General features: G+C 62.6%; 50 protein-coding genes and 1 pseudogene (2 of these 51 running past the window's edge). 29 read left to right on the plus strand and 22 right to left on the minus strand.

What is annotated here, in order from left to right; all coding sequences use genetic code 11:
- The 4 genes from R3X27_RS03645 to R3X27_RS03660 form a co-directional block, all read right to left on the minus strand.
- On the minus strand, positions 1 to 242 hold the 5' end (the start) of the coding sequence (locus R3X27_RS03645; RefSeq protein ID WP_317707464.1) for an ABC transporter permease. The gene continues 601 nt to the left of window position 1, outside the view; only the first 242 of its 843 coding nucleotides appear in the window; the start codon lies at positions 240 to 242; the stop codon falls past the left edge of the window.
- 1 nt (position 243) lies between these two features.
- The gene (locus R3X27_RS03650) at positions 244 to 1107 is read right to left on the minus strand and encodes an ABC transporter permease (protein ID WP_317707465.1); all 864 of its coding nucleotides are present in this window, start codon (positions 1105 to 1107) and stop codon (positions 244 to 246) included.
- A 112-nt stretch (positions 1108 to 1219) separates the two neighbouring features.
- The gene (locus tag R3X27_RS03655) at positions 1220 to 2500 is read right to left on the minus strand and encodes a PotD/PotF family extracellular solute-binding protein (protein WP_317707466.1); all 1281 of its coding nucleotides are present in this window, start codon (positions 2498 to 2500) and stop codon (positions 1220 to 1222) included.
- A gap of 38 nt (positions 2501 to 2538) precedes the next feature.
- A complete protein-coding gene (locus tag R3X27_RS03660; protein ID WP_317707467.1) occupies positions 2539 to 3522 on the minus strand; it encodes an ABC transporter ATP-binding protein in 984 nt (327 codons plus the stop codon).
- Between the two features lie 241 nt (positions 3523 to 3763).
- On the opposite strand from R3X27_RS03660, the gene R3X27_RS03665 reads away from it, so the two are divergent.
- The 7 genes from R3X27_RS03665 (at position 3764) to R3X27_RS03695 (ending at position 10607) form a co-directional block, all read left to right on the plus strand.
- Positions 3764 to 4456 (plus strand): GntR family transcriptional regulator, encoded by a 693-nt coding sequence (locus tag R3X27_RS03665; protein ID WP_317707468.1) that lies wholly within the window; start codon positions 3764 to 3766, stop codon positions 4454 to 4456.
- Complete coding sequence (locus tag R3X27_RS03670) at positions 4453 to 5280, plus strand: GNAT family N-acetyltransferase (protein ID WP_317707469.1); 828 nt, start codon at positions 4453 to 4455, stop codon at positions 5278 to 5280. The genes R3X27_RS03665 and R3X27_RS03670 overlap by 4 nt, the downstream gene beginning before the upstream one ends.
- Positions 5281 to 5538: 258 nt before the next feature.
- Positions 5539 to 6069, plus strand: coding sequence for a TRAP transporter small permease (locus R3X27_RS03675; RefSeq protein WP_317707470.1), 531 nt, complete (start codon positions 5539 to 5541; stop codon positions 6067 to 6069).
- Positions 6069 to 7352: a TRAP transporter large permease gene (locus R3X27_RS03680; RefSeq protein WP_317707471.1), complete on the plus strand. Its 1284-nt coding sequence runs from the start codon at positions 6069 to 6071 to the stop codon at positions 7350 to 7352. Before R3X27_RS03675 ends, R3X27_RS03680 begins: the two co-directional genes overlap by 1 nt.
- Positions 7353 to 7395: 43 nt before the next feature.
- Positions 7396 to 8433 carry a DctP family TRAP transporter solute-binding subunit gene (locus tag R3X27_RS03685; RefSeq protein ID WP_317707472.1) on the plus strand — a complete coding sequence of 346 codons (1038 nt, stop codon included), beginning with the start codon at positions 7396 to 7398 and terminating at the stop codon, positions 8431 to 8433.
- A gap of 54 nt (positions 8434 to 8487) precedes the next feature.
- Positions 8488 to 9708, plus strand: a complete 1221-nt coding sequence (locus R3X27_RS03690; protein WP_317707473.1) for a diaminopropionate ammonia-lyase — start codon at positions 8488 to 8490, stop codon at positions 9706 to 9708.
- Positions 9705 to 10607 (plus strand): N-carbamoyl-D-amino-acid hydrolase, encoded by a 903-nt coding sequence (locus tag R3X27_RS03695; protein ID WP_317707474.1) that lies wholly within the window; start codon positions 9705 to 9707, stop codon positions 10605 to 10607. The genes R3X27_RS03690 and R3X27_RS03695 overlap by 4 nt, the downstream gene beginning before the upstream one ends.
- Positions 10608 to 10621: 14 nt before the next feature.
- On the opposite strand, the gene R3X27_RS03700 is transcribed toward R3X27_RS03695, so the two are convergent.
- Positions 10622 to 11041: a hypothetical protein gene (locus R3X27_RS03700; RefSeq protein WP_317707475.1), complete on the minus strand. Its 420-nt coding sequence runs from the start codon at positions 11039 to 11041 to the stop codon at positions 10622 to 10624.
- Positions 11042 to 11218: 177 nt separating this feature from the next.
- On the opposite strand from R3X27_RS03700, the gene R3X27_RS03705 reads away from it, so the two are divergent.
- Together R3X27_RS03705 and R3X27_RS03710 are read left to right on the plus strand one after the other, a co-directional pair.
- The gene (locus tag R3X27_RS03705) at positions 11219 to 11647 is read left to right on the plus strand and encodes an ester cyclase (protein WP_317707476.1); all 429 of its coding nucleotides are present in this window, start codon (positions 11219 to 11221) and stop codon (positions 11645 to 11647) included.
- A 127-nt stretch (positions 11648 to 11774) separates the two neighbouring features.
- The gene (locus tag R3X27_RS03710) at positions 11775 to 12281 is read left to right on the plus strand and encodes an SspB family protein (protein ID WP_317707477.1); all 507 of its coding nucleotides are present in this window, start codon (positions 11775 to 11777) and stop codon (positions 12279 to 12281) included.
- A 73-nt stretch (positions 12282 to 12354) separates the two neighbouring features.
- Here R3X27_RS03710 and R3X27_RS03715 read toward each other — a convergent pair whose 3' ends face one another.
- The 3 genes from R3X27_RS03715 to R3X27_RS03725 all read right to left on the minus strand — a co-directional run bounded on the left by R3X27_RS03715 (position 12355) and on the right by R3X27_RS03725 (position 15208).
- Positions 12355 to 13029, minus strand: a complete 675-nt coding sequence (locus R3X27_RS03715; RefSeq protein ID WP_317707478.1) for an alpha/beta hydrolase — start codon at positions 13027 to 13029, stop codon at positions 12355 to 12357.
- Positions 13030 to 13129: 100 nt separating this feature from the next.
- Positions 13130 to 13267, minus strand: coding sequence for a hypothetical protein (locus tag R3X27_RS03720; RefSeq protein ID WP_317707479.1), 138 nt, complete (start codon positions 13265 to 13267; stop codon positions 13130 to 13132).
- A gap of 123 nt (positions 13268 to 13390) precedes the next feature.
- Positions 13391 to 15208 carry an ABC transporter ATP-binding protein/permease gene (locus R3X27_RS03725; RefSeq protein ID WP_317707480.1) on the minus strand — a complete coding sequence of 606 codons (1818 nt, stop codon included), beginning with the start codon at positions 15206 to 15208 and terminating at the stop codon, positions 13391 to 13393.
- Between the two features lie 306 nt (positions 15209 to 15514).
- Here R3X27_RS03725 and R3X27_RS03730 point away from each other — a divergent pair, with 306 nt between their 5' ends.
- Both R3X27_RS03730 and R3X27_RS03735 read left to right on the plus strand, forming a co-directional pair.
- Complete coding sequence (locus R3X27_RS03730) at positions 15515 to 16546, plus strand: C4-dicarboxylate ABC transporter (protein ID WP_317707481.1); 1032 nt, start codon at positions 15515 to 15517, stop codon at positions 16544 to 16546.
- A complete protein-coding gene (locus R3X27_RS03735) occupies positions 16521 to 19019 on the plus strand; it encodes an ATP-binding protein (RefSeq protein ID WP_317707482.1) in 2499 nt (832 codons plus the stop codon). The genes R3X27_RS03730 and R3X27_RS03735 overlap by 26 nt, the downstream gene beginning before the upstream one ends.
- A 50-nt stretch (positions 19020 to 19069) precedes the next feature.
- On the opposite strand, the gene R3X27_RS03740 is transcribed toward R3X27_RS03735, so the two are convergent.
- Positions 19070 to 20104: a TRAP transporter substrate-binding protein gene (locus tag R3X27_RS03740; protein WP_317707483.1), complete on the minus strand. Its 1035-nt coding sequence runs from the start codon at positions 20102 to 20104 to the stop codon at positions 19070 to 19072.
- A 277-nt stretch (positions 20105 to 20381) separates the two neighbouring features.
- On the opposite strand from R3X27_RS03740, the gene R3X27_RS03745 reads away from it, so the two are divergent.
- Both R3X27_RS03745 and R3X27_RS03750 read left to right on the plus strand, forming a co-directional pair.
- The gene (locus tag R3X27_RS03745; RefSeq protein ID WP_317707484.1) at positions 20382 to 21458 is read left to right on the plus strand and encodes an ABC transporter ATP-binding protein; all 1077 of its coding nucleotides are present in this window, start codon (positions 20382 to 20384) and stop codon (positions 21456 to 21458) included.
- Positions 21459 to 21524: 66 nt separating this feature from the next.
- Positions 21525 to 21785 carry a hypothetical protein gene (locus R3X27_RS03750; protein WP_317707485.1) on the plus strand — a complete coding sequence of 87 codons (261 nt, stop codon included), beginning with the start codon at positions 21525 to 21527 and terminating at the stop codon, positions 21783 to 21785.
- Here the strand turns inward: R3X27_RS03750 and R3X27_RS03755 are convergent, their stop codons facing one another.
- Together R3X27_RS03755 and R3X27_RS03760 are read right to left on the minus strand one after the other, a co-directional pair.
- A complete protein-coding gene (locus R3X27_RS03755) occupies positions 21786 to 22976 on the minus strand; it encodes a DegT/DnrJ/EryC1/StrS family aminotransferase (protein ID WP_317707486.1) in 1191 nt (396 codons plus the stop codon).
- A gap of 48 nt (positions 22977 to 23024) precedes the next feature.
- Positions 23025 to 23696 (minus strand): HAD-IA family hydrolase, encoded by a 672-nt coding sequence (locus R3X27_RS03760; protein WP_317707487.1) that lies wholly within the window; start codon positions 23694 to 23696, stop codon positions 23025 to 23027.
- Between the two features lie 148 nt (positions 23697 to 23844).
- Between R3X27_RS03760 and glmU the strand changes: the two genes are divergently transcribed.
- From glmU to R3X27_RS03775, 3 genes are read left to right on the plus strand one after another with little or no spacing between them, the layout of a single operon-like run.
- On the plus strand, positions 23845 to 25203 hold the full coding sequence (gene glmU / locus R3X27_RS03765; RefSeq protein ID WP_317707488.1) for a bifunctional UDP-N-acetylglucosamine diphosphorylase/glucosamine-1-phosphate N-acetyltransferase GlmU: 1359 nt from the start codon (positions 23845 to 23847) through the stop codon (positions 25201 to 25203).
- Between the two features lie 4 nt (positions 25204 to 25207).
- A complete protein-coding gene (gene glmS / locus R3X27_RS03770; RefSeq protein WP_317707489.1) occupies positions 25208 to 27025 on the plus strand; it encodes a glutamine--fructose-6-phosphate transaminase (isomerizing) in 1818 nt (605 codons plus the stop codon).
- A 10-nt stretch (positions 27026 to 27035) separates the two neighbouring features.
- Entirely contained in the window at positions 27036 to 27761 is a 726-nt protein-coding gene (locus R3X27_RS03775; RefSeq protein ID WP_317707546.1) for a DNA alkylation repair protein, read from the plus strand.
- A 76-nt stretch (positions 27762 to 27837) separates the two neighbouring features.
- On the opposite strand, the gene R3X27_RS03780 is transcribed toward R3X27_RS03775, so the two are convergent.
- Positions 27838 to 28041 carry a hypothetical protein gene (locus R3X27_RS03780; RefSeq protein WP_317707490.1) on the minus strand — a complete coding sequence of 68 codons (204 nt, stop codon included), beginning with the start codon at positions 28039 to 28041 and terminating at the stop codon, positions 27838 to 27840.
- Between the two features lie 131 nt (positions 28042 to 28172).
- Between R3X27_RS03780 and R3X27_RS03785 the strand changes: the two genes are divergently transcribed.
- The 3 genes from R3X27_RS03785 to R3X27_RS03795 are packed head-to-tail and all read left to right on the plus strand — an operon-like array spanning position 28173 to position 32940.
- Complete coding sequence (locus R3X27_RS03785) at positions 28173 to 29801, plus strand: hypothetical protein (protein ID WP_317707491.1); 1629 nt, start codon at positions 28173 to 28175, stop codon at positions 29799 to 29801.
- 24 nt (positions 29802 to 29825) lie between these two features.
- Positions 29826 to 30938 carry a phosphatase PAP2 family protein gene (locus R3X27_RS03790; RefSeq protein ID WP_317707492.1) on the plus strand — a complete coding sequence of 371 codons (1113 nt, stop codon included), beginning with the start codon at positions 29826 to 29828 and terminating at the stop codon, positions 30936 to 30938.
- A gap of 1 nt (position 30939) precedes the next feature.
- A complete protein-coding gene (locus R3X27_RS03795; RefSeq protein WP_317707493.1) occupies positions 30940 to 32940 on the plus strand; it encodes a hypothetical protein in 2001 nt (666 codons plus the stop codon).
- A gap of 887 nt (positions 32941 to 33827) precedes the next feature.
- Here the strand turns inward: R3X27_RS03795 and R3X27_RS03800 are convergent.
- Positions 33828 to 34304: a PilZ domain-containing protein gene (locus R3X27_RS03800; RefSeq protein WP_317707494.1), complete on the minus strand. Its 477-nt coding sequence runs from the start codon at positions 34302 to 34304 to the stop codon at positions 33828 to 33830.
- Between the two features lie 562 nt (positions 34305 to 34866).
- Here R3X27_RS03800 and R3X27_RS03805 point away from each other — a divergent pair.
- Both R3X27_RS03805 and R3X27_RS03810 read left to right on the plus strand, forming a co-directional pair.
- On the plus strand, positions 34867 to 35877 hold the full coding sequence (locus tag R3X27_RS03805) for a Hint domain-containing protein (protein WP_317707495.1): 1011 nt from the start codon (positions 34867 to 34869) through the stop codon (positions 35875 to 35877).
- Positions 35878 to 36178: 301 nt separating this feature from the next.
- A pseudogene (locus R3X27_RS03810) lies at positions 36179 to 36316 on the plus strand (IS5/IS1182 family transposase); the annotation flags it as partial.
- Positions 36317 to 36525: 209 nt separating this feature from the next.
- Here R3X27_RS03810 and R3X27_RS03815 read toward each other — a convergent pair.
- On the minus strand, positions 36526 to 38055 hold the full coding sequence (locus tag R3X27_RS03815; protein ID WP_317707496.1) for a sulfatase: 1530 nt from the start codon (positions 38053 to 38055) through the stop codon (positions 36526 to 36528).
- Positions 38056 to 38400: 345 nt separating this feature from the next.
- On the opposite strand from R3X27_RS03815, the gene R3X27_RS03820 reads away from it, so the two are divergent.
- Positions 38401 to 39111 carry a GntR family transcriptional regulator gene (locus tag R3X27_RS03820; RefSeq protein WP_317707497.1) on the plus strand — a complete coding sequence of 237 codons (711 nt, stop codon included), beginning with the start codon at positions 38401 to 38403 and terminating at the stop codon, positions 39109 to 39111.
- A gap of 30 nt (positions 39112 to 39141) precedes the next feature.
- On the opposite strand, the gene R3X27_RS03825 is transcribed toward R3X27_RS03820, so the two are convergent.
- Positions 39142 to 40560, minus strand: a complete 1419-nt coding sequence (locus R3X27_RS03825) for a sulfatase-like hydrolase/transferase (RefSeq protein ID WP_317707498.1) — start codon at positions 40558 to 40560, stop codon at positions 39142 to 39144.
- A 178-nt stretch (positions 40561 to 40738) separates the two neighbouring features.
- Here R3X27_RS03825 and R3X27_RS03830 point away from each other — a divergent pair, with 178 nt between their 5' ends.
- From R3X27_RS03830 to R3X27_RS03860, 7 genes are all read left to right on the plus strand, one after another.
- Positions 40739 to 41935: a mandelate racemase/muconate lactonizing enzyme family protein gene (locus R3X27_RS03830; protein WP_317707499.1), complete on the plus strand. Its 1197-nt coding sequence runs from the start codon at positions 40739 to 40741 to the stop codon at positions 41933 to 41935.
- Positions 41936 to 41972: 37 nt separating this feature from the next.
- Complete coding sequence (locus tag R3X27_RS03835) at positions 41973 to 43913, plus strand: ABC transporter substrate-binding protein (protein ID WP_317707500.1); 1941 nt, start codon at positions 41973 to 41975, stop codon at positions 43911 to 43913.
- Positions 43914 to 44050: 137 nt separating this feature from the next.
- On the plus strand, positions 44051 to 45034 hold the full coding sequence (locus R3X27_RS03840; RefSeq protein ID WP_317707501.1) for an ABC transporter permease: 984 nt from the start codon (positions 44051 to 44053) through the stop codon (positions 45032 to 45034).
- Positions 45031 to 46179: an ABC transporter permease gene (locus R3X27_RS03845; protein ID WP_317707502.1), complete on the plus strand. Its 1149-nt coding sequence runs from the start codon at positions 45031 to 45033 to the stop codon at positions 46177 to 46179. Before R3X27_RS03840 ends, R3X27_RS03845 begins: the two co-directional genes overlap by 4 nt.
- Positions 46169 to 47179, plus strand: coding sequence for an ABC transporter ATP-binding protein (locus R3X27_RS03850; protein WP_317707503.1), 1011 nt, complete (start codon positions 46169 to 46171; stop codon positions 47177 to 47179). Before R3X27_RS03845 ends, R3X27_RS03850 begins: the two co-directional genes overlap by 11 nt.
- Complete coding sequence (locus R3X27_RS03855; protein WP_317707504.1) at positions 47172 to 48155, plus strand: ABC transporter ATP-binding protein; 984 nt, start codon at positions 47172 to 47174, stop codon at positions 48153 to 48155. The genes R3X27_RS03850 and R3X27_RS03855 overlap by 8 nt, the downstream gene beginning before the upstream one ends.
- A gap of 651 nt (positions 48156 to 48806) precedes the next feature.
- Positions 48807 to 50348: a hypothetical protein gene (locus R3X27_RS03860; RefSeq protein WP_317707505.1), complete on the plus strand. Its 1542-nt coding sequence runs from the start codon at positions 48807 to 48809 to the stop codon at positions 50346 to 50348.
- A gap of 10 nt (positions 50349 to 50358) precedes the next feature.
- On the opposite strand, the gene R3X27_RS03865 is transcribed toward R3X27_RS03860, so the two are convergent.
- The 7 genes from R3X27_RS03865 to R3X27_RS03895 all read right to left on the minus strand — a co-directional run.
- Positions 50359 to 51426 carry a sn-glycerol-3-phosphate ABC transporter ATP-binding protein UgpC gene (locus R3X27_RS03865; RefSeq protein ID WP_317707506.1) on the minus strand — a complete coding sequence of 356 codons (1068 nt, stop codon included), beginning with the start codon at positions 51424 to 51426 and terminating at the stop codon, positions 50359 to 50361.
- Positions 51413 to 52429: a DUF4432 family protein gene (locus tag R3X27_RS03870; RefSeq protein WP_317707507.1), complete on the minus strand. Its 1017-nt coding sequence runs from the start codon at positions 52427 to 52429 to the stop codon at positions 51413 to 51415. Before R3X27_RS03870 ends, R3X27_RS03865 begins: the two co-directional genes overlap by 14 nt.
- Positions 52426 to 53955 carry a sulfatase gene (locus R3X27_RS03875; RefSeq protein WP_317707508.1) on the minus strand — a complete coding sequence of 510 codons (1530 nt, stop codon included), beginning with the start codon at positions 53953 to 53955 and terminating at the stop codon, positions 52426 to 52428. The genes R3X27_RS03870 and R3X27_RS03875 overlap by 4 nt, the downstream gene beginning before the upstream one ends.
- Positions 53956 to 53964: 9 nt before the next feature.
- Positions 53965 to 54795, minus strand: coding sequence for a carbohydrate ABC transporter permease (locus R3X27_RS03880; protein ID WP_317707509.1), 831 nt, complete (start codon positions 54793 to 54795; stop codon positions 53965 to 53967).
- Entirely contained in the window at positions 54792 to 55667 is an 876-nt protein-coding gene (locus tag R3X27_RS03885) for a sugar ABC transporter permease (RefSeq protein WP_317707510.1), read from the minus strand. Before R3X27_RS03885 ends, R3X27_RS03880 begins: the two co-directional genes overlap by 4 nt.
- Before the next feature lie 60 nt (positions 55668 to 55727).
- Positions 55728 to 57077 (minus strand): extracellular solute-binding protein, encoded by a 1350-nt coding sequence (locus tag R3X27_RS03890; protein WP_317707511.1) that lies wholly within the window; start codon positions 57075 to 57077, stop codon positions 55728 to 55730.
- A gap of 125 nt (positions 57078 to 57202) precedes the next feature.
- Positions 57203 to 57671 carry the 3' portion of a LysR family transcriptional regulator gene (locus R3X27_RS03895; protein ID WP_317707512.1) on the minus strand. The gene runs 452 nt beyond the window's last position, so the window shows 469 of its 921 coding nt (coding positions 453-921); its start codon lies beyond the right edge, outside the window; it ends in the stop codon at positions 57203 to 57205.

Raw genomic sequence — 57671 nt, forward strand, 5'->3', positions numbered from 1 at the left:
ATCACCATCAGCCCGAGCACCAGCGAGCGCGAGAAGCTGCCCCAGATATCGCCCACTGCCTGCTGCCGGAAGAGATCGGCGAACCAATAGGTCGAGACACCGCGCATCGGGAAGGTCAGCCCGCCATCGGGCCCCTGGAAGGAGAGGATCGCGATGGTCAGCGTCGGCCCGTAGAGGAACAGCAGGAAGAGCGCGAAGAAACTGGCGAGGAGATAGAAGCTGCGGGGGCGTCGTCCGGACATCTCAAAGCTCCTTGCGAATATCGACGAAGCGCAGCAACACGGCGATGATCAGGAGCACCGTCGCCAGCAGCACGACCGCCGTTGCCGCTGCGGAGGGGTATTGCAGCAGCGCGATATCGTTGGAAATCAAGCGGCCGACATTGGCCGATTGCGAGCCGGACATGAAGCGCACGGTGATGAAATCGCCCATCACAAGCGTGACGACGAAGATCGAGCCGATCATGATTCCGGGCTTGGTCAGCGGGATGATCACATTGGTCAGCGTCTGGAAGCCGGAGGCACCGTTGTCATAGGCGGCCTCGATCAGCGAGCGGTCGATCCGCATCATCGTGTTGAAGATCGGCACCACCATGAACAGCGTGTAGAGATGCACGAAGGCGAGGATCACCGAGAAATCGGAGAAGAGCAGCCACTCGACCGGCTCGTCGATCACCCCCCAGGAGATCAGCGTCGAATTCGCGAGCCCGTTACGGCCAAGGAACGGGATCCAGCTGATCATGCGGATGATGTTCGAGGTCCAGAACGGGATGGTACAGAGCAGGAAGAGCGCGATCTGCCAGGTCAGCGTGCGGACATGGAAGGCGAGGAAATAGGCCACTGTGAAGCCAATCCCGAGCGTAAAGACCCAGGTGATCGCGGCATATTTGAACGTGTTGAAGAAGACCGAATAAGTGACCGGCGAGCCGAAGAGGAACGCGTAATTGTCGAAGAGGAAGGCCGGGTAGATCGAGAACTCCGTCGCGCCCCAGAAGCTGACCACGACGATCATCACGATCGGCAGCACAAGGAAGAGGAGCAGCACGGCCGAGAGCGGCGCGGCCAGGAGCCACCCCGACAAGTGACGGTTTTTCAACAGGTTGCGCATCGAAGCTCCGGTTCGGGAAAGGGCGCCCCCTTCCGGGAAAGACGGAAGGGGGCAATGCGGGGCGACGCGGAAGGGAAAAAGCCCCGCCGCCCCGGCAGTCTCGTGGGCCGGCTCAGGCGGCGATAAACTCGTTCCACTTGCGGACCATGTGCTGGTTCTCGTCCATGACCGCGTTCCAGCAGGCGACCGCGCCCATCCGGTCGTAGAAGGAGCCGCCATCGCGCACAGCCCCCGCCTTCTCCATGACCTTGCCGAAGGGGTTGGTGATGTCGCCCTCAGCCGGCTTGCCCTCGAACCAGAAGCCCCATTCGTCCTCGGACATGTGGTTCTTGGAGGTCTCCGGCACGGCCGAGTAATACCCCTGCCGCATCAGGAAACCGCCGACCCAGCCGTCGAGATACCAGTTGATATATTCATAGGCTGCATCCAGCTCGAGACCGGTCAGCGATTTCGACAGGCCGATGCCGCCACCCCAGGAGCGATAGCCCTCTTTCAGCGGTTGGTAGACACAGGGAATGCCCTGGCTGCGCACCGCGGTGATGGCCGGCGACCACATGGACTGGATCACCACCTCGCCCGAGGCCATCAGGTTGACGCTTTCGTCGAAGGTCTTCCAGAAGGCACGGAACTGGCCGGCTTTCTTGGCCTCGGTGAAGATCGCCATCGTCTTGTCGATCTCCTCCTTGGTCATATTGCCCTTGTCGCCATAGGCGATCTCGCCCATCGCCTCGCAGACCATCGCAGCGTCCATGATGCCGATGGAGGAGATGTCGAGGATCGAGGCCTTGCCGGCGAATTCCGGGTTCAGCAGTTCCGCCCAGGTGTTGATCTCGCGGCCGATCAGGTCGGGGCGGATGCCCAGCGTGTCGGCATTATAGATGGTCGGGATCAGGGTCATCCAGCCGGATTCCTCGGCCACGAACTCCTTGCCGTCCACACCATCGACAAAGCCTACGCTATGCGGCGCGGTGCCCTGCGCGATGGTGCTCTCCGGCGTCAGCTTGCCATCGCGGAAGATACCGACAATCTTGTCGTAATTCTTGATCTTGTTGACATCCATCGCCTGCAGGTTGCCCGTCGGCCAGACCTTCTTGCAGATCCAGTACTCGATATCGGCAATGTCGAAACTGTCCGGCTGGGTGGCGGCGCGCTGCGTCACGGCGTCGGAATCGAGCGCTGTCATCTCCAGCGTGAAGCCGAGATCTTCCTTAACCTTCTGTCCCACCTCGTTGAGGTTCGACACTCCGGTGCCGAACTGGCGCAGGGTCACATCCTTGATGTTCTGCGCCCAGATCATCGGTGCGCCAAGGGTCGAGGCGCCGGCGGCGGTCACGGTAGCGGCGGCGCCTTTCAACACGCTGCGGCGGCTGAGCTTGGGGGTGATGTCTTTCATGGTCCGTCTCCTGTTGCGTTTGGCAGTCTCGTCCGATTTCAGGTCGCGACCGGGTGCAGCGCGCTGTCACTCCAGGACAGGCCCACCTCCGCACCCGGCTGCATCGGATTCTCGAAAAATCTCTCTTCGGGCAGGACGGCCGAGACCTCCTGATCCCCCACCGCCAGGATCGTCAGCAGCACATGCGCGCCCTGGTATTCGACCCCGGTGATCCGTCCGTCGAGCCGCCCCTCGGCGGCCCCGGTCAGCGCGAGCTGGTCGGCGCGGATGGCGAAATGGCCCTGCGGCAGGGCGATGACGTTATGTCCGCCCATGAAGCGCGCGACGAACTCGGTGCGCGGCGCGCCCCAGACTTCGCGCGCAGGGCCGGCCTGCTCGATCACAGCGTTGTTCATGACCACGATCTCGTCGGCCAGTGCCAGTGCTTCATCCTGGCTATGGGTGACATGAATGAAGGTGATACCCAGCTCGCGCTGCAGCCGCTTCAACTCGGCCCGCATCCGGATGCGCAGGAACGGGTCGAGCGCGGAGAGCGGTTCATCAAGCAGCAAGACCTGCGGGTTGGTGATCAGCGCCCGCGCCAGCGCCACGCGCTGCTGCTGGCCGCCCGAGAGCTGGTCCGGCAGGCGGTCGGCAAACTGGCTCATATGCACCAGTTCCAGCATCTCGCCCGCCTTTGCCCGGCGCGTCTCCGCCTCCACACCCTTCATCTTCAGGCTGAAGGAGACATTGTCGGAGACGCTCAGATGCGGAAACAGCGCGTAGCTCTGGAACATCATCGCCGTGCCGCGCTTGGCGGGCGGCAGCCAGGACACGTCCGACCCGCCCAGCACGATGGAGCCGTCAGACGGGTCCTCATGGCCCGCGATCATCCGCAGCGTCGTCGACTTGCCGCAGCCCGACGGCCCCAGCAGACAGGCGTATGAACCGGCGCGGAAATGGTGGTCCACGCGGTCAACCGCCAGCGTATCGCCGTAACGCTTGGTCAGCGAAACCAGTTCGAGATCCTGTCCGGTTGTCATTGTCGCTCCCGCCTTTTCGTCCCCTCCACCGTCGAACAGGCACGTCAAAAGCTGAAACGTGACGGGCGTCAAAATCGCGGCCAGACCGGATTTGCCTGAGATGCGCGCCGCTCCCGGTCGCCTGTGTATATTTTTGAGGCAGTAATTGTATACAATCACAGAGCAAGCGGTGGACAAATGCTGCGAATCTTGCACCCACTGCAATCTGCATCCTATCAACGAGTCGAAAGGGAAGTTCTCTGTGCTCGGCGTTTTCAAATCCACGAACCAGCGCGGCCGGACAGTCGCGGAAGGCATCGCCACGGCGATCCACGAGCATCGTCTCGCGCCCGGCATGAAGCTCAACGAGGATGAGGTCGGCGAGATCTATGGCGTCAGCCGCACCATCGTGCGCAGCGCGTTGCAATCGCTCTCACATGAGAAGCTCGTGGAGATCGAGCCCAATCGCGGCGCCTTTGTCGCCCGCCCCACCGTGCGCGAGGCGCGCGAGGTCTTCGAGGCGCGCGCCCTGCTGGAGCCACGGACCGCGCATTCAGCCGCCACCCGGACCAACAAGACAGATATCGACCTGTTGAAGCGCCATATCGACGAAGAACACGCCGCGCTCGACGCCAAGGAGGTCGGTCGCGCGCTACGGCTTTCCGGCAACTTCCATATCGAGATCGCGCGGATTGCCAACCAGGCGACGATTGCCGCCTTTATCGGACAGTTGGTCGCCCGCTCCTCTCTCATCATCGCGCTCTATTGGCGGCGGCGAAACGCTCTGTGCGAAAGCCACGCCCATCACGCCTTGCTTGACGCGCTGGCCCAGAATGAGGCCGAACGCGCGGAGGAATTGATGACAAGCCACCTCGTCGACCTCGTTTCGCTGCTCGACCTGACCGAGCCGCCGGAGGAGCCGACCTCGCTCAAGGAGGCATTGGGCGCCGAATGATCCTGCGCAGAATGACATTGGACGAGCTGGCCACCGTGCTCGACTGGGCCGCCGACGAGGGCTGGAACCCGGGCCATGACGACGCGGCGGCCTTCCTTGCCGCCGATCCCGAAGGGTTTTTCGTTGCCGAGATCGACGGGGCGCTGGCCGCTGCCATCTCGGTGATCAACCATTCCGACAGCTTCGCCTTTCTCGGCCTCTATCTCTGCCACCCGGAGTATCGCGGGCGCGGGATCGGCATGGCACTTTGGACCCATGCGCTGGCCCATGCGGGCGAGCGGTGTGTCGGGCTCGACGGCGTGCCGGCACAACAGGCGAATTACCGGCGCTCCGGCTTCGTTCCGGCCTCCGAGACGGCGCGTTTCGAGGGGGTCCTCGCCCCTGCCCCGTCTTCGGCTCTCCGCCCGGCCACCGAGGCTGACCTGCCCTGGATGATCATGCGCTCCAACACCGCCAATGGCTACAGCATGGCGCCGTTTCTGGCTGGCTGGCTGCGGCAGACCGAGAACCGGCAGACCCTCGTGCTTGACGACAAGAGCGGGCATGCCGGGTTCGCCACCTGGCGGAGCTGCCAGCGCGGCGTCAAGATCGGCCCGCTCGTCGCGAAGGATCTGGTGGCCGCGCGGACCCTGATGCACGGGATCGCTGTCGTCGCTCAGGGCGCGCCGCTCGTCATTGATGTCCCGCGCGAGATGACCACGCTGGCCGGCTATTGCCGCGCCGAGGGGATGGGCTGCGCCTTCTCCACGGCCCGGATGTATCGCGGCCCCGCGCCGACCGCCGGGGCCGGCATTCACACGATCGCCACGCTCGAACTGGGCTGACGATCGACACCGGACCGAGGGCGACGCCCTTGCAGCCGACCGGAATTCCGGCCGGCTTTCTTTGCATCAACTTTGCCATGCAAGTAACTGATACATAATAAAAACAAAGATTGCGCAATTTCCGGCCGAGCCCCTGTCCGGTTGCGGGAAATTTCAGCGACACCGCGAAAGGGCCACCGCAAACAGTCCGGTTGCGTTTGCCACGCCCGCCTCCTCTGCCACCCTGAAACCGGTTGCAGGTTTCGGAGGACGCCGCGAATGGGCGACATATCAAGGCACGCACGCGTATGGAGCTTGCGCCTCAACAAGCTGGTCGAGGTCACCTGCGTGGTCCTGCTGGTCCTGCTGGTGCTCGACGTCTGGCTCGGAGTGCTCGTCCGCTATGTCATCCCGCTGCCGCTGACCTTCACCGAAGAACTGGCGCGGTACCTGATGATCTGGATGGCGCTGCTCGCGGTTTCCTCCGGCATTGCCTATCGCGAGCATATCGGCGTGGAATTTGTCTTCTCCCGCCTGCCCGCACGCTCCCGCCGTGCCCTCGCAGTTGCCTTCGACCTGATCGCCTTTGCCTTCTTCTTCCTGCTCTTCTGGCACGGGCTAACTTTCGTCGAAAAGGGCTTCTCCCGGATCACGATGATCTACGGCATCCCCAAGGGCTACCCGTTCATCGGCGTGCCGCTTGCCGCCGCGCTGGCCTGCGTGCAGCTCGCGCTGGTGGGCATCCATGACATCTTCGACGATCGCCCGCCCGACAGCACGGGCGAAGCCCTGGCCGGGGGAGCGGAATAATGGGTATCTGGCTGGTTCCCCTTGCCTTTTTCGGCTTCCTCGCCTTCGGCATGCCGGTGGGCTTCGCCATCGGTGTCGCGGGCATGATCGGCATCTTCGACATGGGGCCGAAATTCATGACAATGGCGCCGGACCGGCTCTTTGCCGGGTTGGACCTCTTCCCCTTCCTCGCCATGCCCTTCTTCATCCTCGCCGGCGAGATCATGAACCGCTCCGGCATCACGCAAGGTCTGGTCAAGCTCGCGGACGCGCTGGTCGGCTGGATGCGGGGCGGCATGGCGCATTCCAACATGGTCGCCTCGGTGATGTTCGCGGGCCTGACCGGCTCGGCCACCGCTGACTCAGCGGCTTTCGGCAACACGCTTGTCCCGGCGATGCAGAAGGCCGGCTATTCGCGCCCCTATGCCTGCGCCGTCACCGCCGCCGGCTCGATCATCGGCCCGACCATCCCGCCCTCAACGCTCGCCATCATCTATGGCTCAATCATGGGCGTCTCCATCGCCGGGCTATTCGCTGCCGGCATCCTGCCGGGGCTCCTGATCTGCGCCATCTGCATGGGGGTCATCGCGCTCACGGCCCGGCGCAAAGGGCTGCCCAAGGGCGAAGGCCGGCCGAGCTTCCGCGGCGTCCTCTCGGCCCTGCGCGAAGGCTTTCTCGCGGCCCTCCTGCCGGTCTTCATCCTCGGCTCGATCCTTGGCGGCTTCGCCACGCCGACCGAGGCCGCCGCCATTGCCGTCGCCTATGCGCTCTTTGTCGGCGGGGTGATCTACCGCGCGCTGAGCTGGTCCGATCTCTACCAGATCGCCGTGCGCACGACGCGGATCACCGGTGTCATCTTCCTCATCATCGCCTCAGCCTCGATCCTTGGCTGGTGGATGACCTTCAACCGCATCCCGCAGGCCGTGGCCGAAGGTATGCTGTCGCTCTCGTCCAACCCCAAGGTCATCATCGGGCTGATCCTGATCCTGCTGCTGCTGATCGGGCTGGTGATGGATATCAACGCCACGTTGATCATCCTCGCGCCCGTGCTCGCGCCGCTCACTCTCAAGATCGGCATGGACCCGGTCCATGCCGGCATCATGATCATACTCGCGCTCAATATCTCGCTGATGACACCACCGGTCGGCGCCTGCCTCTTCGTGCTGGCCTCGGTCACTGGCGAGAGGGTCGAGGCGATCACCAAGGAGCTCTGGCCCTTCATCCTGGCTGAAGTGGCGATCCTGCTTGTCGTCGCCTTCTGGTCCGATCTTACCCTCTTCGTCCCGAGGCTGTTCGGCCTCTGATCCCCTCCAAAACTGCCCCCCTCCCAACAGGAAAGGAACCAAAATGAGTTTCATGAAATCAGCCGCCTTCGGCCTCGCGGCCGCCCTGACGGCATCCACGGCCTTTGGCGCCGACGTCACGATCCGGCTGGCGCATCTCAACCCGGAGGATCCGTTTGCCAGCCATTCCGGCACCATGGCCGCGGTGTTCAAGTCGCTGGTGGAGAGCAATTCCAACGGCGCCATCGAGGTGCAGCTCTTCCCCAATGGCCAGCTCGGCAAGGACAATGAGGTGATCGAGCAGGTCCGCGGCGGGTTGGTCGAAAGCACCATCTCCTCCTCCGGCGGCATGGCGCAGCATTACCCGCTGGTCGGCGTTTTCGACATCCCCTTCGCCTTCCCCAATATCGGCGTCGCCAGCCAGGTGATGACCAGGGAAAGCTCTTTCGGCGAAAAATTCGTCGGCGATCTCGAAGCCAAGACAGCGCTGAAAGTGCTCGGCCTGATCGACTCGGGCGGCTTCTTTGCCTTTACCAACTCGAAAATACCCATCACCTCGGTCGAGGATATGGACGGGCTTCGCATCCGCACCATGACCCTGCCGACGCATGAGGCGATCATCTCCTCGCTCGGCGGTCAGCCGACGCCGCTGCCCTGGGCCGAGGTCTATACCGCGTTGCAGACCGGCGTGGCCGATGGCCAGATGAACCCGGTGCCGGTCATCGCCTTCGCCAAGTTCGACGAGGTGCAGGAATATCTCTCGATCACCAACCACGTCATCACGCCCTATATCTGGACGATGAACCCGGACTTCTACGAAGGTCTCTCCGACGAGCACAAGACGCTGGTCAACTGGGCCTCGGAGGTCGCCACGGAATCGGGGCGCGCCATGAGCCGGGTGATCGAGGCCTCCGAGAAAGGCCTGCCGCTGCTGGCAGAGAAGATGGAAGTGAACGTGGTGCCGCCCGCCGAACAGGCCAAGTTCGCTGAAGCCGCGCAGCCGGCCGTGCGCGCGCTGATCGAGGAGCAATATGGCACCGAGGGCATCGAGATGCTTGACGCCCTGCTGGCCAGCATCGAAGAAGAAAAAGCCGCCTATTGAACAGGGCAATCGCCCGGGCGGCTGCCCGCCGCCCGGGCCTTTCAGGAATATCGAATGACCGCAGACATCTCCCGCGCCGAGGGTTCGGCGGACGACTTCTCCCTCACGATAAACGCTGCTGCCGACCGGGCCGCGCCGTGGAGCGCGCGTCAGGACGAAATCCTGAGCGATGCCGCGTTCGACACCGCGCGCGCCACCATCGCCTCCTGGCCCGGCTACGGCGAAACGCCCCTGCACGCCCTGCCCGCCCGCGCGGCGGAGTTGGGCATCGCGGCGCTGCATTTCAAGGATGAGAGCGGGCGTTTCGGGCTCGGCAGTTTCAAGGCGCTTGGCGGCGCCTATGCCGTCATCCGGCTACTGCAAAAACAGGTCGAAATCGCGCTCGGCTATCCCGTGCCCATGGCCGAGATCGTCAGCGGCGCGCATGAGGAGATTACCTCGCGGCTCACCGTCTGCTGCGCTACCGATGGCAATCACGGCCGCTCTGTGGCCTGGGGCGCGCAGAGTTTCGGCTGCAACTGCGTGATCTTCATCCACGCCACTGTCTCCGAGGGCCGCAAATCCGCCATCGAGGCCTATGGCGCCGAGGTTCGGCGCACCGCCGGCAATTACGACGACTCTGTGCGCGAGGCCCAGGAAACGGCTGCGCATGAGGGCTGGTTCGTGGTCTCGGATACCTCCTATCCCGGCTATATGGATGTCCCCAAAGACGTGATGCAGGGCTATGAGTTGATGGCGGCGGAGGCTTTCGACGCGCTGGAGCAGCCCCCCACCCATATCTTCCTGCAGACAGGCGTCGGCGGTATGGCGGCGGCAGTCACAGCGCAGGCAAAACGCCGTTGGGGCGCAGAGCGACCGATGATCGTGCTGGCGGATCCGGATCTCTCGGCCTGCTGGCTGGAGAGCTACCGGGCCGGCAAACCGACCGTGATCGAGGGCGATCTCGATACGTTGATGGCGGGTCTGGCCTGCGGCGAGGTCTCGGCGCTGGCCTGGGAGATCCTGAAGACCCATGCCGATGCCGCCATGGCGCTGCCGGATTCCTCGGCGATCCGCGAAATGCGCAGCCTCGCCGCGCCCTTGCCGGGCGATCCGGCCATTGTTGCCGGCGAAAGCGCTGTTGCCGGGGTCTCCGGTCTCATCAACGCATTGAAACACCCGGATGCCGTCAAGGCGCTCGGACTGGCTCCAACCACCCGGGCCCTGGTCTTCGGAACCGAAGGCGCCACCGACCCCGCGCTCTATCGCGAGATCATCGAAGGGAGCGCCGCATGAGCCGCAGCTTCCTCGCCGCCGCCGCCCAGATGGGGCCGATCGCGCGCGACGAACCGCGCAGCTCCGCCGTCGCCCGGATGATGGAGATGATGCGCGAGGCGCATGCGCGTGGTGCCGAACTCGTGGTCTTTCCGGAGCTTGCGCTGACGACGTTCTTCCCGCGCTGGCTGCTGGACGGCGACGATCTGGAGCGATGGTTCGAGACCGAGATGCCCTCCGCCGAAACCCGCCCTCTTTTCGAACTCTCCGCCGAACTCGGGATCGGCTTCCATCTCGGTTATGCCGAAGCCACGCCGGACGGGCGCCATTTCAACACCGCGATCACGGTCGACCGCGCGGGAAAGACCATCGGCACATATCGCAAGATCCACCTGCCCGGTCATCGCGAGAACGAGGACTGGCGTCCTTTCCAGCATCTCGAGAAGCGCTACTTCGAAAAAGGCGATCTCGGCTTCCCTGTTTTCGACGGGTTCGGCGGCAGGCTCGGCATGTGCATCTGCAATGACCGGCGCTGGCCGGAGACATGGCGCATACTGGGGCTTGGCGGTGCCGAGCTGGTCATGCTGGGATACAACACGCCCCTGCACTACCCGCCGGCGCCGGAGCATGACCACCTGCAGTATTTCCACAACGAGCTCTCGGTCCAGGCTGGCTGCTACCAGAACGGCCTCTGGGCTATCGCCGTTGCCAAGGCCGGGCGCGAAGAAGGCTGTGACCTGATTGGTGGCAGCATGATCGTTGCCCCAACCGGCGAGATCCTCGCGCGGACGGCGGGGCTGGAAGATGAGGTGATCACCAGCCGCATCGATCTTGACCGCTGTTCGGAGATCCGCAGAAACGTGTTCGATTTCAGCCAGCACCGACAACCCGGTGACTACGGATTACTCGTCCGGCCTTGACCTGGCGCTTGGCCTCAGGGCCGGCGGCCGGTCTCCTGGAGACTGGCCGCGATCTCCCCTTTCTTCATGATCGGGCAATCATGATTCACATGACCGCCCACCGGACATTCCGTCAGCGCTCCGAGGTCGCCGATCTCATTCTGGCTGGCGCAGAGGGCCTCCTGAACACGCTGATACCCGGGGTTGTCAGACTGCCGCAGGGTCTTCACGCAGGCGGAACAAAGAAGCGCCCCGACCTCCCCGACCAACGCGCCGTCGCGCGGAAAGTTGTGCAGGATGTCCGGGTCCGCGCGGGACGCATCGGGCGTGGAGCCATCTTCAAATGTGAGCGCAAAAATGACATCCAGAGCGCGCGCGGTGTGTTCGAAACCCTTTGCCAGAGCCAGTGTCCGGACCTGATACACCGAGATTTGTTCGTCTGTGAGCTGTACCATACCCGCGCCCCGTTCAGGTTTTGAAAAGGGTTAATTCATGAAGTTTAACAAACGGTGAACAACCGATCCTCGACACCCAACGAGACCGGCTCGTTCCTTCTGTTTTAGCGGCCGTTCAGCCTTTGTTCAGCCGTGCCGCCTATTGATATCAAGAGTGCTTGCCGGAAAAGGTGCAAAATGTCGGAAAAACGCGATTTGATTCAGGCTTTCTACGACAAGATCTGGGTCGCTGGGGAGTTCGAGGCGGCGGAGACGTTCTTCGATCTCGACGCCGAGGCGAGCGGGCTGATGCCCGAACTGGCCATTGGTGCAGCCGAGTTCCATGAATTCGTTGCCGCCCTGCTGAACCAGCTCGATGTCCGGCGCGTCTCTCTGGAGAAAACCGTCGAAAAAGGGGATTGGATCTCGGTCATGGCCAGCTTCGAAGCGATGGTGCTTGCGACGGGCCAAACCATTTCCGGCAGTGGCGTGCTGATGGCGAGAATCGTCGACGGCAAGATAGAAGAGGCCTATAACTGCATGGATTTCATGTCTTTCTTCGAAAAGCTTGGGCTTTTGCCAGAGCATTCCCTTGAACTGTGCCTGACAGGGCAGCGATTGGGTTGAAGCGTTTCGACCAACCGCGCCAGCCTGTCGCGGCAGCGCAGCAATCGGTCGGCCCACCAGGGCTACCATTCGCTTCGAAATCCCCTATGGTGGGGAGGAGATAGCAGCAAAGAGGAAGCCGAGGCCCATGTCGTCGGACAATATCGACTACGGAAAGCTCATGCACAGGGCCATGCGCAGCCTGATTCAGGATGTGCTCGGCGAAGTTGCCGAAAACGGTCTCCCGGGGCAGCACCATTTCTTCATCACCTTCGATACGACCCATGAAGAGGTCGAACTCGCCAACTGGCTGCGGGACCGCTACCCCGAGGAGATGACCGTCGTCATCCAGCATTGGTTCGACAATCTCGAGGTGACGGATGCAGGTTTTTCGGTGACGCTGAATTTTGGCGAGAATCCCGAACCGCTCTACATCCCCTATGATGCGATCTTCACCTTTGTTGACCCCTCGGTCGAGTTCGGCCTGCGCTTCGAAAGCGGTGGGGATGAGGAGGAAGAGGAGTATCTCTCCGAGGTCGAGCCTTTTGACGAGGAAGACGACGAAGAGGAAGCGCCTCTGGCCGAAGATGTCGAGCCGGAGGAAGAGACCCCGCGCGATGCCGAGATCGTCAGCCTTGATTCTTTCCGCAAATAGCTGAAGACGGCGCAGCCCCCCGCTGCCCTTATTGCGCCCCGGACCAGCCTGTCCGAAGCGCATATCCCTGGTGTCAGCCCGCGTCTTCGAGCCCCAGCTTGGCGCGCAGGAAGCCGACAGCCTGGCCGAGGCCTTCCGGCGCGATGCCATGGCCTGTTCCCTTCATAACGAAGGCATAGGTTTCGAAATCCGCCGCCACCAGCGCGTCGGCGGCTTCCTTGAGCGAGGCGAAGGGAACGACATCGTCCTGATCGCCATGCAGCAGCAGGATCGGCATCTTCACCCGAGCCTCTTCCGCCAGGGTTTCTGGCTCCAGAAGCCGGCCCGAGAAGCCGACAAGCGCTGCGATCGCAGCCTCCCGGCGCGGCGCGAGATGCAGAGACATCATCGTGCCTTGCGAGAAGCCGATCAACGCCAGCCGATCCGCTTCGAGCCCTTCTTCCTCGAGGATACGGTCAAGAAAGGCGTTCAGATCGTCCAGGGACGCGGCCATGGACGCCTTGGCATCCTCTTCCTTCGAACCGTCCAGCCAGGGGATTGGAAACCACTGATATCCCATTGGATTTCCGACACAGCGCTCCGGCGCGTCCGGCGAGTAGAAGGCCGTATCTGGCAGATGCGGTGCCAGCGGATCGGCCAGCCCCAGAAGGTCGGCCCCGTCAGCGCCATAGCCATGCACGAAGACCACGACCTGTTTCGCGCTGCCCTTCGGCGCGCCCCTGCGTTCGGATTTCAGTTCCCTGACCATGCGGCCGCTCCAATTCCGTTTCGTTCCGGAATGGGTGACAGGCACGGGCGGCAGGGTCCAGTGGAAAACGCGCGCCGTGTTGTCCCGATGGCGGTTTCTGTCAGAGCAGCGTGAAGAGCAGGACAGCGCCCAGACTGGCCAGCAGAACCGCAAGGCCGAGCCCGGCCAGGGTTTCCACATCGCCGGTATCGCGATGCCTGCTGTGTGAATTGCGAAGGACTGTCTTTGCTTTCTCCATGGTTTTTCTCCGGCAGGTCACGCCCATCCGGCACCATAGCCCCGGGCGCACCTCTGATATGGGGCTGCACTCGCGCGATTTCGCGTCCCGTAATCTCGTGACGGCCTCCGAAATCGACCGGTGTCAGGCCGCATCCGCCCCCGACTGCGCCGCTCGTTGCACTGCCCACATGCCGGCATATCGCCCGTGCAGGTCCAGCAGTTCGGCGTGGCTGCCACGCTCCACCACGCGCCCCTCTTCCAGCACGACGATCTGGTCCGCCTCGACAACGGTCGAGAGCCGGTGCGCGATCATGATCACCGTCCTGCCATGCCCCATCCGGCCGAGCGAGGCCTGGATCTCCTGCTCGGTGCGGGTGTCGAGCGCCGAGGTCGCTTCGTCCAGCAACAGGATCGGCGGGTCCTTCAGGATCGTCCGCGCGATCCCCACCCGTTGTTTCTCGCCGCCCGAGAGTTTCAGCCCGCGTTCACCGACCAGCGTGTCATAGCCCCTGGGCAGGGTCTCGATGAAGTCGTGAATCTCGGCCGCCCGCGCCGCCGCTTCGACCTCCTCGCGCGAGGCGTCCGGGCGACCATAGGCGATGTTGTAATAGATCGTGTCGTTGAAGAGCACCGTGTCCTGCGGCACCACGCCGATGGCCGAATGCAGCGAATGCTGGGTGACGTCACGGACATCCTGCCCGTCGATCCGGAGCGCGCCGGCATCCACGTCGTAGAAACGGAAGAGCAGCCGCCCGATGGTCGACTTGCCCGAGCCGGTCGGGCCGACAATGGCGAGGCTCTGCCCGGCCGGAATGTCGAGCGAGAGGCCGCGCAGGATCGGCCGTTCCGGCTCATAGGCAAACTCCACATCCTCGAAACGCACAGCCGCGCCCTTGACCTTCAGCGGCGAGGCATCCGGCGCATCGGTCACCTCGGCGGGCTGGTCGAGCAGGTCGAACATCTCGCCCATATCGACAAGGCTCTGGCGGATTTCGCGATAGACCGTGCCGAGGAAATTCAGCGGCATGATGATTTGAAGCATATAGGCGTTGACCATGACGAAATCGCCGACGGTGAAATCGCCGGAGGCAACCCCCATCGCGGCCATGACCATGACCCCGACCAGCCCGGCATTGATAATCACCCCCTGGCCGAAATTGATCAACGCCAGCGAATAGGCGGTCTTTAGGGCGGCGGATTCGTAACCCTCCATCGCCTCGTCGTAGCGCGACGCTTCGCGGCCATCGGCAGCGAAGTATTTCACCGTCTCGAAATTCAACAGCGAGTCGATGGCCCGCTGGTTGGCCTCGTTATCCTGCTCGTTCATCTCGCGGCGGATGCGCACGCGCCATTCGGTGATGGCGAAGGTGAACCAGACATAGAGCGCAATGGTAACGACGAGCACGCCGAGGAAGCGCCAGTCGAACAGGACGGCAAGCACCGCGCAGACAAGGATCAGCTCCAGCCCCAGCGGGCCGATGGAGAAGAGCAGGAAGCGCAGCAGGAAAGACACGCCCTTGACGCCACGCTCCATGATCCGCGAGAGCGCACCCGTCTTGCGACTTATGTGATAGCGCAGCGAGAGCGCGTGGATATGCCGGAAGGTCCGCAGGGCGAGCTGGCGCAGCGCGCCCTGGCTCACGCGGGCGAAGATCACGTCGCGCAATTGCTGGAAGCCGACCGAGAAGAGCCGCGCGCCGCCATAGGCGACGGTCAGCCCGATAGCGCCCAGCCCAAGCACCGTCGCAGCGTCAGGCGCGTCGCCGGCGAGTGCATCAACTGCCTGCTTGTAAAAGAGCGGCGTGGCCACGGCGACAAGCTTGGCCACCACGAGCACGGCCAGCGCCGCCACGACCCGAAGTTTCACCTCCCGATCGCCTGGCGGCCAGAGATACGGCATCACATCCCTGAGCACCCGGCCGCCCCGCCGGCGTTCCTGCTGCGCGATCGTTTCGTTCATCCCGGCTTTCCTCGAAGAAACAGGGGCGCAGGGTATGTGCTGGGGCCGGCAAAGGCCAGAGCGCGCGCCCGGGATGGCAACATGGTCGCGGGGGGATCTTTAGCTGCGGTGGACATGCCCGAAAGCGAGACAGCGGCGGAATGTCGGTCCGTCGCGTCCGCGCCCGGGGAAAGCTCCCGGACGGCATGCGACGAAGAGCAGCTGGAACTGGCGGCATTTTCCCGATTTTTCTGTTCGGATGATATGAATTTTGCTCTAAACTACTCATGAAACGGGCCTTTTTTTAAAGCAAAGGGTGCTTCCCCGATGATGTCGAGGATCCTGGCAGCGTGCACGCTCCTCATCGCGACCGCGGTTCATGCCGAAGACTATCTCGACATTGTCTCCAGCTATCACCACGATCTGCCTGTTTATGGCGAGCAGAGCACGAAATTCGTTGAATCGTTCAACGAGATATCTCCGAACCTCAAGTTCCGTCACCATGACCCGGGAAAGCTCGTCCCGGCCTCGCAGGCTTTGGAGGCGGTTGCCTCCGGTCAGGTCGACGCCGCTTTTTCAGTGTCCGGATATTGGTGGGACCGCATGCCGGCCGCGATTCTGTTCGCCTCCTTTCCCTTCGATTTCGACCCGAGCGGTCGCCTTGCCTGGTTGCTCGAAGGAAACGGCAGCGCGCTCTACCAGGAAATGTATGCCCGGGCCGGATATGACGTTACCGTCCTGCCCTGCGGGCTGAACCCGGGCGAGACATCCGGTTGGTTCCGGGAAGAGGTCACCTCGGTCGAGGATCTCGCCGGGTTGAAGATCCGGATGTTCGGACTAGGGGGCCAGGTCATGGAAAAACTGGGTGTGGAGACCCGGCCGATGCTGGCCGACGAGCTGTCCTATGCGATCAAGACGGGCGAGCTGGACGGGGCGGAGTTCGGGACGATCGCCGCCGATGTCTTCCTGGGGCTGCACGAGACGGCGAATTTCGCCTATTTCCCCTCCTGGCATCAGCCGACGGGAACAACCGAATTGCTGGTCAACCGCGCGGTCTGGGACGGGCTCGCGGGGTCCGAACGACGCGCCATGGAGATCGTCTGCATGGCCAATATCACCGCGAACCTCGCCAATGGGGCAGTGGCGAATGCCCGCGCCTATAACGAGGTGAAAAAAGAGGGCCGTGTCGAGTTCCGGACATGGCCGCCTGACGTCCTGATCGCCATCCGGGGCGCCTGGGACGAGTTGGTGGAGGAGAAGGCCGCGCGCGACCCGTTCTTTGCCACGGTCTGGGAGGATATCAAGGCCTTCAACAGTGAAAGGAAAGGCTGGCTTGCGGTCTCAACGTCGCAAAACTAACCGGCTGGACGCCAGCCTGCGCCCCGGGTCGATCCTGCGCCACTGGCCGACCTTGCTCGTCGGCCTCATGGTTGGACTGTTTGCGATCTCCTTCGACCAGCAAACCCAACGGCTACGCCATGAGCAGCGCCGCGACCTCGTTGCCTTCGAGCTCGAAGCCATCCGCTCCCAGGTCGATCGGCAATTGCAGGAGGCAACAGAGATCGGACGCCGGATCGCCGCTCGCATGGAGCGCCATGCCGATCTCGGCAGCGCTCGCTTTCGCGAGATCGGTCTTCAGTTCTTTCCGGTGCCGCCCGAGTCCTTCGCCGTCTCCTGGGCGCCGGGGCTGGTGATCACGGCCTCCATCCGCCCCGAGACCTGGGACCGGATGGCCGGACAGCACTTGAGGGAGATATCCCTCTACGGGCAACGGCTGGAACGACGGTTGCTGTCGGACGAGGTCGTCTCCGAGGGGCCACGCCTGGATGATCAGGGGCGCGCGATGCTCCAGGTACGTTTCCCGGTCCGGGAGACCATTCATGACGAGGAGATCCTGCGTGGGGTTGTCACGGTCTCGATCTCTCTTGGCAATGTGCTGCGCGAGATCGGCGTCGACAGCGCCAATTCCCATATCGAGGTCGCGATCGTTACCAGCGGCCGATCCGGCGGGCCGGAAAAGGTCGTTCTCGGGGCGCTGGACGTGTTGGCGCAAGCGCCGGTCTTTGCCAAGACCATCACGCCCGGAGATGGCGGTTTTACCCTTCTCGGTATCCCGGACGGAGGTTGGGACGGGTCCTCGCTGCGCTCCGAGTTGCAACATGTGTCGCTCTTCGGGGCATGGCTCCTGATCACCTCGCTGACCTATTTCGCCAATACCGCCACCCTGCGACGCAGGGAGGCCGCCGTGGCCCAGGAGACCGCCGAAGACCGCCTCAGCGGCGTGTTGATGAATCTGCCCGGCGCGGCCTGCACCTATACCAGCGCGGCGGGCAATCGGGACGCCGGGCCCGAGGACAGGTTGCTCTTTTTCAACAAGCATGCCTGCGAAGAAATCTGGGGGGTCGATGCCGACGCGATCGAGCAGGATGTCATGGTGTTCTGGAATGCCGGCGACGATCCCGAGCTTGTCGGCGCGCTTGAACACGCATTGATGAAATCGGCGGAAGAGATGCAACCCTGGCACGCGGTCTGGCCGATCCGGACGGCGCAGGGCGAGCGCAAATGGCTTGACGGGCGCGGCCACCCGACCCGCCTGCCGGATGGATCGACCTTGTGGTTCGCCCTGATCGTCGATGCAACGAAGGAGATTGAGCGCGAGCAGCAACTCGAGGACGAGCGAGAGCTCAGCCTGCGGGCGCAGAAACAGCAAAGCATCGGACAGCTGACCGGCGGCGTGGCGCATGACTTCAACAACCTGCTCGCCGTCATCATGGGCAATCTCGAGCTGCTGCTCGACGAGGAGGACAAGGCCGAGAAGGTGGCCTTTATCGAGGCCGGCATTGCCGCGGCCGGACGGGGCGCCGACCTGACGCGGAGCATGCTCGCCTTCGCCCGCAAGGCAAAACTGGAACCGCAGGCGATCAAGCTGAACGACCTTGTGCGCGACACCTGCAACTGGGCCGGGCGCACGCTTCCGGAACGGATCGAGATCGAGACATCGCTGCTGGCCGGTCTCTGGGGGATAGAAGCCGATCCGGCCTCCACGGAAGCCGCGCTGCTGAACCTGATCGTGAATGCCCGCGATGCGATATCCGGCACGGGCAAGCTGACGATCGAAACCGCGAATATCCGCATCGACAAGGCCTATATCGACGAGCGTGAGGTGGCGCTGCAGCCGGGCCGCTACGTGATGCTGGCCGTGTCGGATACCGGCCAGGGCATTCCCGCCGACAAGCTGTCGGAGATATTCGAGCCTTTCTATACGACCAAGGCGCCCGGCGCGGGATCCGGGCTCGGGCTGTCGATGATCCAGGGATTCATGGACCAGTCGGGCGGCACCGTGCAGGTCTATTCCGAACCCGGCAAGGGAACGACCTTCAAGCTCTATTTTCCCACACATGTTCCCGATGAAAACCGCAGCCCGGCCGCAACGGTCACGGAGCCGAAACCGGACGGCCAATGGCACATCCTGCTTGTCGAGGACGAGGACGAGGTCCGGAGCGTCCTGTCGAAGTCACTGACGCGCGCCGGCTATCACGTCACAACCGCGCGGACGGGCGACGAGGCCAACGCGCTGTTCCGGGAGAAGCCTGGTTTCGATCTGCTGCTGACGGATATCGTCATGCCTGGAGAGTTGCAGGGAACCCATCTGGCCGGGAAACTGCGTGATCTGAGACCAGACCTGCCAATCGTGTTCATGTCGGGCTATGCAAGCGAAGCCACGGTCCATGGCAACGGGCTGCGCCCCTCGGATATTCGGCTCATGAAGCCAGTGCAGAGATCCGACCTCCTGAGCGCAATCGCCAGGTCCCTCGCCCCGCAGGCGGGATAGAACGGCGGCCGCGGAGCACGTATCCCGCGCCCCTGCGGCGGGCGCCGGTTTCAGTTCGGAAGTTTCACATGGTTCGGCTGCGACGCCAGGATCCTTTCGACCAGCGCCCGGTGCGCATCGGAGAAGTCGGCCATGTATTTCTTGTAGACAGACCGAGTCGCGGCCACGAAATCGGACGGATCGTCCACATGCGAGACCTCGATCCCGGCTTCGGCCATCGCCTCCAGCGCCTCGGTTTCCTGCGCCAGCCCGTCCGCGTTCATCACCCCGGTCCAGACCGCGACCGCCGCGTGAATGGCGGCCTGCTGATCCGATGACAGGCTTTTATAGCTGGCGGCGCTCATGACAAGCGCGCCGCTGTTCGACACCACCGGAAGATCCGAAACGTATTTCTGGACCTCGTGGAACCTGTTCGCATGGAGCGCCGAGGCGCCGTTCTCATTGCCGTCGACCACACCGTCCTCGAGCGCCGAATAGACCTCTTCGAAGGGCAGCGGCACCGGAGTTGCGCCAAGCGCCCTGTAGACATCGCGATGAAGCGGCACTTCCATGGTGCGGATCTTCATCCCCCGGAAATCCTCCACCGAGTGGATCGGCCGCGATCCATTCATCGGCATCCGGAACATCGGCCCGGCGACGGCAAGGACCAGGATGCCGGCGGCCGCGCCCTCGGTCTGGGCCATGGAGAGGATCTCTTCGCCGATTTCCCCGGTCGTCACCTCGATGAAATGCTCCGGACTGGCAAAGACAAACGGAAGGTTCAGCGCGTTGATCACCTGGATCCGATTGCCGAGAACCCCGATCGACAGCGCTTGCAGATCGATCTTTCCGTCCTGTACCGCCTTGAGTATGTCGCGTTCGCCGCCAAGCTGGCCGCGCGGGAAGATCGTGACATCGATCTCGCCGCTGGTTGCGGCCGAGAGCGCGGACGCAAAGGCAATGCCCGCCGTGTGGTAGGGATAGCTTGTCGTGTTCGCATGGCAATATCGGAGGCGGACCTCTTCGGCCAGGGCGTGGTTGCTCGTGGCCAACACCAGGGCTGCGAGCCCTGCCGCCGCCAGTAACATCCAGGATCGCCTGTTCACACGCGCACTCCCATTTCTCGACGGTTTTGGAGTCGGTCCCGGTCCACCGCGTGGCCCTGTCGCGATTCCACCAGAACCTCGCGCACCATTTATTCCAACATTGAAAGAGTCGCCCTATCCGGCCGTAAGGTCAAGCAGCAACGCCGCTCCGGGCGGGGAAAGCTTTGGGGCCCGTATCTTTCTCCACAGAGTGAACCCTGCCCCGACCTCGCCCCTTGCTCCGATTTCGTCGCGCTGCTAGGGCTGCCGAACCCGAGAGAAACAATCAGCGATTGCCGTGCCCGACCAGCCCCGCCTTGAAATCGAAGACATTTCGCGCCGTTTCGACGGGCGCGACGTCGTTGATGGCATCTCCCTGCAGGTGGCGCCGGGTCAGGTAACATGCCTGCTCGGCCCTTCGGGATGTGGGAAATCGACGAGCTTGCGCATCGTCGCCGGCGTCGATCGCCAGACCTCCGGGCGCATCATGGTCGGTGGCGCGGTGGTCTCGGACGATCAGCAACACTTGCCGCCCGAGCGGCGCGGCATCGGGCTGATGTTTCAGGATTTCGCGCTCTTTCCACATATGAGCGTGGCGGAGAATGTCGCCTTCGGGCTGTCGGGCGGGCTGCGGTCGCACCGGGCGCGGGTGATGGACTTGCTGGAGCGGGTTGACCTGCCGAGTTTTGCCGAGGCCTATCCGCACCAGCTCTCGGGCGGCGAGCAGCAGCGGGTGGCGCTGGCCCGCGCGCTGGCCCCCCGTCCCGCAATCATGCTGATGGACGAGCCCTTCTCCGGACTCGACAACCGGCTGCGCGACGATATCCGCGACCGTACGCTGGCGCTCCTGAAGGAAGAGAACACCGCTGTCCTTCTGGTCACGCATGAGCCCGACGAGGCGATGCGCATGGCCGATGAGATCGCGCTGATGCGCGCGGGCCGGATCGTCCAGCGCGGCGCGCCCTATCACATCTACAACAACCCCGTGGACCGCATCGCCGCCGGCTTCTTTTCCGATATCAATATCGTGCGTGGCATCTCGCGTGGCGCACTGACCGAAACCCCCTTCGGCCAGTTTCTCACGCCTGGACACGCGGATGGCGCCGCCGTGGAGATTGTGATCCGCCCGCAGCATCTGCGCATTGATTTCGACCGCCAGGGACGCGGCCCGAACCCGACCCCGAGCGACGGCGCCGCCGCGCGTGGCATCGTCGAGCGGGCACGATTCATGGGGCGCGAGAGCCTTGTCGAATTCCGCATGGAACATGACGACACCCGGCTCAAGGCTACTGTCCCGGCCGTTTTCCTGCCCAAACCCGGCACCCCGCTCTGGCTGACCCTGCGCCGGGATCGCTGTTTCGTGTTCCCGGCGTGAGCCACGGGGCTGGATTTCACTGGACGCGACCTTAGGTGACGTTCAGGTGTTCAAGCGTGGACACTGATGAAACAGGAGACGACCATGAAGCCCCTTGCCCTTGCCGCCCTGGTGCTGGCCATTGCCGCTCCGGCGAGCGCATTGTCGAATATGGAAAAGACCGTCCAGAACGATCTGCGAAAGAGGGGCGTGTCGGAGGATTGCCTCGCCAAGTTGACCACCAATGATGCCGCCCGGATCACCGGATGGAAAAACGACAGCGACATGAGCGCGGGCACGAAGAACCGCCGCATCAAGGATGAGGTCAATAAGATCTGCCGCCGTTGATCAATCGGGGCGTGCGGCGCCCACTTCTTCCCGGAGAATTCGCGCGATGGTGTCGCAATCGTCGAGGCTGAAGGTCAGGGGCAGGCGCAGGTCCAGCAATCCCGCGAGAATGCGGTCAGTGCGCGGCAGCGGCTCTGGCGCGGCGTATCGCCAGTGATCGTAGCGCGACGTGAAGGCGATGGGCTGCGCGGCTCCGAACCATTTCAGGTCCACGCCCCGCGCAGAACATGCCGCAACGAACCGCTCCATCGCCACCGCGGGCCAGTCCAGCAACAGGAACTGGAATGAGGAGCCGACCGGCAGCGCCGCCTCTGGACGCGCAATGAGCGTAACCCCGTCCGTGCCGTCCAGTTCCGCTTCAAGCCGTGCATAGCGGGCGTTCCACGCGCAGACCTGCCTGGGCAGGCGTGCGAGTTGGGGGCGCAGGAGGGCGGCGCGCAGATTGTCCATTCGGCCGGAGATATTGGGGGTCTCGTAGCGCAGCGCTTCGAATATCTCTGCTGGCGGGCTGGCGAGGTGGCGCTCATAGAGCATGTAGCTGCCGGACAGCAGTATCGCGCGGGCGATGGTTTCGGCATCGTCGCTGATCATCAATCCGCCTTCGCCCGAATTGAGATGCTTGTAGGTCTGGGTCGAATAGCAGCCGATGCGCCCGTGTCGACCCGATGGCACCCCGCGCCACTCCGCTCCCATCGTATGGGCGCAATCCTCGATCACGATCAGACCGGCGGCATCGGCGATCTCCATCACCCGGTCCATGTCGCAGATATGACCGCGCATATGGCTCAGAAGCAGCACCCGCGCCTGGTCGGCCTTGGCCGCAAGGTCCTCCAGGTCGATCGTCAGCGCCTCGGTCACCTCGACGAAGACCGGCTTCGCTCCGATCGAGGCAATCGCCCCCGGCACCGGCGCCAGAGTGAAGGCATTTGTCAGGACCGGATCGCCCGGCTTGACGCCCACAGCGCGCAGCGCCGTGGCCAGCGCGTAGCCGCCCGAGGCAACGGCGAGACAGTATTTCGCACCGGTGAACCGCGCAAACTCCTGTTCAAGCAGGGCGGTCTCGCCCGCTTCGCCCGCAGCCGTGTTGTAGCGGTGCAGGCGTCCATGCTGCATGACCTCGAGCGCGGCCGCGATGGCCTCGTCCGGGATCGGCTCCTGCTGGGTGAAATTGCCGTCGAACCTGTCTGTCATAAAACCCGTTTGGAGCGGCTTTGCGAATGGGTCAAGCCCGGACGCGCTTCAGGGCAGGAGCTTTTCGACCAGCGCGGGCAGTGCTGCGTAATTCTCCAGCAGCGCTTCGGGCTCAAGCTGTGACACCCCCTGCCCGTCCGGGCCGAACGTGACGAGGATGCAGGGCATCTTCGCGGCCCGCGCCGCCTCCCGGTCGGTCACAGTGTCGCCGACGAGCAGCGCGCGCGCCGGATCCCCGCCAAGCCGCGACACCGCTTCCAGCAACGGAGCCGCGTCGGGCTTGCGCACCGGCAGTGTGTCGGCCCCGATCAGAGATCCAAACGCGGCACGCACGCCGAGCCGTTGCAGCAGCGTCTCGGCAAGGCCTTCGGGCTTGTTGGTGCAGATCCCGACACCGATCCCCGTTGCGCGCAGCGCCTCGACCGCCTCCATCGTCCCCGGATAGAGGCGCGTATGGCGATCGATATCCTCCTCGTAAAACGTGAGAAGCGGGCGAAAGCACTTCTCGATAGCGTCCTCGAGCCGCTGTGCCTCAAACCCCAGCCGCGAAAAGCCCAGCCGCAGCATTGCTCGGCCGCCATGAAAGGCCGTGCTCGCGTCCCCCTGAGGATCGAGCTGGTCGCCATGACCTTCAGCCCGGAAACAGGCATTGGCGGCCGCGATCAGATCGCCGCTCGTATCGGCCAGAGTCCCATCGAGATCGAAGATCACCGTGCGCATTGCACCCCTCCTGTCGCCCGGATCTTCCCGATCGGCGGGCAGTTGCCGTACCATGTTTCAATCTGACATCGCATTTGACACCCCGGCCCCTTGCGGCACGCTCTGCCTCGCGTATTACGTATGCGAAACGAAGAAAAGGGCAGGACCGATGTCAGTCTCCAGAACCGCGCTTGTCATTCTGGCCGCCGGCCAGGGCACACGGATGAAATCGGATCTGCCGAAGGTCCTCCACAAGGTTGCCGGCGCCCCGCTGCTGCATCACGCCATGCTGTCGGGCGCCTCGCTGGACCCAGAGCGCAGCGTGATCGTCGCCGGGCACGGTGCCGAGGCCGTGCAGGACGCAGCACTCGAGCTCGATCCCGACGCCATCACGGTGGTTCAGGCAGACCGTCTCGGAACCGGCCATGCCGCCGACCAGGCGCGTGAGGCGCTGGCCGATTTCGATGGCAACGTGATCGTGCTCTATGGCGACACGCCCTTCATCCGCACCGAGACGCTGGACGCGATGGTCGCCGCGCGCGAGAAAAACGCCGTCGTCGTGCTCGGCTTCGAGCCCGAAGATCCGGCTCGCTACGGGCGGCTGGTGATGAAGGGCGAGATGCTGGAGCGGATCGTCGAGTACAAGGATGCGACAGATGAAGAGCGCGCCATAGGCTTTTGTAATTCCGGTGTTATCTGCGCCGATTCAAAGCTTCTCTTCGATCTTATCTCCGAAATCGGTAACGACAACGCCTCCGGCGAATACTACCTCACCGACATTGTCGACCGTGCCCGCGCCCGCGCACTGGCTGTGACCGCCGTGACCTGTGCCGAGGAAGAAACGATGGGGGTCAATTCCCGCGTCGATCTCGCCCGGGCCGAGGCCGCCTACCAGGCACGCCGCAGAACCGAGGCGCTTGTCGACGGGGTCGCGATGCAGGCCCCCGAGACCGTCTTCCTCAGCTTCGACACGGTGATCGGCCGCGACGCCGAGATTGAACCCAACGTGGTCTTCGGCCCCGGCGTGACCGTCGAGACAGGCGCCCGCATCCGCGCTTTCTCCCATCTGGAAGGCTGCCACGTTTCGCGCGGCGCGATTGTCGGGCCCTATGCCCGGCTGCGCCCCGGCGCCGAGCTGGCCGAGGACACGCATATTGGCAATTTCGTCGAGATCAAGAACGCGCAGATCGCCGAGGGCGCCAAGGTCAACCACCTGACCTATATCGGCGACGCCTCGATTGGCGCGGCGACCAATATCGGCGCCGGCACCATCACCTGCAATTATGACGGTGTCTTCAAGCATCGCACGGAGATCGGCGCGAAGGCCTTTATCGGCTCGAACACGATGCTGGTCGCGCCGGTGAAGATCGGCGACGAGGCGATGACCGCCACGGGCGCCGTTGTGACGAAGGACGTGCCCGACGGGGCGCTGGCCGTCGCCCGCGCCAAACAGGACAACAAGCCGGGCTTTGCCATTCGGTTCATGGAGCGCCTGCGCGCGCTCAAGCTAAAAGCGACAGAGGAATAGAGCCATGTGCGGAATTGTTGGAGTTCTTGGCAATCACGAAGCCGCGCCGCTGCTCGTGGAAGCCCTCAAGCGTCTGGAATATCGCGGCTACGATTCGGCTGGCATCGCGACGGTGAACGAGGGCCATCTCGACCGTCGCCGGGCCGTCGGCAAGCTGGTCTCGCTCTCGGACTTGCTGGTCCATGAGCCGCTCGCCGGTCGCGCCGGGATCGGTCACACCCGCTGGGCCACCCATGGCGCACCCAATGTCACCAATGCCCACCCGCATCGTGCCGGTCCTGTCGCCGTCGTTCATAACGGGATCATCGAGAATTTCCGTGAACTGCGCGAGGAACTGGCCGAAAAGGGCCTGCATTTCGAGACCGATACCGATACCGAGACGATCGCGATGCTGGTTCAGTCCTGCCTCGACGGGGGCCTCTCCCATCGGGACGCCGCCGCGAAAGCCATCGCCCGGCTCGACGGCGCCTTCGCACTGGCGCTGCTCTTTGACGGCGAGAACGACCTGATGATCGTCGCCCGCAAGGGATCGCCACTGGCCATCGGACATGGCGAGGGCGAGGTTTTCGTCGGCTCCGACGCCATTGCGCTTGCCCCGATGACCGACCGGATCACCTATCTCGAAGAGGGCGACTGGGCCTGCCTGACCCGCTCCAGCATCGAGATTCGAGACGCGTCCGGCGCGCTGGTCGACCGTCCGCTCGAGACCGTCAATATCGACATGGCACAGGTCGACAAGGGCGGGCACCGCCACTTCATGGCCAAGGAAATCGCCGAGCAACCCACCGTTCTCGGCGACGCGCTGGCACATTACCTGCGCGGCACCGGGATCGAACTGCCTGAGCCGGGCCTGGACCTGTCCGGTTTCGACCGGGTTGTGATGGTCGCTTGCGGCACCGCTTTTTACGCGTGCGCGGTGGCGAAATACTGGTTCGAACAGCTCGCCGGGGTGAATGTCGAGGTCGATATCGCCTCCGAGTTCCGCTATCGCGAACCGCCCATCGGTCCGAATACGCTGGCGCTTTTCGTGTCTCAGTCCGGCGAAACCGCCGACACGCTCGCCGCGTTGCGCTACTGTGCTGGCAAGGCCAAGAAGATCGTCTCCGTGGTCAATGTGACCGGCAGCTCGATTGCCCGGGAGAGTGACCTCGTGTTGCCCATCCGCGCCGGCGCCGAGATCGGCGTCGCCTCGACAAAGGCCTTTACCTGCCAGCTGACGGTGCTCTTTCTCCTGGCGCTGAAGACGGCGGCAGAACGCGGCCACCTCGATGCCGACGAGGTCGATGCCAGGCTTGAGGAACTGCGCCATATTCCGGGGTTGATGAACTTCGCTCTCGCACAATCCACCGAGGTCGCGTCGGTGGCGAAATCCATCGCGGAGGCGCGCGATGTGCTCTTCCTTGGGCGCGGCTCAATGTTCCCCCTTGCCATGGAAGGCGCATTAAAGCTTAAAGAAATCAGCTATATACATGCCGAAGGCTATGCGTCGGGTGAACTCAAGCATGGCCCGATCGCACTGGTCGACAAGACAGTTCCCGTGCTTGTCTTCGCACCCACAGACGCGCTTTTCGACAAGACCGTGTCGAACATGCAGGAGGTCATGGCGCGTGGCGGCAAGGTGCTTCTGGTTACGGACCCGGCCGGCGCCCGCGCTGCGGCCGAAGGCTGCTGGAAGACGCTGGTCATGCCGGAAGTGCCCGCCCTGCTCGCCCCGATCCTCTACGCCCTGCCCGCCCAGTTGTTGGCCTATCACGCCGCCATCGCCAAGGGCACGGATGTAGACCAACCGCGCAACCTCGCAAAGTCGGTCACCGTTGAATAACGCCGCCCCCCTGACCGCCGCCGCGGCGCTCGACGCCCTGTCTTGCGCCGCACAGCCTGGCAAAGCCGCCGAAATGGCAGCCTATCACAAGGCTGAGCGCCCGTATCTTGGCGTCGCCAACCCCGATATTGACCGCATGACCCGCGACTGGCGCCGCGCCCTCCCGCTTGCCGACCGGTTGGCTTTGGCCGAGGCGCTCTGGGCGAGTGATGTCCATGAAGGCCGCATCGCGGCAGCAAAACTGCTGACCCAGGCCCGAATTCGCCCCGATGACGGTCCGGCCTGGGAGCTGATCTGTCGCTGGGTGCCGGAATTCGATGCCTGGGCCGTGGCCGATCACGCCGCGATTGCCGGGCAGAAACGGCTCGTCTGGGCCCCCGCGCGGCTAGACGATGTCGAGCCCTGGACCCGCTCGGAGCATATGTGGAGCCGGCGCGCGGCGCTGGTCATGACCCTGCCCTGGACCAAGCTGCGCAATCCCAAACCGGAAGACCTGGAGATTCGCGAACGTGTGCTTGGCTGGGCTGCCGGCTATGTGTCCGATCCGGACTGGTTCATTCAGAAAGCCGTCGCCTGGTGGGTTCGGGACCTGTCGCGCCACGCCCCGGAGCGCAGCCGAGAGTTTCTCGTCGCCAATGGGGATCAGATGAAATCCTTCGCGCGCCGCGAAGCCGCGCGCCACTTGCCGTCAAGCGCGGATGACGGCCAGGATCCGTCCACCAAGGCTGGCCTGTAGGGTTGAGATAACTGGCTTCGGCGTTGTCTTGACGCCCTCTTGCCGCAGTCCCACGCGACCTGGGCGGGCCGCGGCCTTACGCGCCCGGATCGCTCGGCGCAAGATCGTCCGGACCGACGCGATCAGCGAGATCGATCAGGCAGGCAAGGATCTCGCGCTCCTTTGCGTTGAGCCTGTCCGATGCGCACAAAGCCTCCATTTCCGGTCGCAACCTGCCCCATCGCTGGAAGAAATCGAACAGATCCTCGATCGGCGGCATTTTCTGCATTTCTTTCGTCATCGACATCCATACCCTTGGCGCGTTCCGAATCTAGTGCGGGACAGTTGTTAGCGTCGCGTGAAAAAAGCGTGAAACGCTTTGTCACCAGCGATCTTCCGTTTAGATAGAAGCCGTTGGCCAAGGAGGACGCGTTGGCGCCGAAACTCGAAATCTCCCTTTTTGGGACCTGTTCCGTCTGCCTGAAGAGCAGCGATACGGTCGAGATTCGCGGCGCCAAGCACCGGGCGCTCTTCGCGCTTCTCGCCACCGCGCCAATGGGCCGGCGCTCCCGTGCCAACCTGCAGGAAACGCTCTGGGGCGCCTCCGACTACGACAGCGGACATCAGAACCTGCGCCGGGCGCTCTCGGATCTGCGCAAGCTGCTTGGGGCGGAGTTCGACACGGTGCTGCACACGACGGCCACCGATGTGCAGCTCTCGCTCGACCACACGCATTTTGTCTCCGGACAAGGCGCGTTCCTCAATGATCTGAATGTGCGCGAGCCTGGCTTTGTCGCCTGGCGCGACGCTCTGCGGGCTCGGCCGGATCAACTCGCCGCGCTCGGGCGGGCAAGCCAGAGCGGTGCAATCCGCCTGCGCCCACGCATCAGCGCCTTGCCGCTTTCCGCACCCGATGGCGATACCGGGTTGGGCGTGATCGGCGATTGGGTCGCCGAAGAGATCTGTCGCTCGCTGTCCCGCTCGACCCTGCTCACTGTGCTCTCGCATTTGTCGGGGCGGGCGATGGCGCAGCGCGTGATCGACATTGCAAGCGTGCGCGAAACACTCGGGGTAGACTATCTTGTTACCGGAACGATCCGCCGGGCCGGAACGGAGATCATCTGCGACTTCGATTTTCTCGATGTCGCCACCGGGGAGATCCTCTGGAACCGCAATATCGTCGCCGCACAGGCCGCAACGCACGCATTGCCGGAGCGCCTGTCGGATGTGCTGCAAGCCATCGGCCGCTCGGTTGCCCAAACCACATTGCGCAACCTTCGGGGCCTGACCTTGCCCGAGATTTCCGATCACGAGCTGCTGATTGCCGGCGTGACCTCCATGCATCGCCGCGCGCTGCGCGATTTTCTCACCGCCCGACACTATCTCGAAGAATGCGCCTCCCGCGCCCCCAACTCGACCGATGTCCATGCATGGCTCGGAAAATGGCATGTTCTCAACGTGTTCAAGGGTTACTCAACTGATCGGGGCGGGGACACGCAGAAGGCGCTCGGCTGCACCGCCCGGGCGCTTGATCTCGACCCCGATTCCAGCTTCGCCCTGACCATCGACGGCTTTGCCCATGCCAATATCCTGGGCGAGATTGGCGAGGCGAACAGACGTTACAGCGCCGCGCTCGACCGCAATCCGAACGAGAGCCTGAGCTGGCTCCTGCGCGGCGCGTTGCTGGCCTTTCAGGATGACGGGGTTGGCGCGGTGCAGGCCACCGACACCGCGCGGCGGCTCTCGCCCATCGACCCGTTCGGCTACTACTACGACTCTCTGGCCAGCTCGGCCCATCTCGCGGCGGGGAATTTCGACCGCGCGCTGGATTTTGCCGAGCGGAGCCTGTCGGCCAATGACCGGCATATTTCGACCCTGCGCACCAAGATCACCGCCCAGCACAGCCTTGGCGACGGCGACGGGGCGCGGGTGACAGCGGCGGAATTGCAGCGCCGCTTTCCGGCATTCCGGCTCGACGAGTATCGCCGTACGCATCCGTCGGCGGATCGCAGGACGGGCCGGCTTGTGATCGAGGCGCTGCGCGCCTCGGGGATTTTTTGAAGCATATATGGAAAGGACAGGACAATGAGCCAATCGGGGGGCTTCGGAGGTTTCGGGGGATTTGGCGGCTTCGGCGGTTTTGGAGGGTTCGGGGGATTTGGCGGCTTCGGGGGGGGCGCGAATTTCACCGGCCTTGGCGGCTTTCTCAGCGCCGACGATACCGGCGGTTATGACGGGGTGACCACATCCGGCCTCGGCATGACGGCGGAAGCGCTTCGGCATCTGGCGGGGGACGCGCAACCGCCCGTTCCGGGCGAGCTGACACCGGGCGATCCCTCGAATTTCGGACGCCTCGCGGTCTGGGTCCGCGGCTCGCTTTACGTAAGCGAATACCTTTCCGGGATCGCCTGGCAATCCTGCAGTTCGGGCGATGCGCATTCGTCCGTGTTGAAGGTCGATGGCGCTGACTGGGTCACCATCCATCGCCCTTCGGCCGAACTCCTGCGCGACCAGACCCGCCGCGTGGCCGATTACGCGGCGCTTCGCGAGGAGCGCGGCGCGGAGATCCTGTCGCAGCTTGGCTTCCCGACAGCCTATTTCGCCATGATCCTCGGCCTGCATTCCGCCTCGAGCAAGAAGAGTTTCGAGTTGATCACGGCCACGCAGGTCGCTGCGGCCCACACCGCGATGATCGTGAAAACCGCGCTGGCGGTACGGCGGCCGGATCAGGTCGACGGGCGTCTCCTGCCGATGATCCCGACTCCTGGACACGGTTCCTTCCCGTCGGCGCATGCGACCGAAGCCTACGCGGTTCTGACGGTGCTGGAAGCGCTGGTCGCTGCCTGGGGCAGCCACGGGGACACGGACAGCCGGATCGCGATGTTGCGGGGATTGGCGGAACGGATCGCCGTGAACCGCACCGTGGCTGGCGTGCATTACCCGATCGACAGCTGGGCCGGCGCGGTGCTGGGACGGGCGGTCGGCCGCGCAGTGCTGGGCCGCTGCGGGCGCATCGCCGAGGGCGGCGCAGCCGTGCTCGACGCGACGGATGTCGATTTCTTCGACCACGACCTGCGCGACCCGACAGCCATGGCGGCAGCCGGTCTGAGTGTGGGCAACCAGGCGCTTCGCTCCAACACGATGCCCGCCTTCTCCTGGCTCTGGGAGCAGGCGGCCGGAGAAGGCGAAGGATCCTGAGATGTATGCGCAACGCACACCGGAAGAGCGCATCGACCGCTATACGGGCCCGTATGAGCGCTGGGTTTTCTCCGAAGAGCTGGGGCGGCCCTATGCCTTCCCGGCGATCCGTCAGGCAGAAGCGCGCCACATGGCGGCGATCCTCGAAGGCGACGGTGACCCAGCCCAGATGACAGGCGTCACACCGCGCCTGCCCCCGCTCTGGCCCTCGCACCAAGCCGGGCATGCGGTGACGCCTTTTGTTTTTCGGGACGAGAGCACGGCAACGCTGTCACCGGACCGGGCATTGGCCAAACGCCTCGACACGCTGGCCAGACCGGGCCTGTCGCCCCGTGTGCGGCTGAACATGCCGCTCAGCCCCGAGAGCTGGGTCGAGACCTACGCGCCGGAGACATCCGCGCCGAAATGGCGCCGGCCAGCCAAAACACCCAAGGCGATCCTTGGCGTGATCGATGACGGGTTGCCCTTTGCCCATCGGGCCTTCCTCGGCTCCGACGGCGAAAGCCGGATCAGTCATCTCTGGTTGCAATCGGCGCGGGCGCTGGACCGGGACCGGGTCCCTGTGGGCCGCGAGATCACCAATGGCGAAATCGACATCCTGCGCGCGAAATACGCTCCGGACGAACGGCGGCTGTACCGCGCTATTGGGGCGATCGACGGCGACATGCCGGAGATCGGCCGACTGCTCGATCACCACGCCACCCATGGCGGCCACATCCTCGGGCTGGCCGGCGGCAATGACGCAAGGCTGCCCGACCTCCTGCTGGATGACGAAATCCAGATCGTCGCGGTGCAGCTGCCAAATACCGTGGCCTGGGACACGTCCGGCTTCGGCAAGGAGATGTTCATGCTTTCGGCGCTGCACTACATCTTCGCCCGCGCCGGGGAGATCGCCCGAGATTGCGGGGGCGAGGGAGAGCTGCCGCTGGTGGTGAATTTCTCCTATGGTTGGAGTGCGGGGCGTCATGACGGCCAATCGGAAATGGAAGCGGCGATCCAGCAGATGTTGGAGCGCCGTCGGGAGCGGCAACCGTCAACGGCGGTGGTCATGCCGACCGGAAACACCTTCGAGAGCGACATGCATGCCCGGATCGGCCCGGACGATATGGAAGAGGGCGTCGCGCGGATCGCCTGGCGCCTCCAGCCGGACGACCGCACCTCGAGCTATCTCGAAATCTGGCTTCCCGAGGGGGTCGACCCGCAAGGCTGGCAGGTCCGGGTGATCCCACCGCCGGGCACCGCAGAGCTCTCGGGATGCGCGATCGACATTTCGGCGGATCCGGAACTCGACCCGGTGGGGGATCCGCGCCGTTTCGTCGAACTGGAACAGGACGGGCGCAATCTCGGCCAGCTCTCGGTGGATTTCCACCGTGGGAGCCGCTGGCGCGCGGTCATTGCGATGATCCCGACCGCCGAAACCGGCACCGGGCGCCGCCTGCCCTCCGGCCTCTGGACCATCGAGATAGATCCGGGAACCGGCACGCCGATTGGAGCGGAGGAGGCGCTGTATCTCTGGCTACAGCGCGACGACGACCCACGCGCGCTCGGCATGGGCGGGCGCCAAAGCCACCTTGAAGGCCCATCCGGCATCGTGCGCGGCTTTGGCTGCCTGAGCGCAATCTGTTCGGCACCTGCGGCAACGCGGGTGGCGGGTCTGCGGGGCGGGCTCGGATGTCCGGCGCCCTATTCCTCTGGCGGCGGGGTGGACCATCTCTCGGACGGTCCGGTGCCATGGGGCGCGCAGCCCAGCCTCACTGCGCTGTCCGATCAGGGGCTGGCGCGCCCGGGCCTGCCATCGCTGGGCAGCGTCTCGGGATCGGGTGCGCGGCTTGTGGGAACCTCCGCCGCCGCGGCCCTGGCCTCGCGCTGGATGGTCTCCAACGCCGCTGCTGGCAAACCGTTGGAAGACGGGCTCAGCCCCCTGCCCTTCCTGCCGCCAGGGGATGCGCAGATTCTGCGTGCCGCGCGGCTTGGTCGGGGCGTCGTGCCGGTCGATTTCTGACATAACGCGCTCCGGTTCAACCGGAGAAACAACGAAGCGACCCGCGTGCCCAAGGCGCGCGGGTCTTGTCTCTCGAGCCTCTCGAGACAAAAAAGGCGCGACATACGGCTCCCAAACAAGCGACAGAGCCAGACGGAAGAATAGTTAACCGCCCGGCCCTGCCATATTGGTACTGAAATTACTGCCTAAAAAAGTCTGCCTTAAAACTGTCTCAACCGACTGTGCCGATCTCGACATCTCAACCCTACCCGCCACCGTCCGGGGAGATGGCGTGAAAAAAGGGTGAAACCCGGCAGAATTCCCGCAGCGTTAACTTCGCGGGCGGCTTTTCAGTACCTTGGCTTGCCACGCGCCAGCCCTGCCGTCGGTTGAAATAGAGTAAGCCTTTGAAATCCAGGATATCGTCCGATCCACCCGTATTTCGCAGGACCGTCGCTCACCGAACCCAGAGGACACCGGCAATGCCCGGAGCGCCCAGCAACGAAAGGTATCTCGACGGTGACTTGCAGGGCATTTCAAGCGCTCACTGAGAGTCGCGCACAGCCTTCGCCGCTCGGATGTGCACATCTTCGCTTTGCCGGCGATTGCAGATCGCCCCCCAAAACCATCGCCCCGCCTTCGCGTGGAATCTCGCAGTCACCGGAGCCAGACTCCACGCGTCTTGGAGCCCGAACGTCGGGCCAAAACCCTCTCCCCGGAACCGGCCCCGTGCTTGCAGCACGTGTTTTTCCCAGACACGCGCCGCCTTTGGTGGGTTTACGCGGACAGCGCCCAGAACCGCGAGTCCGGAGACCGGTCTATGGTCGCGGTCAAACTGGAGGGCGCGGACGAGATGGACGGACAATCGGCGCGGCCCGCGTCTCACCCTGCGCAGACAAGCTGCTCGATCAAAACTTGATCCGTGCGTCTATCTCGCGATGCAGTTGCTCGACGATCTCAACGGGAATGGGACTGTAAAAGGAAAGCCCGATTTGGTTTTCCTTCCTCCAGGCAACCTGTGCGTAGACTTCGGCACCAGCCACAACCAGCGAGACAACGTCCCCCTGGTCTACATTTGGCTCGGTTTCGACCATGGCCCCGTCATCGTGAAGGTTCGCGATAACCCCATAGTTTTCGCCGGCGCCCGAGCGCAGGAGCACGGTGGCCTTCGTCTCAAGCCTTGGCTTTCTTGGGACTGGTTGGTCTGTCGACATTTGGCGACTCGGCACGGTTGTTGGCTGCGTGAAGGATATCCACAAAGACACTAACGGGAGATTGACGACGACCTGATAGGCTCTGCATCGTCCCGGTGCAGGTCGTATAGGTCGCTGCCACAGGCAAGATCCGTTTCGGACGCCGCCAAACTGGCGCTTGCGGCTCGCCATCTCGACATCGTTGCTCGCGGCACCCGGCCCGCATCCCCGCGACCACGATTATCCCTGCCGGGTTTCCCGCGCCCCTCGCATCCCGCGCACCATCCGAAGGATCAAGGGCAGGAAGGTGACTGCGATCGTCAGCCATTCGCCGTCTTGTAAACCAAGGTCTGGACAGCGGACTATGCCGGCCTTCACAGCGTTCAGGGAGCCGTCCGGCTCCTGAGCAGAGCCGACGTCCATCGAGATCTGGACATCGAGGGCGCGGGCGTCGTTTCTGAACCTGCGCCCCGCCCAGCGTTGGCGGTCAGCGAAATGCACTGCGAAGACTGCGCCGTCCCTGGCCTCAATGGTGGCTCCGTGGCGGATCTGGCGCTCGTCTTTCCTGGCGGCTCACCCCGGTCACAAGCGTGAGAGCCCTTTTCAGACAATTGGCGGACGCAGCGTCGAGGGGCGCGTTCGGTGAGGTCCTATAGGCACGACCACACATCGCGGGCTGCGCCTCCAAAATCGGGCGTTCACCCTATCGAAGTTCTTTTGGGCGAGAAAGGACTGCAGCCAAGGAGACAGCCCCGTGACAACGACCTTCACCCCCCTGGACAACGAGTTCGCCGCCGCAAGCGGCGACAATGTGAACTGGGATCCGGACTGGAGCTATTTCGACCACCCACCAAATTCCACCTCTGATCTCACTATTACTGCAAATTCGGAGGACACGGACCCAGGCACATTCACGGTCGGTGAGACCTATGACATCACCTGGTCAGGCCACGGTGGCGGGATCATGGAAAATGCCATGGTCATCCGCTCGGACTATCTTGGCGTAGATCAGGGCGCCGTCGTTTTCGAGGGCATCAATTCCAACACCGGCGAACCTTACCAGGTAATCTACACCCCCGGGTTTGATGTCGAAGCCTGGTATTGGGACAATGGTGGCAGTCCTTCCAGCCCGAATGCGTTCTGGACCTCCGATCAGGACGACGAGGAATTCCGATTTGCATGCTATGCCGAGGGAACCCTGATCGGGACACCGGGAGGCGCAATGCCCGTTGAAAGGTTGCGGATTGGTGACCTTGTCATGACTCTGGATCACGGCCCACAACCGATCCGTTGGGTGCGTCAGGACGTGCAGGCGCTGTCCGCGAGCGAAACGACCGAAAAACCGGTGCTGATCCAGGCCGACGTCTTTGGAAAGGGCTGCCCCGAGAAGGACTTGATCGTGTCGCCGCAACACCGGCTTCTCGTTGGCGGGCATGGGCAGCTTCAGGATGCTTTCAAGACAGAAGTTCTGGCTCCGGCCAAATCCCTGACAAAGGTCCGCGGGATCCGGCACATGAACGGAAAGCACCGCATCCTGTGGTGTCACTTTGCCTGCGTTCGGCACGAGATTGTCACGGCCAATGGCTGCCTGTCAGAATCATTGCTTCTCGGATCCGTCGTTGTTGATGGAATGAGGTCAGCCGAACGCAAGGCGGTGACAGATATATTCGGGTCTGCCGACTTGCCCGGCAAGGCATTGAATGGTCCGGTGGCGCGTGAATGCATTAAGGTCGGCGCGGCGCAGCGGCAGGTGGCGAAAAGCTGAAGTGACGTTTTGCTTCAACCTCGACAGTCACGGCTGATCTTGGAATTCCGAGGAGAAATTGCCAGGGGACCACACCGAGAGATCCATGGCTTTCGTCTTGACTATCATGCATGACGCAGCGCCTGACACTCTGGGCACCTTGCGGGCCTTCGCCACAATGTTCTCGAACGGCAGTTGAGGGCCGAAAGCGACGACCGACACTGCCGCGCGGCATAGCTCCATACCTCCGGCAGAAGAGCTCTGCGCAGTCTGGGCCCCAACGGGACGACGAAGATCCACCGTCGCGAAGAAAGCTATGCGATCGGATCGTCGGGCCGACGCGGTCGTTCCGCCTCGAAAGAATGCCCGGTTCTGGAAGCCCACAACTGCCGGAGCTGTAGCTCGAAACGAAGCCCGACGCGCGTTGAAATATCTGGAACGGGCCATCTGGCGACGATGGTGCGCGCCGCTTCCAAGTGCGTCTCCTATTTGAAACCAAAGGGTTATCTAATATGGAGTCTTTTTCATGGGAGCCGTCTCCACGCAACTGAGCCTTGAGGAACGGCGAAGAGTGGAACGCTGGAGGCATGCGAAGGCCCCGGTCAGCAAGAAGGCGCGGCCTTCCATTCCACCGAATGGATCGCACCATCAAACCGAGGAATCAAACAATTAGTGCCAACCTATCCGGGGCGACACTGGGATCATGTCGTCAGGGCGGGATCGGATCATGTCGTAGAGCTCTCGACGGATCGCTGCACGCGAGGGATCATCAAACAGATTGTCCATCTCGCCCGGGTCTTCCTGCATGTCGTACAGTTCCCCGGTGTCGGTCTTGAGATCGACGGACATGCGGAAGCGCCTGCTTCGGACGGTCGTCAGGTCCATGTCGACCGCACTTCGAATGGCATCGACTTCATATTCTGACAGCGCAAAATCGCGCGTCTCCGATCCATCCCAAAGGTGCCGAAGCGTTCGACCATGGTTTGGTGCGGTGTCGATGCTGCAGAGATCCGTGGCCGTCGCGAGGATGTCGATCGTGCCAACCGGGTCGTCGAGCACAGCTCCCTTGGGAACGCCCGGTCCCTGAACCAGGCAGGGAACCCGCAGAAGACCGTCATACAGCATCGGGCCCTTCAGGAGCAAACCATGGTCTCCAAGCCACTCGCCGTGATCGCTGGCGAAAATGATGTAGGTATTCTCAAGCTCGCCCTTCGCGCTCAACGCGTCGAGAATGCGGCCAACCTGGTGGTCCACGGCCGAGATCATCCCGAAATAGATCTCGGTGATGTCCCGGAGCGACGTCTCGTTCAACTCGCCCCTTTGCCCCCAATCAACGCCGCCCGCGTTGTGCTCAGCGCCCTGCTTGATCGGCTTGGCGCGGTCCTCGACGAAAGCCCTGTGCCACCAGGGGCGCCGCTCCAGATCCAGCTCGAAATGCGAAGCGATGGTGATATCTACGTCCTTGTACATATCGCACCAGGGGCGCGGGGCGAGAAAGGGCGGGTGCGGATCGGGGAAGGAAACCCAGGCCATCAGCGGCTCGTCCCCCTTGTTTTCGATCATCTCGACGGCTCGGTCACCGATCCAGGGGGAGGAATGCCATTCATTGTCCAGTCCGGATCGCCAGGCCTGGAAGTGAGACGTGTCGGGCTCCAGCCGGTCCTTCGCCCTGTCCCAACGATCCTTACCGTGACCATCCTGATCCAGCCAGTACTCGTAGTTCAAGGCCTCCGGCGGCGCATACCATTGCGTGTGATGGTGCGGACGGAGCATCATTTGAACGTCTTCGAACCCGAAATAGTCGCCGCGCCAGTCGGGCCCGAAATCCTTTGCGCTCTTGTAGCATTCCGGCCGGCCTGTCGGTTCGAATGTCTGCTGGCTGGAAAGATGTGCCTTGCCGATGAAGTGCGTGGCATAGCCCGCGCGCGAAAACGTTCCGCCCAGACCGCTTTCGCCAAGAGCCTCGTCAAGATCGCGGCCGTTGTCACGCACGCCGTGGCTATACGGCAGTTTGCCAGTCAGAATTGATGCACGGGCGGCCTGGCACATTGGGTGGGGCGTGATGCACTTGGAAAACCGGACCCCGTTATTGGCGATGCGATCGATATTCGGGGTCAGCACTCCGCGCCCTTCAGGGCCGATACAATCCCCCCGCTGCTGGTCGGTTGTGATCAGGATGAAGTTGGGCTTTCGAACCATTGGTCACACCTTTTGGGCAGGAATGCAGGAGAGTCGTGCCAGATCGACTATGTCGCCAGATCATATTATGTACAATAGCAACTTATAATGTATGATTTTCCGGAGCGTGAGGAGCAATTTGTCCAGAGACACGGTTGCACTTGCCTTGACCGGGATCGCTTCCGCCACGGTCACGCTTGATGTGAAGGCGCAGATTGACGGTGAGACGGAACTGGGCGGCGTCCCTGCGCGCAATCGAGCTCCTCCCTGGAATTCGCTATTTATAATGTACCAAAATGCAAGTATTGCGTGCGAATGGGGCCTACGCCTCTTGACCCCATCACTTGAAACGAGGACGATTTATGCATGAGTGACTATGGTCCCCTTGCGCTTGCCGCTGACGACACCAAGACGTCGACGTCCTCCAGTTCGATCTACGAGCGTATCCGACATGACATCCTGTCGGGCGCTCTTGAGGCGAATGCGCGATTGAAGATCTCGGATCTGGCCAAGGCGCACAAGACATCGACAAACCCGGTTCGCGAGGCGTTGCAACAACTTCGCGGTGAAGGGCTTGTCCTGTTTGCTCCCAACCAGGGCGCGCGCGTGCGGCCGATTGATATGGAATTCGTCCGGGATGTCGCGGAGGTGGGCTACCAGTTGGAGCCCTACCTGTTGCGTCTCTATGTGCAAACGGCCAGCGCCGAGGATGTCGCTGAGCTGGACCGTATTCAGGACGAGATCGAAGAGGTGAACTTCACGGATCGGGACCGGCACACCCTGCTTGACCGCGCCTTCCATGAAACCATGTATGAGCGGCACTACAACCGGGTCGCCTTCGGTGTGTGGAAGCAGCATCGCGAGATCATGGGCTCGATCAGCACGCGCATTCCGATCGCTCTCGGGCGACAGGATGCGATCCTGCACGAACATCGCGCCTTGATCGACGCCATTCGGCGGCAGGATGTCGACGATGCGATACGGGTTCTTGGACAGCATATCCAGTGCGCCGGCCAGCACCTGGTCGATCAGTTGAGGATCGAGCAGACCCGCGCCAGCAGACGTAAAGGCGCCTGAAACCGGGCCCCAGCGGCAGGCAGGCCCACCCTACCCTTTCTTCGGAACATGCTGGTGCTGCTCGTTTCGATCCCGTCCGTCGATGTAGCTGCCAACGGGAGGATGGTGTCCGGGTCCGGCCAGCCAGTCGCCTTCGGCGTTCATCCAGTCGAACAATCGTGACTTGAGATCCGCCTGAACCTCGCCAAGGCGCGGATCGCCGGCGAGGTTCCTGCGCTCGCCGGGATCGTTTCCCAGATCGTACAGCTCTTCGATGTCATGCGGGCTCCACGCGTATTTGTACCGCGCGTCCCGGATGCCACGAAACCGGAACTGACGCCCCTGATAGGCGTCATAGACGTAGCAGGCATGGTCCGCTGTGGACTGCCAATAGCTGCGTTGACGTTCTTCGTTGTCCAGAAGCGCAGTGCCGCCGGTCCGTTCCATCATCGTGGGAAAGAGGTCGCGAAACGATACGAACGCGTCCTTCGAGATGCCCTGATCACGCCCCGGCGCGCGGATCATCATCGGGATACGCATGACTTCCTCATAGAAGAACGGACCCTTGTCGAACCAACCATGCGCGCCAAGCATCTCGCCGTGGTCAGCCGTGAATGCAATGGCCGTGCTTTCGTCGAGGTCGTTCTCGGAAATCGCGCGGCGCAACCGACCAAAGAGCGCGTCGATATAGGAACAGAATCCCCAGTAATGCTGTGCCGTGCGGCGCCAGTCATCCTGCGTCATGTGCGACGTGTCCTGGCATGGCCAGTAAGAGGCAGACTGCGCCACCGGCTTGCCCTCTTCCGAGAATTGCGGGCACCAGTTGTCCGGCATGAAGTCGGATGGCAGATCGTCGTAGAGATCGACATATTCCTTCGGGACGTGATGCGGGAAATGAGGTCCGTGCAGACAAACGACCAGACAGAATGGTCGACCCGCGCTTGCAAGCTCCTCGAGCTTTTCGATCGCAGCATCGACCCGTTGCTCGTCCAGAGGAACCCCGTCCGTGATCGTCCCGTAATAGGGCGATTTGCGGGGTTCGGCAAAAGTCACATCCGCCGTCGTCATGATTGGCAAGTCCCCGCCATCGCTGAGCGAAACATCCTTTATGCCGCGGTCATGAATTGTCCCGTCGCCAAGGTGCCATTTGCCTACGAAAGCAACGTCATAGCCATCGGCCGCCAACCTTTCCAGATAGGTGGTTTGAGCCGGGTGCAGCTTTCCATGCGGATAGAAGGATGTTCCCTGCACGTTGTCGATGGTGCCATTCTGATGCGGCAGCTTGCCGGTGAACAGGGTTCCCCGGGCGGGTGTGCAGAGCGGGACTGTGGTGAAGGCATTCGGAAAGCTGGTGGATTCTTCCCTGAAGCCCTGAAGGTTCGGCAGGATCGCGGGATGCGACGGGTCGTTCAAGGTGTCCCAACGCCACTGGTCCGTGACGAACAAAACCATGTTTCTGGCGTGCGGCATTCCCATGTTCCTGCTGCTTGAAAATACATGACAACCATACGGACATCAGCTGAAAAACTCCATATCAAACGTGATACTAAAATAATAATGTACGATTTTTGAAATGTCGTGTTAGGGTTGGTTGAGCGAGATTCGACTTGGGAGGTCCGCCGCCGTGGAAGCAGCACCGTCAACAGGAATGGCATCCGAAACTGCCGAGCGGCTTCCAGCTGCAGGGCGCGACGCCGAAATAGCGTCCATCGAGGCGATCCTGGCCCGTGTCGGCATTCGCAACCAGCTTCTGGTGCGGGTTGAAACGAGGGACGGCCTCGTCGGTTGGGGCGAGTCCGGCCTGTCGTCGCGAGAAACCGCGGTCGTGGCGGTGATCGACAGTTTCGCGAGCTTCCTGGTCGGCAAGGATTCCCGCCAGATTGGACGCATCTGGCAAGAAACCTATCGCAGCCAGTATTTTGAAGGTGGCCGGGTCCTGACCTCGGCAATATCCGCCCTGGACATCGCGCTCTACGATCTGCTTGGCAAACGTCTGGGCGTTCCTGTGCATCAGCTTCTGGGCGGAAAACAGCGTGATGTCGTGCCGGCTTTTGCCAGTTTCATGACGTCAGATGTCGACCAGGCCCTGGCGGACACGCAGACGCTCGTCGATGAAGGTTGGGAATGCGTCCGGATCTATCCTTCGGGATTTGACGGCGACGACATATTCAATCCGCGGCGTTCGCTCGGACAGACCGTTGATGTCCTGATCGCAATGCGCGAAGCCTTCGGTCGGGACCTGAGTATCGGCATCGATCTGCACCATCGGTTCTCGCCGGCCGAAATCGCGAGTTTCTGCAACATGCTACCGGCAGGCACACTCGATTTCCTGGAAGAACCGATCCGCTGCGAGACGCCCGAGGCCTACGAAATGCTGCGCGGCATGACGAACATCCCCTTCGCCGTGGGCGAAGAGTTTGCGTCGAAATGGCAAGCGGGCCCCTATCTCGACAAGGGCCTGACCCAGTACATGCGTCTCGACATCTGCAACATCGGCGGCTTCACCGAGGCCATGAAGGTCGCGGGTTGGAGCGAGCGCCACTACATTGACCTGATGCCGCACAATCCGCTTGGCCCGGTCTGTACCGCTGCCAGCGTGCATATGTCGGCCGCGGTTCCGAATTTCAGTTGGCTGGAATCTCGTCAGTCGAGCGTCGAAAGCCTCGGGTTCCACGACGAGACACTCTTCCCGAAACAAGTCACGCTCGACGGTGCCGCCTATGTCGTGCCCGACGGCCCCGGTTTGGGCGTCGAGGTGAACGAAGAAGCAATCCGCGCTTCCGTACACGAACACGTCGAATGTCCACATTTAAGCAAGCCGGATGGGTCCGTCACCAACTGGTGACGGGAACCGGAAGGAACCCGACAAGGAGGAGGAGACAATGGGTTTTATTGACAACAGCAAGAGGTACCTGGTCTCAAGCGCAGCGGCGCTTGGGCTGGCGGCCATGGGGGCGTTGCCGACGCTCGCTGCCGATTACAATCAGGCGCCATTTTTCGATGACGCCGTCAGTTCCGGTGCCCTGCCACCGGTTGAAGAACGCCTGCCATCCAATCCACTGGTCTTCGAAACGCTCGGCTCGATCGGGGAATATGGCGGCACGATGCGCCGTGCGATCCTGGGCGGCGGCGACCAGCACAACATGGTCCGCACAATTGGTCACGAGAACCTTGTGCGGTGGACCGCGGACTGGACCGAGATCAAGCCGAACATCGCCGAGAGCTTCGAAGTGTCCGAGGACGCAACCACGTTCACCTTCAAGCTGCGCGACGGCATGAAGTGGTCGGACGGCGCCCCGTTCACCGCCGACGATGTCATGTTCTGGTACGAGGTCTTTTCTGACGAGCGCCTGACGCCGTCGAAGCACCCGATCTATGTCGGGCCTGAAGGCGCGGTCGAGGTCACGAAGATCGATGACCTGACGGTCGAGTTCAAGTTTGCCAGCCCCAACGGGTTGTTCATTCCGAACATGGCCTATGGGTTTGGCTACTACCCGGTGAACTATCCAAAGCACTACCTGTCGCAGTTTCACGCCGACCATAACCCGGATGGCATCCAGGCCCTGATCGACGCAGAACCGGCGGCGGCTGACTGGATCTCGCTGTTCAACCTCAAGTCCGGCCCGATGCACACGCCGTCCTTCTGGCAGAACATCGACCGCCCGACGCTGCACCCCTGGAAGCTGAAGACGGCATATGGCTCGTCCGACCGCGTCGTGGCCGAGCGGAACCCCTATTTCTGGAAGGTCGACGGCGAGGGCAACCAGCTGCCCTATTTCGACCGCATCACCTACGATCAGGTTGAAGATCCCGAGACGATCCTGCTGAAGGCCTTCAACGGCGAGATCGACTACATGAACCGTCACCTTGGCCGGCCGGCCAATCGCGCGGTTCTGACCGACAACATGGAACGCGGGAAATACAGTTTCTTCGACACCAACGATCTGCCCTCCAACGGCGCGATCTTGATGCTGAACCTGAACAACCCCGACGAAACCAAGAATGCGGTTGTGAACAATATCGACTTCCGCATCGGCGTCAGCCACGCCGTGAACCGGCAGGAAATCATCGACCTGATCTATTTCGGCTCCGGTCGTGCCGCACAGACGGCGCCGCAGCCCGTGTCGCCGCTCTACAACGAAGAAATGGCGCTCCAGTTCACCGAGTACAATCCGGACCTTGCCAACGAGTACCTGGACAAGGTGCTACCGGAAAAGGACGGCGACGGCTTCCGGCTTGATGTCAATGGAGATCGGTTCCAGCTGGTCTTCCTGACGGCGGATGTCTTTGGCGCGCAGTTCCCCGATGTGCTCGAGCTTGTTGCCGGCTATGCGGCCGATGTCGGTGTCGACTTCCAGATCCGCGTCAGCGACCGGGCGCGCCTGCAAGAGATCGCGGCCAGTGCCGAGCATGATGCCTATATCTGGAACTGTGCGGGTGGCCAGTCCGACGCCTACACGTCGCCCGAGTGCTACTTGCCATTCGGGACGGCTGTTTACTGGGCTCCGGAATGGGCCAAGTGGGGTGTCGATCCGAGCACGGGCATCGAACCGCCGGCCGAGATCAAGGCGCTGTTCGATCAGTACAACATGGTCAAGGCTGCCCCCAACGCGGAATCACGCAAGTCCGAGATGGAGAAGCTGCTTGAACTGGCCAAGGCGCAGCTTCTGACGATTGGTCTCGTGCAGAGCGATCCGGCCTTCGGCGTGGCGCGCAACAATATTCGCAACCATCCCGATCCGCTGCCGATCTCAGGCCAGCTTTGGTACCCTGCTCCCTATGTGAGCCAGATGTACTACGAAGGCGGCAAGTCCTTGCCGTAAGCCAGCCTGTCGCCGGCCCGGGAAGTCCTCCCTTATCTCCCGGGCCGGCGTCAATCACCCGGTTTTGCCATGGCCCCTATCAAGGGATTATCGCCAAGCTGACGAAATCCGCGATTCAGACAAGAGAAGGAACGACGATGCTTGGCTACATCTATCGCCGCATCCTCTACATGATCCCCACGGTCTTTCTGGTCTCGATCGTGACGTTCCTCATCATCCAGCTTCCGCCCGGCGACTATCTCGACACGCTGGCCGCGGAACTCAGTGACAGCGGCGGGCTTGACACCGGCACGCTCGAAGCCCTGCGCGACCAGTACGGGCTGGGGCAGCCGATGTATGTGCAGTATTACAAGTGGATCACCGGTATTCTGTTTCACGGCGACTTTGGCCTGTCCTTCGAAAAGAACCTGCCTGTGAACGACCTGATCTGGGATCGCCTTGGCTGGACCTTCGGCATCTCGCTGCTGACGCTGCTCTTCATCTGGATTACCGCGCTGCCGATCGGCATCTATTCGGCGGTCCGCAAATACTCGTTTGGCGACTATGCGGCGACGTTTTTCGGCTTCATCGGGTTGGCCGTGCCGAACTTCCTGCTGGCGCTGGTGATGATGTACGTCGCGTTCAAGTATTTCGGCCAGAGCGTGGGCGGTTTGGTCAGCCCGGAATATATCGACGCGCCATGGACCTGGGACAAGTTCGTCGATTTGCTGAAACATATCTGGATGCCCATCGTCGTTGTCGGCACCTCGGGGGCGGCGGCGCTGATCCGCATCATGCGCGCCAATCTGCTCGACGAGCTGTATCGTCCATACGTTGTGACCGCCCGGGCCAAGGGCATGTCCGAGTTCCAACTGCTGATGAAATACCCCGTCCGGGTCGCCTTGAACCCGTTCATCTCGACCATTGGCTGGATCCTGCCAACGCTTGTTTCGGGCGAGATCATCGTTGCCGTCGTGATGAACCTGCCGACGACGGGGCCGATGCTGCTGCGCGCGCTGCTGGTTCAGGACATGTATCTCGCAGGCTCTCTCATCCTGATCGTCAGCCTTCTGACCGTCCTTGGCACGCTCGTCTCTGATCTGCTGCTGGCCTGGATCGACCCGAGGATCCGCTACCAATGACCGATGTGAACGCAACTCCCGCCGTGCAAACCGGCGAAACAGACGTCCTGATGCCCGAGCTTCTGGGCCCCAAGGCGCTGATGTGGCGCAAGTTCAAGCGTCACCGGATTGCCTATGTCAGCCTTTGGGTGGTTGGGTTGATCTACCTGATGGCGCTTTTTGGCGAGTTCCTGACGACGACAGAGATCAACGAAACCAACCGCCGTGCGCCCTTCGCTCCCCCCATGGGCATCTCGCTTTTTGTCGAGCAGGAGGATGGCGGTTCGGAGTTCCTGCTGCACGCCAAGGGGTTAAAACTGGAACTGAACCGCGCCGAGCGCCGGCGCACCTTTGTCGTCGATCCTGACAAGATCATACCACTCGGCTTCTTCGTCAAAGGCTATGAGTACAAGCTTCTCGGCCTGTTTCCGATGGACAGGCATCTCTTTGGCCCGAAGAACGCGCGGGACCGGGTCTATTTCTGGGGCGCCGACCGGCTCGGCCGCGACATCTACAGCCGCATCGTCATGGGCACGCGTGTCTCCATGTCCATCGGCCTCGTCGGCGTCGTGGTGTCGCTCTTCATTGGTGTCTCGCTGGGCGGCATTTCCGGATACTATGGCGGCTGGGTCGACAACGTGATCCAGCGTCTGATCGAGTTCATTCGATCAATCCCGACGATCCCGTTGTGGATGGGCCTTGCCGCGGCCATCCCGCTTGGCTGGCCACCGTTGCGAACGTATTTCGTCGTCACGCTAATCGTTTCGATGATCGGATGGACGGGGCTTGCGCGCGAAGTCAGGGGCAAGTTTCTGAGCCTGCGAAAGGAAGACTTCATCGTCGCCGCGCGTCTCGATGGCCTGACGGATTGGGAAGTGATCTGGAAGCACATGGTGCCCTCGTTCTCCAGCCATATCATTGCCTCTCTGACACTGGCCGTGCCGCTGATGATCCTTGCGGAAACTTCGCTGAGCTTCCTCGGAATCGGCCTTCAACCGCCCATCGTCTCGTGGGGCACGCTTCTGAAGGAGGCGCAGAACATCCGGACGATCATCCAGGCGCCATGGTTGCTGATCGCCCCGGGCACGATGATTGTCTTCGCCGTGCTTTCACTCAATTTCCTGGGAGACGGACTGCGTGATGCCTCAGATCCCAATGCACACTGATCCCCTTGTCGAGATCCGCGACCTGCGAACGCATTTCTTCACGGATGATGGCGTCGTGAAGGCGGTGGAAGGCGTGGATCTGGACGTCTTTGCCAATCGGACGCTGTGTGTCCTTGGTGAAAGCGGCTGCGGTAAATCGATCATGGCTCGCTCCATCCTTCGGATCGTCGATGCGCCGGGCCGGATCGTCGGCGGGTCGATCACCTATCGCAATGCCGATGGCAGAACGATCGATCTGGCAAAGGCGCGGAATGGCTCGAAGGAGCTCCGCGCGATACGGGGCCAGGACATTGCAATGATCTTCCAGGAACCGATGTCCTCTCTCGGGCCGATCCAGAAGATCGGCAAGCAGATCACCGAGACGATCCTGTTGCACCGTCCCATGTCGAAGGCGGCAGCAAAAGAAACCGCGATCGAGATGCTCGACAAGGTCGGCATTCCGAAACCGGCCGAACGGTTCGAGGCCTATCCGTTCGAGCTGTCCGGCGGCATGCGCCAGCGCGCGATGATCGCCATGGCGCTCTCCTGTCAACCGCGGCTTCTGATTGCGGATGAACCCACGACAGCGCTGGATGTGACAACGCAGGCGCAGATCCTCGACCTGATTGCCGAGTTGAAAGACGAATTCCAGATGGGCGTCATGCTGATCACACATGACCTTGGGGTTGTGGCCGAAGTCGCCGAAGACGTGGCCGTCATGTATATGGGAAAGGTGGTCGAAAAGGGCGATGTCTATTCGATCTTCGAGCAGCCACAGCATCCCTATACCCGGGCGCTTCTGGAATCGGTGCCGCGAATGGGCATGACCCGCCGTGACCGCCTGCCGGCGATCCGGGGAATGGTTCCCCATCCGCTTGCGCGGCCTTCGGGGTGCACCTTCCGGACCCGCTGCGACAGTTTCATGCCGGGGGTCTGCGACAAGACGGAACCGCCGATGCTCCCGGTCGGCAAATCCGACGTCGCCTGCTTCCTGCACATGGAGGGGACCAAGCATGACTGACCCCATTCTTCAGGTGCAGGACCTCGACATGCATTTTCACATCGGTGGCGGATTCTTCAGAAAGCACACCGATGTCGTGCGCGCGGTCGACAACATCTCCTTCGAAGTGAACCGCGGCGAGACCTTTGGCGTGGTTGGTGAATCCGGCAGCGGCAAGACAACGCTCGGACGTTGCATCATGCAGATCCTGGAGCCGACCAACGGCTCGATCCGGTTCCACGGCAAGGGCAAGTCGCCGGTCGAACTGGTCGGTGGCGATAAGAAAGCCCTGCGCGGCATCTGGCAAGACATCCGAATGGTCTTCCAGGACCCGCAATCCTCGCTGAACCCACGCTTGCGCGTCATCGAACTGATCGGCCAGAGCCTGCGCAAGGCCGAGGGGCTGAGTGGACAGGAGTTGGCGGACCGCGTGTCGGTTCTGCTGGAGCAAGTGGGCCTTCGAAAGGAGTTCCTGTTGCGCTTTCCCAATGCCTTTTCCGGCGGCCAGAGACAGCGGCTCGGTATTGCGCGCGCACTGGCGACCAACCCCGAGCTCATTATTGCCGACGAAGCCGTGTCTGCCCTTGATGTCTCGATTCAGGCGCAGACCCTGAACCTGTTGCAGGATCTGCAAGAACAGTTCGACCTGACCTATGTGTTTATCGCGCATGATCTTGCCGTGGTTGAACATGTCTGTGATCGCATCGCGGTGATGTATCTTGGCCAGATCGTGGAGTTGTCCACGACAGAAGAGCTCTTCAGGAACCCCAAACACCCCTATACGCGCGCGCTGCTGGATGCAGTTCCGATCCCCGACCCCCGGGCCAGACGCGGCAAGCGCATACCTGTGGCGATCAGCGATGGCTCGGCATCTGCTGCCGGATGCCGATTTGCCACTCGGTGCCCAAATGCCACCGATCTATGTCGGAAGACCGCTCCTCCGAAGCAGACGGTCAACGCCGCTGATGTGCTTTGTCACTTCGCTGGCGGCATCTGAACTCCAACATCCGGCGTCATATCAAACGGACCATCGGGTGTTTTCGTGATGCCATGCCTGTTCTTCTTTGCGACACGATGCGTCGTCAAAGGCGAGGTCCTTTGGAGTGTGCCCGGCACGTGTCGGTGGGATCAGAGAGCCTTGCGGGAACGCACTCACCGGTTTGTCGAGGCGTGCCGACAGCGCCCTTTGAGCAAGTCGAGCATCGATACAAACGACAGGAACGCCCCGCTTCTCCAGCGCTCGAGAAAGCCACGTGGACAGTCTTTCACCTTTGTGAACAACGCGCTCGGCATCCGGTGCTGCCGCCGCCAGATACTCGACGAGCGCATCAGGATCTGTTGCCACGAAACACCGCGCAAGGGCATTCCCGCTTCCGTCCAGCACACAGAGCGAAACCTTCTTCAATAAAGAACCGAGACCAGCATATTGGCACGGGGTCGTTCTCCTCACGGCTGAATCCTTGTGAGGCCAAGTCGATCGAACCTCGCTTGCCCTTGGAGAGCGACCACCGCTACCGCATCATGTCATTCGACGCTGGAACTCAAGAAATGCGGATTGTCCTTGGAAGTTCTTCGCAAGGCTCCGACACTTCGCTCCGAGTCGTAACTCCTCTTGGTCCAGCGCGTTCTTGGAGACAGGACAATGCCGATGCAGTACCCAGACCGACTGATACCGTTGGCACGGAGCGCCAATGTCGCTCCATTCTTCGGAGACCTGCACAATCACTGTGGGATATCCTATGGTCACGGATCTGTCGAAGATGCGCTCCGGAACGCGACGCTCCAGCTCGATTTCGTTTCCATCACCGGTCACGCCTACTGGCCCGACATGCCCGTGGATGATCCGACCGTCGCCCATATCGTGGCGTTCCATGTCGAGGGATTCGCGCGGTTGGAACGGCTTTGGCCCGGCCATTTCGAGCAGCTTGCCGCCGTGCATAAGCCCGGTGGATTCACCGTCTTTCCCGGATACGAGATGCATTCCAACGCACATGGCGACTATACAATCGTCCTGCAGGACCTCCGCCAACGCGGGATGATCAAGGCCGATACGCCCGAAGGATTGCGTCGCGAACTTGCGGCAGCCTACGGCACGGCCGCCATCGCCTTTCCCCATCACATCGCCTACCGGACCGGCGCGCGGGGGATCAACTGGGAGACATTCGATCCCGCGCTGTCTCCGGTGGTCGAGCTGATCTCGATGCATGGATGCTCCGAGAGCTCGACGACGGACAGGCCCTTCCTGCATTCGATGGGCCCGGGGGACGGCCCGAACACCATCCATGCGGGCTGGAATGCGGGCCATGTTTTCGGGGTGATCGGCGGGACGGATCATCATTCCGGCTTTCCCGGCTCCCACGGCCATGGGCGGGCAGTGGTCTATGCGCGGGAAAACACGTCGGACAGCCTATGGGAGGCAATCCGGGCCCGCCATACCGGTGCGCTCACGGGGGACAATTGCCATCTCTTCGCCCGTTTGGGCGAGGCCATTCCCGGCGATTATGTCGACCCGACCTCGCATGCGGTCCTTCAGGTCGAAGCTCTCGGGGGCGGGGCCATCGACTATATCGACGTGCTGCGAAACGGTCACGTCGTACATCGGGTGACGCCACAGATCACGCCTGCACCGCTCCATCGGGACGCGGCCCGCCTGGAGAGCATCATCATGCTGGAACTCGGCTGGGGCGCGCGAGGAACACAGCATGTCTGGAAAGGAAGTCTTGCAGTCGAAGCTGGTAGTATTGATGCCGTCGAGCCGCGTTTGCGTGGACCGGAGGTCGTTTCGCCGCTGGAAGCCGCGGGGGAGGTCCCGCCCGGCGGAACCGTTCGGCTCGAGGACGGGGAGATCCGTTTCGACATCTGTGCGCAGGCCAATCCCAACAACCAGACGCAAGCGACGCAGGCCCTGGCCGCGCGTGTTCGGCTTTACCCGGATGCGGAGGTCCACCTGCGGACCGGAGAAATCGACATCCGTGTTTCGGCGGACAGGCTGCTTTCGGGGGCCAAGACCGGAAATCTCGGCGGGATCGACACGCCTGCTTTCCGTTTGCACCAGTTGCCCCGGCCCGAGGAGTGGCAATGGACCGGCAAAATCGCGCTGGACCCACTAGAGCGGGGCGATTGGGTGGCTCTGCGGATGCGGCAGCGAAACGGGCAATACTGCTGGAGCAGCCCGTTCTTCTGCCGCTGATCCGACGGGGTCAGATGGCGATTTCGGTCGCGCTGTCGAAGAGGTGGTATTTCGCCGGATCGGCGGCGAGATGAACCGTTTCGCCCGGCCGGACATTGATCCGTTCACGGAAGCTGGCGATGATCTGGTCACTCCCCTTGCGCAGGAAAAGTTCGGTCTCCGATCCCGTGGGTTCGATCACAGCAACCTCCGCCGAGATCGTACCATCGCTCGCCTCGGACACCAGTTTGAGCGCCTCCGGGCGAATGCCCACGGTGACGGTTGGCTTGCCGGACAAGGTCCTGGGCAATTGCAACAGGTCGCCATCATCGAAACGGGCACGGTCCGGTCTGTCCGCCGGCACATCCAGTTCGAAGAAGTTCATCGCGGGCGAGCCGAGGAAGGAGCCAACGAAGCGGTTGGCCGGGTGGTCGTACAGGTCGAGCGGCGCGCCGACCTGCTCGATTTTACCGTCGCGCAGAACGACGATCCGGTCTGCCAGCGTCATGGCCTCGATCTGGTCATGGGTGACATAGACGGTGGTTGTCTGAAGCTTCTGGTGCAACTCCTTGAGCTCGGCCCGCATGCGCACACGCAGCTTGGCGTCGAGATTGGAGAGCGGCTCGTCGAAGAGGAACACGTCCGGCTCGCGCACGATGGCCCGGCCCATGGCGACGCGCTGTCGTTGCCCGCCCGACAGCTCACGCGGGAAGCGCTTGAGATAATCCCCCAGCCCCAGAACGCCGGCAGCGGGTTTGATCCGCTCGGCCTGTTCCTCCGGGCTCTTGCCTGCGAGTTTCAGCGCAAAGCTCATGTTCTGTGCCGAGGTCATATGCGGGTAGAGCGCGTAGGACTGGAAGACCATAGAGATGCCCCGGTCGCGCGCAGGCACGTCATTCACCCGCTTCCCACCGATGAAGAGATCGCCGGAGGAAATCTTCTCCAGCCCGGAGATCATCCGGAGCAAGGTCGATTTTCCGCAGCCAGAGGGGCCGACCAGAACGAGGAATTCGCCTTCGCGGATCGACAGGTCCACCGAATTGATGACCTCGACCGCCCCAAACCGTTTGGAGACGCCTTTCAGTTCAACGGTTGCCATGTGCGGCTCCTTTCCCCTCCGCGTCGAGCGACGCGAAGCTGTAGCTGAGTGTGGAGGTCCAGTTCTCGCCCGGCGCGAGTGTCATGCCGTCGGCACTGGTGCCGTCAGGATTTCGGTCGCAGTTCACCGGCTCGATGGCGACAATGTTGCGACGCGGACGTGGGTCGGACCAGAACTGGACGAAGGGCAGCGCCTGGCGGTCGCCTTCCACGGCAACCGAGAGGCCGCGCCATTGACCGGCCGCGGGGCGTTCGAGCGTGGCGCGAAACCGATCGGCGCCGGCCGGAAAGCTCCTGGCGGGGCCTTGGTCGGCATATCGGCCCTCCGATGGCGGCTCGTGCATCAGCACATCCGCCCCATTCAGAGTGAGCTTTGTTCCATCCCCGACGGCGGGAAAACCGAAATTGGTGTGATAGAGGATCCGGAACGCGGCAGATTCCGGACCGATGTTCTCCACGCAATCCGTCAGGTGAAGCGTGGTTCCGCCGATAGCGGCTTCGATCCGGCGTGTAAGCGAAAAGGACGGACCTCCCAAATGGGCTGATACTATCTCCCCTTCGGCAAAGAGAACCGGCATCGAGGCGTTCCAGTCTTCGCCATGGCTCGTCACCCGCGCAGGCGTCAGCGGAAGCGTCCCGTGAAGAGGCATGCCGTCGCGCGGCTGGCGGACATTGTCCAACCCCCCCGTCAGCAGAAAGCCCGTCAGCGCACGACCGACACCGGTGCCGCCATCGCTGCGTGGGTCGTGAAGCTGCGGCGTGAGCGTGCCTGCAGGGTGCTGCCAGGCCACCGGCATGCCGTGGAACCAGAGCGGGCCGATATCCATCGTCCGATCCGCCAGCACCCAGAAATCCAGCCCCCCGCCGGTGGAAAACGCCAGAACGCGCTGACCGCGCGCCGGACCGTCGTCGAGCGTCATACAGCGCACCGCAGCGAGTTGCCGGCGATCGCCGGTCAACTCGGACAGGCGTGCACGCACATTTGGCACCGGTCCGGGGATCATGCCGCGCCCTCCGCCGGCCGTGAAAGCCCGAGCCGCCGAAAGGCCTCGGGCGGTGCATCGACCTGCGCCATCAACAAGGCGAGAAAACCGGTCATCCGCGCTTCCTCGTCCGGGTTCTGGAGTGGCGTCGCCTGCTCCGGATCTGCTGCGAGATCAAAGAGGACGGTCGTGTCCTCCTTCATGCTCCCCGGCCCATAAGCGCCATGCATCACCGCGCTTTCATGCACCGGCACGCGCAGCACCGGCATATTGCGGGTGAAGGAAAGCGGTGGCGACAGCTCGGCCTGCTCCAACTCGGCATCCGCGAAGAAGTCGAAGATATGGGTGGGCATCAGGGTGTACTGGTAGAGTTCCTGCGTCTTCAGATCGTCGGGGTATCGGAAATAGGTGTAGCGCCCATCCGTGACGTTGGCCGAGCCGCCATAGAAACCGAACAGAACGGCATCATGACCGGGGGCACCGCCGAGCATCGGCAGCAAGGACAGGCCCTGCATCTGGGGCGCGGGCTCGACTTCGAACAGGTCCATGAAGGTGCGGCAGAGATCCGGCGTCTGGGTCAGCGCGTCGATGCGGGTGCCGGGCGTCGGGTTGCGTGGGTCATGCAGGAAAAGCGGAAGATGCGCGAGTTCCTCATAGAGGTTCATCCGGTTCTTGGCCCACCACTCGTGTTCCCCCAGAAGGAACCCGTGATCCGTGGTCACGAAAAGCGCCGTGTCCTTCCAGAGGTCGTCGGCGTCGAAGGCGTCGAGGACGCGGCCCAGCAACGCGTCGCAATGGGCCAGGCTCGCGGCATAGTTCGCGCGCAGTTCGGCCGCTTCTTCCTCGCTCTCGGTGAGCCGGTCATAGGCCGGCCAGTCACGGGTGGGGCCATTCCAACCGGTTCGGAACGGGTCCTTGAAGCGATCCGGCGCCTGGAACGGCTCGTGCGGATCGAAACACTCGATCTGCAGGAACCAGTTGTCGCCGCTCTTGTTTCGCTCGATGAAGTCCAACCCGGCCTGCACCGTCTTGTGCGTCGGAAAGTCCTCCTCCACCCGGATGCGCTCTCGGTTCATCATGTTCATGCGCGGATAGGAGCGCGGGCGTTCCGAGTACTGCTTTTGGTGGAACTGCTGTTTCAGTGCCGCCCAATCGGGACTGGCGACGCCGACCCAGCCATCCCCTTCCTGCCCGCGGATCATGTCGCAACTGTCATAGCGATTGTGATAGGTCGCGCCGCCATCTTCCCAGTAGTGGAAATGGTCGGTGGTCAGGTGGCTATAGGTGCCTTTCTGTTTCATCAGCTCTTCTGTGAAACAGACATCGAATGGCTCCACCGGCCCCCAGCTTCGATGCAGGAAGCCAAGCCGCCCGGTCAGGATGTCCCGCCGCGCCGGCATGCAGGGCATCGAGCCGACATAGTGCTTGTCGAAGGTCGCCGTGCGCGCGGCGAGGCGTTCGAAATTCGGGGTCGGCAGGGTCGTGCCGCCATAGGGCGAGAGCATGTGCCGGTTGAGGCTGTCGAACAGGAGAAAGACGGTGCGCATGGGTGGCTCCTACTTGACGGCACCCGAGGTCAACCCGCGGACGATAAAGCGTTGGGCGACGATCAGGAGAATGAACGCGGGGACGATAGAGAGGGTCGAGGCAGCGGCCATCTCGGTATAGGCGATCGTGTTTTCCTGGGCATATTTGCCGATGCCGAGGGGAACGGTGGCGGTGGCGCGCTGCGAGAGCGTCAGGGCAACCGGGAATTCGTTCCAGGAGAAGATGAAGCAGAGGATGCCGGTGGCCGCGAGGCCGGGGCGCACGATCGGGATGACCACGTAGCGCAGCACCTTGGGTGTCTTCGCGCCGTCGATCTGGGCCGCTTCGACCAGTTCCTTGGGAACGTCCCGGATGAAAACCCCCATCATCCAGAGCGCCATCGGCAAGTTGATCGTCGTGTGGGCGAGGATGATGCCGGCATAGGTGTTGTCGAGCCCGACAGAGCGGAACATCGTGTACCAGGCGCCCGCGAGCGTGATCGGCGGCACCATGTGAAAGATCACGGACCACGCCAGCAGCACGCGCAGAACCCAGTCCGCCCATTGCAGACGATAGAGCGAGAACGCGGCCAGCGTGGCGACCGTGAGCACGATGGAGGTCGAGGAGATCGCGATGATGCTCGAGTTCTTGAAATTCGTGACGAAATCCGAGGTCTTGCCGTTGATGACCGAGTCATAGCTGAAGAGCGTCGGCTCGAAGCGCCATTGCCCCATGAGCAGCGCGATCTGCGTCTTGAAGCTCGCCATGACGATCCAGGCGAAGGGGAAGAGCACGACCAGCGCGAAACCGATTAGCACGGCGTGGCGCAGCAGCGGTCCGGTGCGGGTATACTCGGTCATGCTTCCGGCCCTTTCTTCGTGGCGAAGCGCGAGGCGAGGATGATCAGCGTGGCGATCACGGCGATGGTCGCGAGCGACATGGCGGAGCCATAGCCGGACTGATCCTCGGTGAAGAAACGTCGGTAGATGGTGAAGGAGATGACCTCGGTCGAGGTTCCCGGTCCACCGCCCGTCAGCAGGTAGATCTCGTCGAAAACCTTGAAGGCGAGGATCATGCGGAAGATGAAGGTCACGATGATGGCAGGCATCATCAGCGGCAGGATGATGTGGCGCAGGACCTGCCCCTTGGTGGCGCCGTCGATCTCGGCGGCCTCGAAAATGTCAGTCGGGAGGCTCTCGAGAGAGGCCAGCATCAGAAGGAAGCAGAAGGGCGTCCAGTGCCAGACATCGACGATGATGACCGACATCAACGACAGGTTGGGGTTGCCGAGCCAGTCCACCGGGTTGCCGCCAAGGAACATGATGGTCTGGTTGATGACGCCGAAATCATAGGAATACATCAGTTTCCAGATCGCGCCGATGATGATGCCGGGCACCAGGATCGGCAGGATGAAGACGGCGCGATAGAAGACGCGGAGCCGCGTCACCCGCGTTGTCATCAGCGCCAGCCAGAAGCCGAGGACCATCTGGAAGGCCACGGCGAGGACGGCGAAGATGATCGTGTTCAGGATACCTGCGTTAAAGAGCGTATCTTCGGGAAGCCTGGCATAGTTGCGCGCGCCCACCCATTCCCAGACGGCTTCCCGGTTCAGCCATTCGACGTCATGGAAGCTGAGCGCCAGAAGGTTGAAGAGCGGCAATATCGTCAACAGGACGAAGAGGATCACGGCGGGTGCCAAGGTGGCATAGCGCCAGAAATTGTCCGATTTCATGGGGCAGGTTCCTGCGGCTGTGTGACCGCCCCGCGCGAGGACGGGACGGTCTGGGGAGGATCACTTCAGCTCGTCGAGCATCGGTGCATCATAACCGGCGTCGGTCATGATCTTGGCAATTTCCTTTGCCGCGGTGTTGAGCGCCTCTTTCAGTTCCAACTGCCCGCCGATGGCTTCGTTGAAACGCAGCTCGGTAACCGCGAGAACCTGAGAGGCTTCGGGGATCAGGAAGGTCAGACCAGCGGTCGGGATCGCCTCGGAAAGCGCCTTCATCCAACGAAATTCTTCCGTTTCTGACATCGGGCCTTCCATGACGGCGCGGCTGACCGGGGCAGACCCTGCGCGGGCATAGGCTTCCTGGGCCTCGGGGGTCTGGAACCACGTCAGGAATGCGAGAGCGGCGGCCTTTCGGTCATCGGGCACGTTCTTGGGAACACCGGCAAGCCAGTGGCCCAGCGGGGTGGCCGCCGGAAAATCCTTCGATGCCGGCGTGGCCGCGTAGTTGACATTGCCGACGACGGCCGACTGATTGGGATCGTCGAAGAGGCCGGGCGCGAGCACGGACTGGATATGCGCGGCCTTGCCCGTGGCCATGTTCTGGATCACGTTGGTCTGGGTCTGGCCGGCAGTCGACGGATGGCCCACCTCACTTGCCAACTTGAGATAGGTTTCCATGCCTGCAAGCGTCTCGGGGCTGTTGATGGTGATGGTGAAATCACCGGCCTTCTGATCCTTGAAGATGCCGCCGCCATGCGACCAGATATAGGGGAAGACGTCATAGGTAACGTCGAACGCGCCGCGCTGGCCGCGTTGCGAAATGCCGTAGATCTTCGGCTGGTCGTTGAGCACCTGGGCGTTGGCCATCAGCTCGTCCCAGGTCTTGGGAACTTCCAGCCCGTTCTCTTCGTAGAGATCGGCACGGTAGTGCATGATGAGGATGTTGGGGTTGACCGGAATGGCGGTGAGCTTGCCATCGCCTCCACAAGTCACGGTTTCAGCCGTGGCGTCCCAACAAACCGACTCGTCGAAGTCGTAAATTTCGTCAGAGAGCTTGAACTCCGGATCGATGTCGGTGAGCGCATCCATGAACCCGCCCTTGTAGAACTCGACAAAGAAGCCGGCATTCATGATGAGCAGGTCGAAGGGGCTTTCGTCTGTGCGAACCGCGGTGCGTTGTTTTTCAAGCGAGCCGGCAAAGGGGTTCACATCGAGCTCAACCGTGTTGCCTGTCGTCTCTTCATAGAGTTCGACCACCGATTGGAAGCCCGGGAACCAGGGCGACTGGTTGATGACGATGGTGATCGGCGCTTCTTCGGCCAGTACCGGCGCTGCAAGGGCCGCAGCCATTGCTGTTCCGGCCAGCAGGCTGGCAAAACGAAGCCGCTCACCCAGAAGGTGTTTCTTGGTCATGGATTTCCTCCCACAGATTTCCGAGTCGGCGCTCCTCCGCGCCTCGGACGTAAAGAAACTTTGCCATGTCGGGGCCCATTCGAGAAATGATAAAGCTTACGATCTCCATAGGGATTGGCTATGGCTCAGTTGATCGGTTCCGAAGCGCAAACAGCCTTCAGTATATCTGCCACGAACGCGGCAGCGGGTGTCAGCAACTTGGGTCGGCGAAAGATCAACCCCGCAGCGCGCGAGGAAGCGAGCTCGGGTACGTCGATTTCCACCAGATCGCGCCCTTCCGGGATCCGCATGACAGAGCGGGTTGTGTAGAGCAGCACGTCATGGAACTGGGCAAAGGCCAGCAGGAAGGTTTGCGAGTTGGAATCCACAAGGGGCGTCGGAGGGGATTCGCCAAGGCTGATGACCCGCCCGTCCAGCTTGCGCCGCGCCAGCGTGTGCTGCGGCGGCAAGGCCCAATCCGCTGCCAGCACCTCCTTGGGGGCGATGTTCCTTCGACCGGCAAGGGGATGCTCCGGGCGTCCGATGACAATCAGGGCGTCGTCGGTGAGCGGTTCATAGTCATAGTTCCGCTCGCCCCCGGACAGCGGCTTCTCC

Source organism: Tropicimonas sp. TH_r6, assembly GCF_033101155.1.
GTDB lineage: Bacteria > Pseudomonadota > Alphaproteobacteria > Rhodobacterales > Rhodobacteraceae > Tropicimonas.

Bases quoted from the DNA above. Each gene is read 5' to 3' on its own strand.
- R3X27_RS03860 (WP_317707505.1), top strand. From the start codon at position 48,807: ATGCAGTACCCAGACCGACTGATACCGTTGGCACGGAGCGCCAATGTC.
- glmU (WP_317707488.1), top strand. From the start codon at position 23,845: ATGTCAGTCTCCAGAACCGCGCTTGTCATTCTGGCCGCCGGCCAGGGC.
- R3X27_RS03715 (WP_317707478.1), bottom strand. From the start codon at position 13,029: ATGGTCAGGGAACTGAAATCCGAACGCAGGGGCGCGCCGAAGGGCAGC.
- R3X27_RS03655 (WP_317707466.1), bottom strand. From the start codon at position 2,500: ATGAAAGACATCACCCCCAAGCTCAGCCGCCGCAGCGTGTTGAAAGGC.
- R3X27_RS03795 (WP_317707493.1), top strand. From the start codon at position 30,940: ATGTATGCGCAACGCACACCGGAAGAGCGCATCGACCGCTATACGGGC.
- R3X27_RS03825 (WP_317707498.1), bottom strand. From the start codon at position 40,560: ATGCCGCACGCCAGAAACATGGTTTTGTTCGTCACGGACCAGTGGCGT.
- R3X27_RS03670 (WP_317707469.1), top strand. From the start codon at position 4,453: ATGATCCTGCGCAGAATGACATTGGACGAGCTGGCCACCGTGCTCGAC.
- R3X27_RS03755 (WP_317707486.1), bottom strand. From the start codon at position 22,976: ATGACAGACAGGTTCGACGGCAATTTCACCCAGCAGGAGCCGATCCCG.
- R3X27_RS03880 (WP_317707509.1), bottom strand. From the start codon at position 54,795: ATGACCGAGTATACCCGCACCGGACCGCTGCTGCGCCACGCCGTGCTA.
- R3X27_RS03790 (WP_317707492.1), top strand. From the start codon at position 29,826: ATGAGCCAATCGGGGGGCTTCGGAGGTTTCGGGGGATTTGGCGGCTTC.
- R3X27_RS03760 (WP_317707487.1), bottom strand. From the start codon at position 23,696: ATGCGCACGGTGATCTTCGATCTCGATGGGACTCTGGCCGATACGAGC.
- R3X27_RS03830 (WP_317707499.1), top strand. From the start codon at position 40,739: ATGGCATCCGAAACTGCCGAGCGGCTTCCAGCTGCAGGGCGCGACGCC.
- R3X27_RS03780 (WP_317707490.1), bottom strand. From the start codon at position 28,041: ATGACGAAAGAAATGCAGAAAATGCCGCCGATCGAGGATCTGTTCGAT.
- R3X27_RS03700 (WP_317707475.1), bottom strand. From the start codon at position 11,041: ATGGTACAGCTCACAGACGAACAAATCTCGGTGTATCAGGTCCGGACA.
- R3X27_RS03815 (WP_317707496.1), bottom strand. From the start codon at position 38,055: ATGGTTCGAAAGCCCAACTTCATCCTGATCACAACCGACCAGCAGCGG.
- R3X27_RS03730 (WP_317707481.1), top strand. From the start codon at position 15,515: ATGATGTCGAGGATCCTGGCAGCGTGCACGCTCCTCATCGCGACCGCG.
- glmS (WP_317707489.1), top strand. From the start codon at position 25,208: ATGTGCGGAATTGTTGGAGTTCTTGGCAATCACGAAGCCGCGCCGCTG.
- R3X27_RS03720 (WP_317707479.1), bottom strand. From the start codon at position 13,267: ATGGAGAAAGCAAAGACAGTCCTTCGCAATTCACACAGCAGGCATCGC.
- R3X27_RS03750 (WP_317707485.1), top strand. From the start codon at position 21,525: ATGAAACAGGAGACGACCATGAAGCCCCTTGCCCTTGCCGCCCTGGTG.
- R3X27_RS03695 (WP_317707474.1), top strand. From the start codon at position 9,705: ATGAGCCGCAGCTTCCTCGCCGCCGCCGCCCAGATGGGGCCGATCGCG.
- R3X27_RS03890 (WP_317707511.1), bottom strand. From the start codon at position 57,077: ATGACCAAGAAACACCTTCTGGGTGAGCGGCTTCGTTTTGCCAGCCTG.
- R3X27_RS03875 (WP_317707508.1), bottom strand. From the start codon at position 53,955: ATGCGCACCGTCTTTCTCCTGTTCGACAGCCTCAACCGGCACATGCTC.
- R3X27_RS03660 (WP_317707467.1), bottom strand. From the start codon at position 3,522: ATGACAACCGGACAGGATCTCGAACTGGTTTCGCTGACCAAGCGTTAC.
- R3X27_RS03800 (WP_317707494.1), bottom strand. From the start codon at position 34,304: ATGGCGAGCCGCAAGCGCCAGTTTGGCGGCGTCCGAAACGGATCTTGC.
- R3X27_RS03865 (WP_317707506.1), bottom strand. From the start codon at position 51,426: ATGGCAACCGTTGAACTGAAAGGCGTCTCCAAACGGTTTGGGGCGGTC.
- R3X27_RS03845 (WP_317707502.1), top strand. From the start codon at position 45,031: ATGACCGATGTGAACGCAACTCCCGCCGTGCAAACCGGCGAAACAGAC.
- R3X27_RS03690 (WP_317707473.1), top strand. From the start codon at position 8,488: ATGACCGCAGACATCTCCCGCGCCGAGGGTTCGGCGGACGACTTCTCC.
- R3X27_RS03820 (WP_317707497.1), top strand. From the start codon at position 38,401: ATGAGTGACTATGGTCCCCTTGCGCTTGCCGCTGACGACACCAAGACG.
- R3X27_RS03685 (WP_317707472.1), top strand. From the start codon at position 7,396: ATGAGTTTCATGAAATCAGCCGCCTTCGGCCTCGCGGCCGCCCTGACG.
- R3X27_RS03725 (WP_317707480.1), bottom strand. From the start codon at position 15,208: ATGAACGAAACGATCGCGCAGCAGGAACGCCGGCGGGGCGGCCGGGTG.
- R3X27_RS03650 (WP_317707465.1), bottom strand. From the start codon at position 1,107: ATGCGCAACCTGTTGAAAAACCGTCACTTGTCGGGGTGGCTCCTGGCC.
- R3X27_RS03710 (WP_317707477.1), top strand. From the start codon at position 11,775: ATGTCGTCGGACAATATCGACTACGGAAAGCTCATGCACAGGGCCATG.
- R3X27_RS03885 (WP_317707510.1), bottom strand. From the start codon at position 55,667: ATGAAATCGGACAATTTCTGGCGCTATGCCACCTTGGCACCCGCCGTG.
- R3X27_RS03855 (WP_317707504.1), top strand. From the start codon at position 47,172: ATGACTGACCCCATTCTTCAGGTGCAGGACCTCGACATGCATTTTCAC.
- R3X27_RS03675 (WP_317707470.1), top strand. From the start codon at position 5,539: ATGGGCGACATATCAAGGCACGCACGCGTATGGAGCTTGCGCCTCAAC.
- R3X27_RS03835 (WP_317707500.1), top strand. From the start codon at position 41,973: ATGGGTTTTATTGACAACAGCAAGAGGTACCTGGTCTCAAGCGCAGCG.
- R3X27_RS03680 (WP_317707471.1), top strand. From the start codon at position 6,069: ATGGGTATCTGGCTGGTTCCCCTTGCCTTTTTCGGCTTCCTCGCCTTC.
- R3X27_RS03705 (WP_317707476.1), top strand. From the start codon at position 11,219: ATGTCGGAAAAACGCGATTTGATTCAGGCTTTCTACGACAAGATCTGG.
- R3X27_RS03870 (WP_317707507.1), bottom strand. From the start codon at position 52,429: ATGATCCCCGGACCGGTGCCAAATGTGCGTGCACGCCTGTCCGAGTTG.
- R3X27_RS03850 (WP_317707503.1), top strand. From the start codon at position 46,169: ATGCACACTGATCCCCTTGTCGAGATCCGCGACCTGCGAACGCATTTC.
- R3X27_RS03840 (WP_317707501.1), top strand. From the start codon at position 44,051: ATGCTTGGCTACATCTATCGCCGCATCCTCTACATGATCCCCACGGTC.